This is a genomic window from Streptomyces sp. NPDC002889, assembly GCF_042888425.1.
Classification (GTDB): domain Bacteria; phylum Actinomycetota; class Actinomycetes; order Streptomycetales; family Streptomycetaceae; genus Streptomyces.
Genome location: NZ_JBIAPT010000021.1, coordinates 25376 through 81958, shown reverse-complemented (window position 1 = coordinate 81958; position 56583 = coordinate 25376). Strand labels below are relative to the sequence as shown.

At 70.7% G+C, this 56583-nt stretch carries 50 protein-coding genes, 8 tRNA genes, 1 other RNA gene and 1 pseudogene (1 of these 60 running past the window's edge); 29 read left to right on the top strand and 31 right to left on the bottom strand.

The window, feature by feature from the left end; genetic code table 11:
* The 5 genes from ACFYWI_RS28260 to ACFYWI_RS28240 form a co-directional block, all read right to left on the bottom strand.
* Positions 1-872, bottom strand: partial view of an RNA polymerase sigma factor gene (locus tag ACFYWI_RS28260; RefSeq protein ID WP_389237815.1) — the 5' portion only. Its footprint begins 361 nt before the window's first position; only the first 872 of its 1233 coding nucleotides appear in the window; the start codon lies at positions 870-872; its stop codon lies off the left edge, out of view.
* Entirely contained in the window at positions 869-1282 is a 414-nt protein-coding gene (locus ACFYWI_RS28255; RefSeq protein WP_389237813.1) for a YciI family protein, read from the bottom strand. Before ACFYWI_RS28255 ends, ACFYWI_RS28260 begins: the two co-directional genes overlap by 4 nt.
* A 555-nt stretch (positions 1283-1837) precedes the next feature.
* Positions 1838-2653 (bottom strand): SDR family NAD(P)-dependent oxidoreductase, encoded by an 816-nt coding sequence (locus ACFYWI_RS28250; RefSeq protein WP_389237811.1) that lies wholly within the window; start codon positions 2651-2653, stop codon positions 1838-1840.
* On the bottom strand, positions 2650-4311 hold the full coding sequence (locus ACFYWI_RS28245) for an FAD-binding dehydrogenase (RefSeq protein WP_389237809.1): 1662 nt from the start codon (positions 4309-4311) through the stop codon (positions 2650-2652). Before ACFYWI_RS28245 ends, ACFYWI_RS28250 begins: the two co-directional genes overlap by 4 nt.
* A complete protein-coding gene (locus tag ACFYWI_RS28240; RefSeq protein ID WP_389237807.1) occupies positions 4308-4952 on the bottom strand; it encodes a TetR/AcrR family transcriptional regulator in 645 nt (214 codons plus the stop codon). The genes ACFYWI_RS28245 and ACFYWI_RS28240 overlap by 4 nt, the downstream gene beginning before the upstream one ends.
* Positions 4953-5317: 365 nt before the next feature.
* Between ACFYWI_RS28240 and ACFYWI_RS28235 the strand changes: the two genes are divergently transcribed.
* Entirely contained in the window at positions 5318-7273 is a 1956-nt protein-coding gene (locus ACFYWI_RS28235) for a nitrate- and nitrite sensing domain-containing protein (RefSeq protein WP_389237805.1), read from the top strand.
* Here ACFYWI_RS28235 and ACFYWI_RS28230 read toward each other — a convergent pair.
* Both ACFYWI_RS28230 and ACFYWI_RS28225 read right to left on the bottom strand, forming a co-directional pair.
* Complete coding sequence (locus tag ACFYWI_RS28230) at positions 7236-7724, bottom strand: hypothetical protein (protein ID WP_389237803.1); 489 nt, start codon at positions 7722-7724, stop codon at positions 7236-7238. The genes ACFYWI_RS28235 and ACFYWI_RS28230 overlap by 38 nt on opposite strands.
* Positions 7724-7984: a hypothetical protein gene (locus ACFYWI_RS28225; protein WP_389237801.1), complete on the bottom strand. Its 261-nt coding sequence runs from the start codon at positions 7982-7984 to the stop codon at positions 7724-7726. The genes ACFYWI_RS28230 and ACFYWI_RS28225 overlap by 1 nt, the downstream gene beginning before the upstream one ends.
* Positions 7985-8491: 507 nt before the next feature.
* On the opposite strand from ACFYWI_RS28225, the gene ACFYWI_RS28220 reads away from it, so the two are divergent.
* Both ACFYWI_RS28220 and ACFYWI_RS28215 read left to right on the top strand, forming a co-directional pair.
* The gene (locus tag ACFYWI_RS28220; protein WP_389237799.1) at positions 8492-9463 is read left to right on the top strand and encodes an ATP-binding cassette domain-containing protein; all 972 of its coding nucleotides are present in this window, start codon (positions 8492-8494) and stop codon (positions 9461-9463) included.
* Between the two features lie 5 nt (positions 9464-9468).
* Positions 9469-10257: an ABC transporter permease gene (locus ACFYWI_RS28215; RefSeq protein WP_389237960.1), complete on the top strand. Its 789-nt coding sequence runs from the start codon at positions 9469-9471 to the stop codon at positions 10255-10257.
* A gap of 221 nt (positions 10258-10478) precedes the next feature.
* Here ACFYWI_RS28215 and ACFYWI_RS28210 read toward each other — a convergent pair whose 3' ends face one another.
* From ACFYWI_RS28210 to ACFYWI_RS28200, 3 genes are all read right to left on the bottom strand, one after another.
* A complete protein-coding gene (locus ACFYWI_RS28210) occupies positions 10479-13673 on the bottom strand; it encodes an ATP-binding protein (RefSeq protein ID WP_389237797.1) in 3195 nt (1064 codons plus the stop codon).
* 26 nt (positions 13674-13699) lie between these two features.
* Positions 13700-13906, bottom strand: a complete 207-nt coding sequence (locus ACFYWI_RS28205) for a DUF5988 family protein (RefSeq protein ID WP_389237795.1) — start codon at positions 13904-13906, stop codon at positions 13700-13702.
* 110 nt (positions 13907-14016) lie between these two features.
* Positions 14017-15111, bottom strand: coding sequence for a DUF1152 domain-containing protein (locus ACFYWI_RS28200; protein ID WP_389237793.1), 1095 nt, complete (start codon positions 15109-15111; stop codon positions 14017-14019).
* Positions 15112-15498: 387 nt separating this feature from the next.
* Here ACFYWI_RS28200 and ACFYWI_RS28195 point away from each other — a divergent pair, with 387 nt between their 5' ends.
* Entirely contained in the window at positions 15499-16248 is a 750-nt protein-coding gene (locus ACFYWI_RS28195; RefSeq protein WP_389237791.1) for a hypothetical protein, read from the top strand.
* A gap of 133 nt (positions 16249-16381) precedes the next feature.
* Here ACFYWI_RS28195 and ACFYWI_RS28190 read toward each other — a convergent pair whose 3' ends face one another.
* A complete protein-coding gene (locus ACFYWI_RS28190; RefSeq protein WP_389237789.1) occupies positions 16382-16879 on the bottom strand; it encodes a hypothetical protein in 498 nt (165 codons plus the stop codon).
* A 120-nt stretch (positions 16880-16999) separates the two neighbouring features.
* On the opposite strand from ACFYWI_RS28190, the gene ACFYWI_RS28185 reads away from it, so the two are divergent.
* Positions 17000-17368 carry a hypothetical protein gene (locus tag ACFYWI_RS28185; RefSeq protein ID WP_389237787.1) on the top strand — a complete coding sequence of 123 codons (369 nt, stop codon included), beginning with the start codon at positions 17000-17002 and terminating at the stop codon, positions 17366-17368.
* A 155-nt stretch (positions 17369-17523) separates the two neighbouring features.
* On the opposite strand, the gene ACFYWI_RS28180 is transcribed toward ACFYWI_RS28185, so the two are convergent.
* Positions 17524-17611, bottom strand: a tRNA-Ser gene (locus ACFYWI_RS28180).
* Between the two features lie 98 nt (positions 17612-17709).
* Here ACFYWI_RS28180 and ffs point away from each other — a divergent pair.
* The 6 genes from ffs to ACFYWI_RS28150 all read left to right on the top strand — a co-directional run bounded on the left by ffs (position 17710) and on the right by ACFYWI_RS28150 (position 26568).
* Positions 17710-17808, top strand: an RNA gene (ffs, locus tag ACFYWI_RS28175) — signal recognition particle sRNA small type.
* A 44-nt stretch (positions 17809-17852) separates the two neighbouring features.
* Positions 17853-20060 carry a DNA polymerase III subunit gamma and tau gene (locus ACFYWI_RS28170; protein WP_389237785.1) on the top strand — a complete coding sequence of 736 codons (2208 nt, stop codon included), beginning with the start codon at positions 17853-17855 and terminating at the stop codon, positions 20058-20060.
* A 60-nt stretch (positions 20061-20120) separates the two neighbouring features.
* Positions 20121-21371 carry a phosphoribosylamine--glycine ligase gene (gene purD / locus ACFYWI_RS28165; protein ID WP_389237783.1) on the top strand — a complete coding sequence of 417 codons (1251 nt, stop codon included), beginning with the start codon at positions 20121-20123 and terminating at the stop codon, positions 21369-21371.
* Positions 21372-21896: 525 nt separating this feature from the next.
* A complete protein-coding gene (locus ACFYWI_RS28160; RefSeq protein ID WP_389237781.1) occupies positions 21897-23570 on the top strand; it encodes a hypothetical protein in 1674 nt (557 codons plus the stop codon).
* A 330-nt stretch (positions 23571-23900) separates the two neighbouring features.
* Positions 23901-25361 (top strand): N,N-dimethylformamidase beta subunit family domain-containing protein, encoded by a 1461-nt coding sequence (locus tag ACFYWI_RS28155; RefSeq protein ID WP_389237779.1) that lies wholly within the window; start codon positions 23901-23903, stop codon positions 25359-25361.
* 307 nt (positions 25362-25668) lie between these two features.
* Positions 25669-26568 (top strand): phosphoribosylaminoimidazolesuccinocarboxamide synthase, encoded by a 900-nt coding sequence (locus tag ACFYWI_RS28150; RefSeq protein WP_389237777.1) that lies wholly within the window; start codon positions 25669-25671, stop codon positions 26566-26568.
* Between the two features lie 45 nt (positions 26569-26613).
* Here ACFYWI_RS28150 and ACFYWI_RS28145 read toward each other — a convergent pair.
* The 8 genes from ACFYWI_RS28145 to ACFYWI_RS28110 form a co-directional block, all read right to left on the bottom strand.
* Positions 26614-26686 (bottom strand) — tRNA-Gly (locus tag ACFYWI_RS28145).
* A gap of 22 nt (positions 26687-26708) precedes the next feature.
* Positions 26709-27317 (bottom strand): response regulator, encoded by a 609-nt coding sequence (locus ACFYWI_RS28140; RefSeq protein WP_389237775.1) that lies wholly within the window; start codon positions 27315-27317, stop codon positions 26709-26711.
* Positions 27314-28540, bottom strand: a complete 1227-nt coding sequence (locus ACFYWI_RS28135) for a sensor histidine kinase (protein WP_389237773.1) — start codon at positions 28538-28540, stop codon at positions 27314-27316. The genes ACFYWI_RS28140 and ACFYWI_RS28135 overlap by 4 nt, the downstream gene beginning before the upstream one ends.
* Positions 28541-28618: 78 nt before the next feature.
* Positions 28619-29383 carry an ABC transporter permease gene (locus ACFYWI_RS28130; RefSeq protein ID WP_389237771.1) on the bottom strand — a complete coding sequence of 255 codons (765 nt, stop codon included), beginning with the start codon at positions 29381-29383 and terminating at the stop codon, positions 28619-28621.
* Between the two features lies 1 nt (position 29384).
* Positions 29385-30302 (bottom strand): ABC transporter ATP-binding protein, encoded by a 918-nt coding sequence (locus ACFYWI_RS28125; protein ID WP_389237769.1) that lies wholly within the window; start codon positions 30300-30302, stop codon positions 29385-29387.
* 144 nt (positions 30303-30446) lie between these two features.
* A tRNA-Gly gene (locus tag ACFYWI_RS28120) sits at positions 30447-30519 on the bottom strand.
* 81 nt (positions 30520-30600) lie between these two features.
* Positions 30601-30672, bottom strand: a tRNA-Gly gene (locus tag ACFYWI_RS28115).
* A 124-nt stretch (positions 30673-30796) separates the two neighbouring features.
* Positions 30797-31132, bottom strand: a complete 336-nt coding sequence (locus tag ACFYWI_RS28110) for an Lsr2 family protein (protein WP_389237767.1) — start codon at positions 31130-31132, stop codon at positions 30797-30799.
* A gap of 279 nt (positions 31133-31411) precedes the next feature.
* Here ACFYWI_RS28110 and purS point away from each other — a divergent pair, with 279 nt between their 5' ends.
* The 7 genes from purS (at position 31412) to purM (ending at position 39238) form a co-directional block, all read left to right on the top strand.
* Positions 31412-31657, top strand: coding sequence for a phosphoribosylformylglycinamidine synthase subunit PurS (gene purS / locus ACFYWI_RS28105; protein WP_015035032.1), 246 nt, complete (start codon positions 31412-31414; stop codon positions 31655-31657).
* Positions 31654-32334, top strand: a complete 681-nt coding sequence (gene purQ / locus ACFYWI_RS28100) for a phosphoribosylformylglycinamidine synthase subunit PurQ (protein WP_389237765.1) — start codon at positions 31654-31656, stop codon at positions 32332-32334. Before purS ends, purQ begins: the two co-directional genes overlap by 4 nt.
* Entirely contained in the window at positions 32331-34604 is a 2274-nt protein-coding gene (gene purL, locus ACFYWI_RS28095; RefSeq protein WP_389237763.1) for a phosphoribosylformylglycinamidine synthase subunit PurL, read from the top strand. The genes purQ and purL overlap by 4 nt, the downstream gene beginning before the upstream one ends.
* A gap of 138 nt (positions 34605-34742) precedes the next feature.
* On the top strand, positions 34743-35534 hold the full coding sequence (locus tag ACFYWI_RS28090; protein ID WP_389237761.1) for a sterol carrier family protein: 792 nt from the start codon (positions 34743-34745) through the stop codon (positions 35532-35534).
* Positions 35535-35594: 60 nt separating this feature from the next.
* Positions 35595-36413, top strand: a complete 819-nt coding sequence (locus tag ACFYWI_RS28085; protein WP_389237759.1) for an META domain-containing protein — start codon at positions 35595-35597, stop codon at positions 36411-36413.
* Positions 36414-36593: 180 nt separating this feature from the next.
* Positions 36594-38111, top strand: coding sequence for an amidophosphoribosyltransferase (gene purF, locus ACFYWI_RS28080; RefSeq protein WP_389237757.1), 1518 nt, complete (start codon positions 36594-36596; stop codon positions 38109-38111).
* Positions 38112-38143: 32 nt separating this feature from the next.
* The gene (gene purM, locus ACFYWI_RS28075) at positions 38144-39238 is read left to right on the top strand and encodes a phosphoribosylformylglycinamidine cyclo-ligase (RefSeq protein ID WP_389237755.1); all 1095 of its coding nucleotides are present in this window, start codon (positions 38144-38146) and stop codon (positions 39236-39238) included.
* Positions 39239-39341: 103 nt separating this feature from the next.
* Here purM and ACFYWI_RS28070 read toward each other — a convergent pair whose 3' ends face one another.
* Both ACFYWI_RS28070 and ACFYWI_RS28065 read right to left on the bottom strand, forming a co-directional pair.
* On the bottom strand, positions 39342-39605 hold the full coding sequence (locus tag ACFYWI_RS28070) for a DUF3073 domain-containing protein (RefSeq protein ID WP_389237753.1): 264 nt from the start codon (positions 39603-39605) through the stop codon (positions 39342-39344).
* Positions 39606-39886: 281 nt separating this feature from the next.
* Positions 39887-40969, bottom strand: a complete 1083-nt coding sequence (locus ACFYWI_RS28065) for a Leu/Phe/Val dehydrogenase (RefSeq protein WP_389237751.1) — start codon at positions 40967-40969, stop codon at positions 39887-39889.
* 186 nt (positions 40970-41155) lie between these two features.
* Between ACFYWI_RS28065 and ACFYWI_RS28060 the strand changes: the two genes are divergently transcribed.
* A complete protein-coding gene (locus ACFYWI_RS28060; protein ID WP_389237749.1) occupies positions 41156-41992 on the top strand; it encodes a hypothetical protein in 837 nt (278 codons plus the stop codon).
* 538 nt (positions 41993-42530) lie between these two features.
* Complete coding sequence (gene bldC / locus ACFYWI_RS28055) at positions 42531-42737, top strand: developmental transcriptional regulator BldC (RefSeq protein WP_003949541.1); 207 nt, start codon at positions 42531-42533, stop codon at positions 42735-42737.
* A gap of 355 nt (positions 42738-43092) precedes the next feature.
* Here the strand turns inward: bldC and ACFYWI_RS28050 are convergent, their stop codons facing one another.
* From ACFYWI_RS28050 to hrpA, 3 genes are all read right to left on the bottom strand, one after another.
* Entirely contained in the window at positions 43093-43275 is a 183-nt protein-coding gene (locus tag ACFYWI_RS28050) for a DUF6274 family protein (RefSeq protein ID WP_389237747.1), read from the bottom strand.
* Between the two features lie 271 nt (positions 43276-43546).
* Positions 43547-43621 (bottom strand) — tRNA-Asp (locus tag ACFYWI_RS28045).
* A gap of 91 nt (positions 43622-43712) precedes the next feature.
* Positions 43713-47684, bottom strand: coding sequence for an ATP-dependent RNA helicase HrpA (gene hrpA, locus ACFYWI_RS28040; RefSeq protein WP_389237745.1), 3972 nt, complete (start codon positions 47682-47684; stop codon positions 43713-43715).
* Positions 47685-47795: 111 nt separating this feature from the next.
* Between hrpA and ACFYWI_RS28035 the strand changes: the two genes are divergently transcribed.
* The 3 genes from ACFYWI_RS28035 to ACFYWI_RS28025 all read left to right on the top strand — a co-directional run bounded on the left by ACFYWI_RS28035 (position 47796) and on the right by ACFYWI_RS28025 (position 49787).
* Entirely contained in the window at positions 47796-48173 is a 378-nt protein-coding gene (locus ACFYWI_RS28035) for a hypothetical protein (protein WP_389237743.1), read from the top strand.
* Between the two features lie 73 nt (positions 48174-48246).
* Complete coding sequence (locus ACFYWI_RS28030) at positions 48247-48966, top strand: DsbA family protein (RefSeq protein WP_389237741.1); 720 nt, start codon at positions 48247-48249, stop codon at positions 48964-48966.
* Positions 48963-49787, top strand: coding sequence for a cytochrome c biogenesis CcdA family protein (locus ACFYWI_RS28025; RefSeq protein ID WP_389237739.1), 825 nt, complete (start codon positions 48963-48965; stop codon positions 49785-49787). Before ACFYWI_RS28030 ends, ACFYWI_RS28025 begins: the two co-directional genes overlap by 4 nt.
* A 100-nt stretch (positions 49788-49887) precedes the next feature.
* Here ACFYWI_RS28025 and ACFYWI_RS28020 read toward each other — a convergent pair.
* The 4 genes from ACFYWI_RS28020 to ACFYWI_RS28005 form a co-directional block, all read right to left on the bottom strand.
* Positions 49888-49961 (bottom strand) — tRNA-Phe (locus ACFYWI_RS28020).
* A 22-nt stretch (positions 49962-49983) separates the two neighbouring features.
* Positions 49984-50058 (bottom strand) — tRNA-Asp (locus ACFYWI_RS28015).
* A 39-nt stretch (positions 50059-50097) separates the two neighbouring features.
* Positions 50098-50170 (bottom strand) — tRNA-Glu (locus ACFYWI_RS28010).
* A 64-nt stretch (positions 50171-50234) separates the two neighbouring features.
* Positions 50235-51845, bottom strand: coding sequence for a metallophosphoesterase (locus ACFYWI_RS28005; RefSeq protein WP_389237737.1), 1611 nt, complete (start codon positions 51843-51845; stop codon positions 50235-50237).
* Positions 51846-51919: 74 nt separating this feature from the next.
* On the opposite strand from ACFYWI_RS28005, the pseudogene ACFYWI_RS28000 reads away from it, so the two are divergent.
* Positions 51920-52266 (top strand): annotated as a pseudogene (locus tag ACFYWI_RS28000) (metallopeptidase family protein); the annotation flags it as partial.
* On the opposite strand, the gene ACFYWI_RS27995 reads toward ACFYWI_RS28000, so the two are convergent.
* Positions 52243-52389, bottom strand: coding sequence for a hypothetical protein (locus ACFYWI_RS27995; protein ID WP_389237970.1), 147 nt, complete (start codon positions 52387-52389; stop codon positions 52243-52245). The pseudogene ACFYWI_RS28000 and the gene ACFYWI_RS27995 overlap by 24 nt on opposite strands.
* Before the next feature lie 2 nt (positions 52390-52391).
* Positions 52392-52742 (bottom strand): metallopeptidase family protein, encoded by a 351-nt coding sequence (locus tag ACFYWI_RS27990; protein ID WP_389237735.1) that lies wholly within the window; start codon positions 52740-52742, stop codon positions 52392-52394.
* A 131-nt stretch (positions 52743-52873) separates the two neighbouring features.
* Here ACFYWI_RS27990 and ACFYWI_RS27985 point away from each other — a divergent pair, with 131 nt between their 5' ends.
* From ACFYWI_RS27985 to ACFYWI_RS27965, 5 genes are all read left to right on the top strand, one after another.
* Positions 52874-53020 carry a metallopeptidase family protein gene (locus tag ACFYWI_RS27985; protein ID WP_389237733.1) on the top strand — a complete coding sequence of 49 codons (147 nt, stop codon included), beginning with the start codon at positions 52874-52876 and terminating at the stop codon, positions 53018-53020.
* A complete protein-coding gene (locus ACFYWI_RS27980; RefSeq protein ID WP_389237731.1) occupies positions 53017-53511 on the top strand; it encodes a CrcB family protein in 495 nt (164 codons plus the stop codon). Before ACFYWI_RS27985 ends, ACFYWI_RS27980 begins: the two co-directional genes overlap by 4 nt.
* Positions 53508-53870: a fluoride efflux transporter FluC gene (locus ACFYWI_RS27975; protein ID WP_389237729.1), complete on the top strand. Its 363-nt coding sequence runs from the start codon at positions 53508-53510 to the stop codon at positions 53868-53870. Before ACFYWI_RS27980 ends, ACFYWI_RS27975 begins: the two co-directional genes overlap by 4 nt.
* A gap of 117 nt (positions 53871-53987) precedes the next feature.
* Positions 53988-54539: a hypothetical protein gene (locus tag ACFYWI_RS27970; protein WP_389237727.1), complete on the top strand. Its 552-nt coding sequence runs from the start codon at positions 53988-53990 to the stop codon at positions 54537-54539.
* A gap of 235 nt (positions 54540-54774) precedes the next feature.
* A partial coding sequence (locus tag ACFYWI_RS27965; protein ID WP_389237725.1) for a DEAD/DEAH box helicase occupies positions 54775-56583 on the top strand: 1809 nt, incomplete at its 3' end.

Sequence of the window (56583 nt, the reverse complement as noted above, 5' to 3'; positions counted from 1 at the left end):
TGGTAGACACCGGCCGGTCCCTGCGACAGCGCCTTCTCCACCAGGGCGGTGCCCTCGGCGATCGCGTCCCGGTCCCAGCGGCCTCGGTCCTGTTCGTCGAGCGGGATCAGTTCACCGTGCGGCCCGGTGCGGGCCGCGCTGCGGGCCTCGGTGAGCAGCATCAGCGCCAGCAGTCCGGTCACCCCGCCCTCCTCGGGCAGCAGCCGGCGCACCGCGCGGGCCAGCCGGATCGCCTCCCCGGCAAGGTCGGAACGGTGCAGATCACGGCCGGTGGTCGCCGTGTAGCCCTCGTTGAAGATCAGGTAGAGGACCTGGAGCACGACGGCGAGCCGCGCGTCGCGGTCCGCGGGAACCGGCCTGCGGAACGGCACGCCCCTGATCCGCTGCTTGGCCCGGCTGATGCGCTGCGCCATCGTCGCCTCCGGCACCAGATGCGCACGGGCGATCTCCACGGTTGTCAGACCTCCCACGGCCCGCAGGGTGAGCGCGATCTGGGCGGCCGGGGTCAGTTCGGGATGGCAGCACAGGAACAGCAGCGTGAGGGTGTCGTCCTCGGACGGGGCGCGGCCCTCTCCGGGCGGCGGCGTGGTGAACGCGTCGCGGGGGGTGAGCTGCGCGGCCGACTCCTCCCGCCGGCGGCGCGCCTCCTCGCTGCGCAGCAGGTCGGTGAGCCGGCGGGCGGCGACGCGGATCAGCCAGCCGCGCGGATTGGCGGGGACGCCGTCATCGGGCCACTGCTGCGCGGCGGCCAGCAGGGCCTCCTGCACGGAGTCCTCGGCCAGGTCGAAGTGCCCGTACCGGCGCACCAGTGCGCCGAGGACCTGCGGCGCATGCCGGCGCAGCAGGTCCTCGACCTCGGTCGTACGCCTCACACATCGCCTCCGCTGTCCAGGATGGGCCGGATGACCACGGGGTAGTCGGGGCTGCCTTCGGGGACCGGGCACCGGGCGACGCGGGCGGCGATCTCCGTGACCCGGTCCAGGCTCGCGCAGTCCAGAACCCAGTAGCCGGCGAGGAGTTCCTTGGTCTCGCCGTACGGCCCGTCCGTGATCACCGGGCGGCCGTCCTTGTCGGCGGTGACGTACCGGGTCAGCGCGGGCTCGGCCAGTCCCTGTCCGTCCACGAGCTCCCCGGACTCGGCGAGGTCGTCGTTGACGGACTGCATGAACGAGAACATCGCCTGCATGTCCTTCTCGCTCCAGGCCGGGGAGTGCTCGGACGCCTTGCCGCGCATCGCCTCGTAGTCGGCCTGTGTGCCCTGGACCATCACCAGGTACTTCATGGTCTTGCTCCCTCGGGATGAGTGGCCGCCCCTTGTGGGCAACTCTCACAGGGGACGTCGGAGCCGATGACGGATTCTCGACAGGCGCGCCGGGTTTTTCTCAGGGAGTTCGCCCGGCCCCGCGCAGGTCGGGCGGCTCCAGAAGCGCGATCTCGACCCGGTCGGCGACGCGTCAGGCGGCCGGCGGCCTGCCGTACCAGTGCACGGTCCGCCCGGCCGGGGCGTTCAGTGACTGCGGGCCGGTGCAGGCATGGACGTCCATGCCTCGTCTGGGCGGCTGCCCGGGCCGGCAGGGTTGTGGTGTACGGAGGTGAGCAGAGCCCCGGTTCCGTGTCCCCGGTCATCAACCGCCTTTCCCTCTCGTCGGGCGGCTCACCGTGCTCCCGTGTCACATCGGGCCCATGGAGCGGGTCACTTCCTCGACACTTCGCGAGGGAGGAAGGTGACTCATGGACGCCCCAGTGACGGGTCTGCGCTGCCCGTTCGTGCTGTCACTGTGATGACCCGCGGCGCCGAGGAAGTGTGACCGCCACGCCGCAGGAGTTCTCCGGGCGCTCAGCGCAGCCCGTGCCGGCGCGCCACCATCCGCTCGACCGCTGCCCGCGGCAGCAGCCGGCGCAGCGCGAACACCACTGGCGCGTTGCTGCCCACCGCGTACAGCGGCCTCGGCCGCGCGGCCTCGACCGCCCTGACCACGGTGGCGGCGACCTGCCCGGCCGAGATGCCGCTCGCCTCGTTGGCGTTCAGCGCCCGCAGCATGGTTCGGTACTCGGCCTCGAACGGCGAACCGTCGGCCACGTACTCGGTTCGCCGCTCGCTGATGCCGGTCCTGATGGAACCGGGCTCGACGGTGGTGATTCCGACGCCGTAGGGAGCGACCTCACGCCGCGCGGCGTGTGCGAAGCCCTTGATCGCCGCCTTGGAGGCCACGTACGAGGAGCGGTAGGCGAGCGGAAAACTGGCCAGCATCGAGCCGACCATGACGACGCGGCCGTATCCGCGGGCGCGCATGGCGGGCAGCACGAGCTGGGTGAGCCGCACGGCACCGAAGACGTTGAGCCGGAACAGCCGCTCGACCGCCTCCATGGGCAGTTCCTCGAGCGGTCCGTTCTGGCTTTCGCCCGCGTTGTTGACCAGGACGTCCACCGGGCCGGCCGCCGCCGCGCAGGCCTCGACCGAGGCGTCGTCGGTGAGGTCGAGCGCGAGGTACTCGACGCCGGGGACCGGGTCGGTGACCGTCGACGGATTGCGGCTGGTGCCGATCACGCGGTAGCCGCGCCCGGCGAGCGCCGCGGCGACGGCCGCACCGATCCCGGAGGACGCGCCCGTCACGAGCGCGGTCCGGCCCGTGCCGGACGCGGGGGCGCTCATGCCAGGCTCCGGGCGAGGGCGCGGCCCGCGGCGCGGCCGGAGAAGATGCAGCCGCCGAGGAACGTGCCCTCCAGCGCGTTGTAGCCGTGTACGCCTCCGCCGCCGAACCCGGCGACCTCGCCCGCCGCGTACAGCCCGTCGAAGAGCGAGCCGTCGGGCCGTACGACCTGTGAGTCGAGCGTGGTCTCGAGCCCGCCGAGGGTCTTGCGGGTGAGCAGATGCAGACGTACGGCGATCAGCGGTCCGTGCGCCGGATCGAGCAGCCGGTGCGGTTTGGCGACCCGGGTGATCCTGTCGGGCCAGTACGCGCGGGCGTTCTTGACGGACATCAGCTGGAAGTCCTTGGTGTAGGCGTTGTCCACCTCGCGGTCGCGCGCCACGATCTCCCGCTCGACCTGGGCGAAGTCGAGTTTCGGTCCCGGGTTGATCGCGTTCATGCCGTCGACGAGCTCCTGGAGGGTGGGCCGTACGACGAAGTCCTCACCGTGGTCGAGGAACGCCTGGACGGGGCCGGGGGCGCCCTTCTTCCCGCGGGACAGCACGAGCCTGAGATCTTTCCCGGTGATGTCGGGGTTCTGCTCCGAACCGGAGAGGGCGAACTCCTTCTCCACGATCGAGCGGGTGAGGACGAACCAGGTGTGGTCGTGGCCCGTCCGCACGATGTGCTTCAGCGTGGCGAGCGTGTCGTGTCCGGGGAACAGCGGCACGGGCAGCCGCTGCCCGGTCGCGTCCAGCCACAGGGAGGAGGGGCCGGGGATGATGCGGATCGCATGGTCGGGCCAGATCGGGTCCCAGTTCTTGATGCCCTCGGTGTAGTGCCACATGCGGTCGCGGTTGACGAGGGAGCCGCCCGCGCTCTCGGTGATCTCCAGCATCCGGCCGTCGACGTGCGCGGGCACGCCGGTGATCATCGATGCGGGGGCCGGTCCCACCCGGTCGGCCGGCCAGTTCCTGCGCACCAGGGCCTGGTTGCCGCCGATGCCGCCCGAGGTGACGACCACGGCCTGCGCGCGCAGCTCGAAGGCGCCTGCCGCCTCGCGCGACGACGCGGCGCCGCGAGGCTCGGAAGAGGGCGCGAGGACCGTGCCGCGCACGCCCACCGCGGCGCCGTTCTCGACGATCAGATCGTCGACCTGGTGGCGGTACCTGAACGTGACGAGGCCGCGTGCGGCCGCCGCGAGCACCGGCTCACGGAACACCCGTACCACCTCCGGCCCGGTGCCCCAGGTGAGATGGAAGCGGGGCACGGAGTTGCCGTGCCCGGCCGCCGTGCCCGCGCCGCGCTCGGCCCAGCCGACCGTCGGCATCACCCGCAGGCCGAGCCGGTGCAGATAGTCCCGCTTCTCGCCGGCGGCGAAGTCCACGTACGCGTGCGCCCACTGCCGCGGCCAGTGGTCCTCGCGGTCGCGGTCGAACCCGGCCGAGCCGAGCCAGTCGGCAAGTGCGAGATCGTGGGAGTCCTTGATGCCCATCCGGCGCTGCTCCGGGCTGTCGACGAAGAACAGCCCGCCGAGCGACCAGAACGCCTGGCCACCGAGATTGGCCTCGTTCTCCTGGTCGACGACGGTCACCCGCCGTCCGGCACGGGTCAGTTCGTACGTCGCGACCAGTCCGGCAAGACCCGCGCCCACCACTATGACATCGGCGTCGTCGCTCACTGCGGCTCCTCGGTGATCCGTGTGCTGTATGCGTGCAGCACGCTCATGAACAGCTCCTCGCGCCGGCGGCGCACCACCTTGCTGCCCGGTTCGAGCAGCACCTGTACGGCGGTGCCGTCGTGCACGGCGACGAGCGCGTGCCCGAGCGCCGCCTCGTCCTCGACCCGCCGCCCGGTCCGCGCGAGCGCCTCGACGACGACGGGCAGCAGCGTGTCGAGGATCGACTGCTCGCGTGCGGCCATGACGCGCCGCAGCGAAGGATTGCGCAGCGCGTGCGCGGTGAACTCGGCCGTCACCCGGTACCAGGCGTCGTCGACGGGGATGGCGGCCAGCGCGGCCCTGAGGCTCTCCTGGGGCGCCACCGCCGACACCTCGGCCAGCGCCTCACGCGCATCGGCGAGCATGCGCTGCGAACGCTCCTCCCACATGGCGAGGAACAGCTCGTCCAGCGAGGTGAAGTTGGAGTAGAACGCGCCGCGCGTGTAGCCGGCGCGTTCGCAGATCTGCTCGACGGTCGAGCGCCCGAAGCCCTCGTCGGCGAACACCTCGAGTGCGGCGTCGAGGAGTCGCTGCCGGGTCTGCGCACGGCGCACGGTGACGCGCTTGGGTGCGGTGGCCCCCGTGGGTGCGGTTGCGGTCATCGCCCATCCTCTCTTTCGATACATGAACGTATCCGATGCATTCGCGTATCAACAAGGGTCGTGCGAATGCCTGAGGGGCGGCGTGGTAGCCGCGAACGCGGCTACCACGGGCAAGCGGCGGTCTGCCCCCTCGCGAAGGTGCCGCGCAACAAGTGATCCACAGACCGGCCGTACACAGAGGGGGACGGCGGCCGAGCCGGAGAACGGTAAAGACCCCAGATCGGTCAACAGGTCGGCACCGGTGCTGCGTTACCGGAAAGTGGCGTACGGTGCGCGGCGCGCCCCGGGTTCCTGTGAAGCAGGAGTAATGAGCTGCTTACTCTCGGGAAACCGCCCCGGGCACGCCCGTTCGTATCGTTTTGCACGTGACGCGCATTCGAAGACGCCTTCTGCGGAAACCGCCCACTCTGCCCGGCTGGGGCACGATCCGAGGCCGTGTGGCCATCGTGCTCGCCGTCCCCACCTGTCTGTTGTTGATCCTCACCTGTCTCGGCATCGCCGACCGTGCGGCCGACTGGTCCGCGTCGCGCGAGAGTGCCGAGCGGGTCGAACTCGTCCTCAAGTCCCAGGACGTCGTGCGCGAGTTGCAGCGCGAACGTGGCCTCACCAACGGCCTCCTGGGCGGTGCCAAGGAGTACCGCGACGACGTCGACGCCCAGCGCGCACGCACCGACACCGCCCGGGACGAATTCGACGTGCTGCTCACGGAGGGCGATGCGGGAGCGGACACCGCCGACGCCCTGCGCGATGCGCTCACCCCGGTCATGGCGCTGGCCACCGTGCGCAATCTGGTCGACGCCGGCAGCGCACAGCGCACCGCGACCCTTGTCGCGTACACCGACGCGATCGACGGACTGATCTCCGCCGCGTCCGCGCAGCCGGCTCGTGGTGACGGCACCCTCTCGAAGTCGATGGGTGCGCTGCAGGCCCTCGCCCGGGCCACCGAGGCGGTCGCGCTGGAGCGCGGTTTCCTCAACGGGGTCTTCGCGGCGGGGCGTTTCAAGGACGGCGAGTTCCTCCGCTTCACCGAAGTACGGGCGGACCGGCTGGCCTTCCTGCGTCAGTACGCCGAAGTCTCCACCCCCGCCCAGCAGTCCACGCTCGACGCCGCCTTCGCCACCGGCGAGGCCCGGCGTGCCATCGGCTTCGAGAAGCGGGCCGAGGGCGGAGCCGACGGCAGCCGGCTCACCGTGAACCCCAGCAGCTGGTGGTCGTCGATGACCGCGCTCGTCGACCGACTCCACGGCGTTCAGCGGCAGATCGGCGCCGAGGTACGGGCGCGCACGGACCGGATCGGGGACGACGCCACCGGCCAGCTCGGCACTTTCATCGGTCTCGGTGTACTGATCCTCGCGGTCGCCACCGCGCTCGCCATGCTCTCCGCCCGCTCGATCACCCGCCCGCTCGTCGCCCTCGCCGACGAGGCCGACCTGGTCGCCCGTACCGGGCTGCCCGCCGCCGTCGCCCGGATTCAGCGGGCCGAGGCGGACGAGGAACTCGTCTCCGCGTCGCGCCGGCGGGTGCCGGACGGCGCCCGCGAGTTCACCCGGCTCGCCACAGCGCTGCACAACGTCGAGCACACGGCGATCGGTCTGGCGACCGAGCAGGCCGTGCTGCGCCGCAACAATTCCGAGTCGCTCGCCAGCCTCGGCCGCCGCAACCAGGCGCTGCTCTCCCGACAACTCGGCCTGATCACTGTCCTGGAGAGCCAGGAGGTCGACCCGGACGCACTCGGCGAACTCTTCGAACTCGATCACCTGGCCACCCGCATGCGCCGCAATGCCGAATCGCTGCTCGTGCTCGCGGGGGAGGAGCTGCCGCCGCGCACCTGGTCGGGCATGGTGGCGGCGACCGAGGTGGTGCAGTCGGCGATCGCCGAGGTCGAGCAGTACCAGCGGGTCGCCGTGGTCGATGTGGAGGCCGGCCGGATCCACGGCCGGGCGGTCGCCGAGCTCTCCCATCTGCTCGCCGAACTCATCGAGAACGCCCTGGTCTTCTCCCCTCCCACGCACCCGGTCGAGATCTACGGCTGGCGCGACGGCGCCGAGTACTGCCTCGCAGTCGTCGACCGCGGTTCCGGTATGACCGCCGAGGAACTCGCCCGCTCCAACGCCCGGCTCGCGGGCCGGGAGTCCTTCCTGGTCGCCCCGACGCGCTACCTCGGCCATTACGTCGTCGGGACCCTCGCGGCCCGGCTCGGTGCCCAGGTCGAACTGCGGCCCACGCAGGGGCAGGAGGGTGTCTGCGGAGTCACGGCGTACATCGCCCTGCCCGCCACGCTCGTCAATGTGCCTCAGGCGCAGTCGGCGACGGCCGGGTGATCCCGGCCGCGCCAGGGGCCGGCTCCCAGGTCGTCGGCTCCCGGGGTCGGCGACGAGCGGGCGCGGGCATCGGCGGGGCACCGCGCGGACTCATCGCGAAGTGGTGCCCCCCCCGTCGTGCGCGTGGAGGCGACCAGAAGGTCAGGATCACTGCGGCGGCCGCCAGAACGCCCGCGGTGAGGTAGAGACCGGTGGCGAACGCGTCTCCTGGCAGCGGCGCTGCCCCCGAGTGGGCGTGGAGGAGCGTCGCCCCGACGAGTGCGGTGCCGAGCGTTCCGCCGACCTGCAGGCACATCTCCAGAAGTCCCGACGCACCGCCGCGGCGACCCGGCGGCGGTGCGGACATGGCGATGGACATGGCCGGGTTGTACACGAAAGGGATCGACGTTCCCCAGACCAACAGGGCCGCGCCGAAGGGCCAGTAGCTGTGGATCCCCGCCGCGACGCCCATCAGGGCGAAGCCGAGCGCTCCGCCCCCCCGCCCGCCACCGTCAGCGTCCGGGCACCGAAGCGCCGTGCCGGCGCCCCGGTGGCCGGCGCGAGGACGACGGTGGGCAGCATGGCGAGACCGGCGGCCGACGGGCTGAGCCCGAGCGCGTCCTGCACATGGGAGAGCGCGACGCTGATCCCGAGGTCATCCCTGATCGTCGGGAGCACCCCGACGACGGTCTCGTCCACGAACGTCATGGCCAGGGCAAGACTCGACGCCACCAGCACCCACCGCTGCCGTCGGCGACCGGGCGCGGTTTCGGCACCCCTCGCTGCCCTCGGCGAAACCATGGGCCGACGGATCCCCGCAGCGGATTCCGCGTGGCACCACGCAGAGGTAGTGGCGCCACGCGCCCGTCAGCGTGCGAAGCCCTTGGCTCGGGAGAAAGAAGCCCTTGACTCGGGAGAAATAGGGAGGAAAATGCTGACTACACCAGAAAACCAGAGCGAGCCGCACCACCGGTGGAGACGTCCATCGATGAGCGTGACCACTTGTTGGCTCTGGCCAGGCCCCCGGCGGCCCTCTCCATCTCAGAAGTTTCAGTGACGGCTGGAGCTCATGGAATGGAGAAGGACTACCGGGGACTGCATGTTTGCATGAACCCAAGGCTGTCCGACCTGCGCAGAAGCGGGACGGGCGGCCTTTTTGTGTGCCCGGCTTCGCGGCTTCGTACCGCCTGAAACCGCGGTGAAGCCGCGGTGAAGCTCACTGCGCACACGCTCTGCGGCATGACTTCGAACCCACGCCTCACCCCGACCCGAGCGGCCATCGCGGCCACCGGGCTGCGCAAGTCGTACGGCGACAAGGTCGTGCTCGACGGCATCGATCTGAGCGTCCCCCAGGGCACGGTCTTCTCGCTGCTCGGCCCCAACGGCGCCGGCAAGACCACCGCCGTCCAGATCCTGTCGACGCTGATCACCGCCGACGGCGGCCGGCTGAGCGTCGCAGGGCACGACCTGGCCACGGCCCCCCATGCGGTACGCGCCGCGATCGGTGTCACCGGACAGTTCTCCGCGGTGGACAACATGATCACAGGCGAGGAGAACATGCTCCTCATGGCGGACCTGCACCACCTGCGCCGCCGCGAGGGCCGGCGGATCACCGCAGAGCTGCTCGAGCGGTTCGATCTGGCCGACGCGGCCAGGAAGCCGGCCTCCACCTACTCCGGCGGTATGCGACGCCGCCTCGACATCGCCATGACCCTGGTCGGCGCCCCGAGCGTGATCTTCCTCGACGAGCCGACCACCGGACTCGACCCGCGCAGCCGCCGCACCATGTGGGAGATCATCCGCGACCTGGTGGCCGACGGGGTCACGGTCTTCCTGACGACCCAGTACCTGGAGGAGGCCGACCAGCTCGCGGACCGGATCGCGGTCCTCAACCAGGGGAAGCTGGTCGCGCAGGGCACCCCCGACGAGCTCAAGCGCCTTGTCCCCGGCGGTCATGTCCGGCTGCGGTTCGACGAGGGCAGCACATTCGAAGCGGCCGCCCGTGCGTTCGGCGTGGGTCCGGGCGACGCCGACGCGCTCACTCTGAGCATCCCGAACGACGGCAGCGTGCGCGGACTGCGGGCCGTTCTCGACGTGCTCGACGCCGCGTCGGTCGAAGTCGACGAGCTGTCCGTGCACACCCCCGATCTCGACGACGTCTTCTTCGCGGTCACCGGCCGCCCCGACAACGAGAAGGTGCAAGCCCGATGAGCTCGATGACCACCCCGTCGTACGCCGTGCGCGACTCCGCCACCATGCTGCGGCGCAACCTGCTGCACGCCAGGCGCTACCCCTCCATGACGATCGGCGTCGTGGCCATGCCGATCATCATGCTGCTGCTCTTCGTGTACGTCTTCGGCAGCGCGCTGAGCAATGGGCTCGGCGGCGGCGGAGACCGTGCCGCGTACATCGCGTATGTCGTCCCCGGAATCCTGCTGATCACCGTCGGCTCGGGGGCGACGCCCACTGCGGTGGCCGTCTGCACCGACATGGCTGAGGGGATCGTCGCCCGCTTCCGCACCATGGCGATCTCCCGCGCCTCTGTCCTGATCGGCCATGTGGTCGGCAGTGTGATCCAGACGCTGGTCAGCCTGGCTCTGGTGGTCGGTGTCGCCCTCGCCATCGGATTCCGGTCCAGCGCGACGCCCGTGGAGTGGCTGGCAGCGGCCGGGATCCTGGCTCTGATCGCCCTCGCGCTCACCTGGCTGGCGGTCGGCCTGGGCCTGAAGTCCCCGAACCCCGAGGCGGCGAGCAACGCCGTGCTGCCGCTCTCGTTCCTGCTGCCCTTCGTCAGCAGCGCCTTCGTGCCGGTCGAGTCGATGCCGGCCTGGATCCGCTGGTTCGCCGAGTACCAGCCGTTCACCACGGTCATCGAGACCCTGCGCGGGCTGCTGACCGGCACGGAGATCGGCAACAACGGACTGATGGCCGTCGCCTGGTGCCTCGGCATCACCGTGGCCGGCCACCTCTGGTCGAAGAGGGTCTTCGACCGTGACCCCCGGTAGCGACGGTCACGGCCGGCTGCGCCTCGGCCGACGGACCGGCCACGGCGCCCACTCCTGCCTGGGCGCGGCCCTCGGCCGTCCGACTGCGTCGCTGGTCCTCGGACAGTGGCTCGTCCAGCGGCGGGACACCGCACTCGCCGTGCGCCGGGACGAGCTGGAGTTCGGGCACCGGCCGGCGGACGGCTTCCACCTGATCCGGCTGCCGGTACGGCTCCAGGAACTCAGCGGGCTGCCCTCTCCCGCTCCTCCAGCGCCGCGAGCGCGGCGGCCCGCAGCGCGTCCCCGTCCAGGGCGGCGTACTCCGACACGGCGTCGGCGTACGCCGCCCTGTCGGCCTGTTCGGCCGCATTCCGGGCCCGGGCGGAGGACATGGTCGGCTGGAAGTTGCGCAGATGGCGGAAGCGGTCCGCCAGGGCGACACAGCGCGTCCCCGATCGCGTACGACCGTGATCGAGGTCGACCGCTCCGAGCGCGAGCAGCAGTGCCCCGCAGACCGGAAGGTTCACCAGGGCCGGCAGGCCGGCGCGGCGCGTCAGCAGCGCCGTGAGCCTGTCGTGCAGGACATCGGTGATCTCCTCGACGAGGTCGAGCCGGCCGTGCCACGCATGGGCGGTCACGGCGACGGCCTGGACCTCCAGGATCCAGGGCTCCAGGTCCAGTTCGGCGCCGAAGACCGGGCCCGCGCTGCTTCGCACCTGATCGACGGCCCGGCGCCACAGACGCAGACCCGCCTCGGTCTCGCCCCGCGCGAGCGCGATCTCCGCGCGTGCCCCGAGGCCGGGTGTGAGCACGTCCGCCGTGTCGCGCGGCTGGTTGAGCGCCACCTGTTCCAGCCAGTGCTCCGCCTCGTCGAGTGCGCCGGTCTGCAGACCGGCGAGCACCATTCCCCAGCGGATCCCGAGCGAGTCGGTCCACACCCCGAGCTTCTCGAGAACGTGCAGGGCCGACTTCAGGTGGGGCAGTGCCTCGCCTCCCCGCTCCGCCTGCAGGCACAGTTCGCCCATCCGACAAGGGGCCATGACCTGTGCCCACGGGATGCACCTGCCCTCGAAGGCCGCGAGCATCCGGCGGGCCGCCGCCAGCGCGCGGTCCAGGTCGTACTCGCTCTCCCACACATAGCTGGCCACGCAGTTGGCGACGCCGGCAAGGAGGGGCTCGTCGCTGTCGCACAGCGCGATCAGCGCCGAGTGCTCCGGGTCCGAGCCCGGGCCCAGCAGTTGGGGTGCGGCGCACAGCACCATCGAGAGGGCCCCGATCAGGGTGTCCGGTGAGGCCGGGGGCAGTCGGCGCAGGGCGACGAGGGGGCGTACCGCCCCGGGACCGACCCCCAGGAACAGATTCGCGGTGCACATGACGGCGGCGGTCCGGGTGACCTCGACGAGGGCCGGCCCGGGCCGGAAGTGGGAGAGCAGCGGTCCGGTGTCCTGGGTGAGCGGGACGAGGCGGGTGTAGTTGGCCTCGGTGGTCCACAGGCTGCCGAGCACCGCGGTGGTCGCCGCGACGGTGGCGCCGTCCTCCCGGGCGAGGCCGAGGCGCAGTGCCTGGACGAGGTTGTCCTGCTCGGCCCTGATCCGCTCCCAGGACGCGAAGGGGTCGGGCCCGAACGAGGCATCGTGGTGGGCCGTCCCGAAGTCGCGTGCCCACGCCATGAACTGCCCGGTCACATGGTCGTCCTCGCCGGCCTCCGACCGTCGGGCCGTGCTGAATTCCCGTACGGTCTCCAGCATTCCGAAGCGTATGCCGGACACCGTGTCGGTGACCTTGAGCAGGGACTGGCCGGCCAGGTCCTCGAGGACCTCCAGGATGTCGCTGCCGCCGAACACCCCCTCGGATCCGAGCAGTTGCCGAGCCGCGTCCGCCGTGAAGCCGCTGGGAAAGACCGACAGCGCGCGCAGCGCCGCCCGCCCCGCCGGATCCAGGAGGTTCCAGCTCCAGTCGACGACGGCGCGCAGCGTGCGGTGGCGCTGCGGCGCGTCCCGCGCCCCGCCCCGCAGCAGGGCGAACCGGTCCTCGAGCCGGAGGGCGATCTCGCCGACCGACATCACCCGTATCCGCGCCGCCGCCAGTTCCGCGGCCAGCGGCAGCCCGTCCAGATGGCGGCAGAGCTCGGCCACCGTATCGGCGGGCAGCTCGACACCGGGGCGTGCAGCCCGCGCCCGCTGCTCGAACAGCTCGACGGTCGTCGGCAGGGTCAACTCCGGCAGCGGATAGACCGATTCGGAGGAGATGCCGAGCGGGGCCCGGCTGGTCGTGAGCACCCGCAGATCGCGGGTCATCGACACCAGGGCCCGCACCAGCTCGGCCACGCCGCGGATGACATGTTCACAGTTGTCGAGAACCAGGAGCGCGGGACCTGGGCCGAGGGCCCCCACAATGCCGGTGAGGACATCCGTCGGGAGGGCGAAGTGGCTCACCGCAGGGCGCAGCGACTCACCTACGCCGAGGACCGAGGCGACCTCGCCGACCACGTCGGCGTCGCTGGTGAGACCCGCGAGCGCGACCAGGTGCACCACCCGCTGCTCCGCCTCGCGGCTCACCACGTGCGCGAGCCGGGTCTTGCCCAGGCCGCCCGCCCCGACGATCGAGGTGACCCGGGAGGTGCGCAGCATCTGGGCCACCGCGGCGATATCCGCGTCGCGGCCGAGCAGCGGGTTGGGCTCGTGCGGAACCCCGCGGCGGACCGCGGGCGCCTCACCCTGCAACAGCTCTTGGTGCACGGCCTGCAACGCGGGCCCCGGGTCGGTGCCGAGTTCGTCGCGCAGCGTTCGGCGATAGCCGTCGTACGTCGCCAGAGCGGCGGAAGGCCCCGCGGTGGCAGCCTCGCAGCGCAGCAGCTCGAGCAGCACCTCCTCGTCCCGCGGCAGCTCCCGTGCCAGGCCGGCGAGCGGCTCGACCGCCTCGGCCCGGCGGCCGAGCCGTGCGAGGGCCAGCGCGCGGACCCGCGTGAGCGACCGATACGTCGGGGCCCGCTCCGCACGCAGCGCCGACACCGGGTCGTCGGATACGGCGTCCGCCTGCAAGGCGCCGGCGCCACCCCACAGCGCAAGCCCTGCCTCGGCGTGCGCGAGCGCCGCCGCGTGGTCCCCGGCCCGGGAGCGCTCCGCGCCGGCGGCGGCGCGGAGCAGGACGGCGGAGCTGTCGACCTGGTCCTCGCCCAGCGCGAGGCGGTAGCCGGTGGGGGTACTCGCGATCACGTCGGCGCCGAGGCGTGCCCGGGCGCGCGAGACAAGGATCTGCAGTGCCTTGGCCGGGTTCTCCGGCCGCTCGTCCGGCCAGAGCCCGTCCACCAGGAGCGCGGTGCTGCACCCTGTGCGCAGCTCGCCCGCGAGGAGGGCGAGCAGGCCGCGCAGCCGGGGTGCGGTGATCTCCTGGTCGCGGCAGGAGACCCTCGTCAGCAGCGTCAACTCGGTGTTCACCCAAGAAGGTTAGCCAGCCTGCCGAGCTACCCCGGAAGTTCGGTGCGCTCCCACCATTCGTAGACGGGCAAGGAGCCCTCGGCGGTTTCCTGCTGGCGCGGCGTGGCCCGGAAGTGTTCGTATCCACCCCGGAACGGGATCTTGATGTCGAGCCCGGGCGTGGTGACGGAGACGATCCGCTCCGGAAGTTCGTCGGGGCCGCCCACCAGGACTGCCTTCGTTTCGTTGGTCATGGCGAAAGTCTCCCCGGAGGGTGGACCGGCTCCTCCTTGACGCGCCGAGTGCTGCCAGGTGGACCGGTTCAGGAACAGGAGGCGAAGCCCGGCAGCTGCCGGACGCCGTCTCACGCATAGGCGGGGATGCTCCAGAGCGGGGCCGCGTACTGCTCCGGGCGGCTGCTGATCAGAAGAGCTCTCAGGTCCTGGCGCTGCTCTCCGCTGAGGCCGAGGGCCTCGGTGATCCGGCGGAACGTCGTGTGGCTGACACCGCGGGTGCGGGCTTCGGCCTCGAACTGGTCGAGTTGGCGGAGCGTGCGGTGCGGGTCGAGCTCCTGCTCCGGCAGGCCGGTGAGCCAACTGGCCTTGGTGCGCTCGTAGTCGATCTCGGAGTAGCCACAGATGTCCCGGCTGTACTGCTCGGCCTCCTCCAGCGTCTCCGTCTCCAGGAGAGCTCGGGCAAGCTCGTTGCGCTCGAGGGCGTCGTCCAGGTCGGCTTCATGGACGGTGGGCCCTTCGTCGGTGAGGGGGACCGGCAGTCCTGCGTCCCTGACCTCGCACAGACCGCGCACCCCTCGCGCCGTGGCCGCGAGCATGGCGGTGGCCTCCGAGGGGTGCCACTCCAGTACGGGGCCGACCGGCTGGACGTGGCCGGCCGTGAGGGTCAGGACCGAGGCACCCAAGCGGTCCCGCACAACGTCGGCGAGGAGGTCGCCGTCGAGGCCGGGGCCGGCGACCAGAAGCCGTACGGGGGCGTTGACTTGGCAGCATGCGGCCAGGGTGAGGGCGTCGGCGAGCGGGCTGCGGAGCGTGGGTTCGTCGCCCTTGGCGAGAATGTCCCCGCCGACGTCCAGGAGGTCGATGGACTCGGGCGCCAGGTGCCGGACGAGTTCTTCGAGCTGGCGGGTGATGCCCTCGGCGCCGTGGTGCGGATCGATCAGGGCGAAGGTCTGCGGCAGCTCGGCGGCAAGTCGTGGGAGGGTCGACCCTGCGGGCGCCACCGGACGCGCGTCGCCCGGTACGGCCTGGACGCTTCTGGTGAGGCGGCGCAGGCCGGTGAAGTCGGCCGGCCCTCTCGGACCTGGCACGGGATCGATCAGCAGGCGGTCCCACGCGTAGGTGAGCACCACCGCCGGGCCTTCGTCGCCGTAAAGGGCGGTGTCCACCATCGCGGCGGCGACAGCGTCGCCCCCGCCACCTGCTGCCACGATCAAGCGCGTCACCCTTGCCAGCGTACGGGTACCGGCCTGGTCATTCATCCGAGCAGGTTCGGCGGAGGCAACTCCGCGGTGCGGTCACGGGCCCTGGCCGGGGAAGCGCGAGCCCCGTACCTCGAACCTGCCGACGGAACGAGATGAACACGGGCCGAACACACCGCCGAACCCCGGCAGCGGCAGGCCGCCGACCGGTGGCCGCAGCTCCGCCACCGACCGCATGGTGCGCGCGCTGCTGCGCCGCCGCGAGAAAGTCGCTGACCGCCGAGGACGTCACCGTCACCGACAGGCCCCTCCTGGGACCGGGCTCCACCGGACACTGCGGGCGACGAGCCGCTCCTGCGCGCCCTACGCTGTGACAAGCAGATGGAACGCCGCGGTCGACCCTGCGGGGTGATGGACATGCTCGACCTGTCCGCCAGGCTGTCTCACACGCCGACCACGCGGTCGCGGGCGCCGTGGCCGCATCACGAGTACGTCAGGGGCTGGGGCGTGTTCTCGCTGCCCTTCGACTCCGGTCACCTGCTCGCGCTCCGGGTCTTCCCCGAGGGCTCCTTCGGCCCCTACCGCACACTCTGGCATCGCGATCCGGGCGGCAGCTGGTCCATCTACGTCGACGGGACACGACTCGACACGGCGTGCCCCCGGTACTTCGGCCCCGCCTGCGGGCGTACCGGATACGCACACATCGGCGTCACCTGGACCGGCCCGGCATCCCTGCGCGTGACCATGGACTCTCCGTCACTGGACTGGGCCCTCACGGCGTCCTCGACCCGCCTTCTGGACGTCCTCAACATCATCGGCTCAGGGCTCCCGCTCGCCTCGTGGCGTCTCAAGTCCCTCGTCCGGGCCCGGGAGCTGGTGGCTCGCGCACTGGGTATGGGACGTCTGCAGATGTCCGCCGTGACGCCGAGCGGCCATACCGCCTTGCTCATGCCTCAGCGGATGTACGTCGTCAACGACGCACAGGCCGCACTCGACGGCCTCGACCTCGGCTGCCCCGTCCGTCTGCCGAACAACCCCCGCATCGGCGACGTGCCCCTGCCGGCCCGAGGCGTCCTCGCCATCGGCGGAGCGGTCTGGGAAATCCTGGACCAGGCCGAATACGAACGCACCCGTTCCGAGACCGCCGGGCAGTACACCTAGGGTGCCTTCCCGGAAGAACGACAGCCCACGCCGGGCCTCACGATGCAGCCGCCGGCGGCCGGAACCGACGGCCCGGCATCCCCATGGGCTTCGCCCCGGTGGCCCCCGGGCGTTGATCTCGACTCCTCGTCGGTCACCCGCGGGGGTCGGCGTGCCGGCAGAGCCGGCGCTGTTCGTATCCGCCGGGCACATCGGCGCCTACGGCGGCCCAGAACGCCCGGGACTCGGCGAAGTGATCGCCGAGGGTGTGCCAGGCCAGACCGCGGTTCTCCCACAGCAGCGCGGCGAGAGCGGCCGAGGCCAGCCCGCACCGCTGGTACCGCGGCAGGGTATGGGGCTGCTCGACCCAGCCGAGTCGGCAGCGGCGGCAGATCCGGTAGTCGACGGCGAACACGAATTCGGCGTCAAGGCTGGCTGCGCGCCGACGCCAGCCGATCCGCTCTGCCGAGATCGTGTCCTGCCACGGGGTGCCCGGCTCAGGTATGACCGCTCGGCCGACTCGTCGGCCGAGCCGCCCTCCGATGACCCGTCGCAGTGCCTCGCGCCAGTGTTCGGGCCCGGACGCGTGCCCTACCTCGCGCACCTGGCCGGCCAGGTGCCGCGCCGCTTGCCTGTCGCCCTCGTTCCTCATGCCCTTCATCGTTCCCCGATCTCGTGGGCGGCAGCTGTGCTCACCCCCCGAGGCTCAGCCCGCTCAGCCGTCACCGGCGCTTCAGGGGTGCAGGAATTCGAACAGGAGTATGATTTAGGCATGGCCGACACCGACTTCCCACAGGATTTGCGCGACGCGCAGATCCGGCTGCACCGGGTGCATTGCGAGTACGCGGCGCTGTGCCGTGCCCTGCCGTGGTCGGTCGAGCCTCACCCGGGATGGACCGGGGACAAGCAGCCCTACAGCGACTACGTGGGCTCGATGCCGGACAGCCCCGGCTACACGGAGCAGCAGAAGGCCGACGAGGCACGGCTGCGGGCCGAGCGGCTCGAGCTGTCGATCTTCGTGTCGACGCATCCGTACTGGTCGACGGTCGAGCGGGACAAGGTGGTGGACGAGCGCATGCGTCTGAAGAGGATCTCCCGGCCTGCCGAGGGCGCGGCTCCTGCGGCCCATGAGGCGGTATAGGCGCCGGGGGGAATCCGCATCCAGGACACCGTCGGGGAGTTGCCGCGGGTCGGCGATGTGCTCCGGGAGCCGCCGAAGGCCACGTCGGCCGGACAACGTCGAAGGGCCCCACCGTGAACGGTGGGGCCCTTCGACGTATTGCCCGGTGAGAGCAATGGCGGAGGATACGAGATTCGAACTCGTGAGGGGTTGCCCCCAACACGCTTTCCAAGCGTGCGCCCTAGGCCACTAGGCGAATCCTCCGCGGCAAACAATACAAGACGTTGAGGAGTGCTCGCGAACCTGTTCCCGGAGCTCCATCCGGGTGTGCCCGACCACCCCCGCCGATCGGGTAACCTGGGCGCAGCCCCTCACGTGGCGCTATCTGACTGAACTCCCCCAGGGCCGGAAGGCAGCAAGGGTAGGTCGGCTCTGGCGGGTGCGTGAGGGGCGCTTTGCGTTCGGGCCTCGATGGTTGTCAGTCCGTCCCGATAACCTCGTATGCGTGTCGTCCCTTGCGCTGTACCGCCGCTATCGCCCCGAGTCATTCGCCGAGGTCATCGGGCAGGAGCATGTCACCGACCCGTTGCAGCAGGCCCTGCGGAACAACCGGGTCAATCACGCGTACCTGTTCAGCGGTCCGCGCGGCTGTGGCAAGACGACCAGCGCGCGCATCCTCGCGCGGTGCCTGAACTGCGAGCAGGGGCCCACGCCGACGCCGTGCGGTACGTGCCAGTCCTGTCAGGACCTCGCGCGCAACGGGCCGGGGTCGATCGATGTCATCGAGATCGACGCCGCGTCGCACGGAGGCGTGGACGACGCCCGTGACCTGCGGGAAAAGGCCTTCTTCGGGCCGGCGGGCAGCCGGTACAAGATCTACATCATCGACGAGGCCCACATGGTCACCCCGCAGGGCTTCAACGCTCTGCTGAAGGTGGTCGAGGAGCCGCCGGAGCATCTCAAGTTCATCTTCGCGACCACCGAGCCCGAGAAGGTCATCGGCACGATCCGGTCGCGTACGCACCACTACCCCTTCCGGCTCGTGCCGCCCGGGACGCTGCGCGACTACCTCGGTGAGGTGTGCGGCAAGGAGCAGATCCCCGTCGAGGACGGGGTGCTGCCGCTGGTCGTGCGTGCCGGGGCCGGATCTGTGCGTGACTCCATGTCCGTGATGGACCAGCTGCTCGCCGGCGCGGCCGAGGAAGGTGTGACGTATGCCATGGCCACGGCCCTCCTCGGGTACACGGACGGGTCGCTGCTCGACTCGGTCGTGGACGCCTTCGCGTCGGGCGACGGGGCCGCGGCCTTCGAGGTCGTCGACCGGGTCGTCGAAGGGGGCAACGACCCCCGCCGGTTCGTCGCCGACCTGCTGGAGCGGCTGCGGGATCTGGTGATCCTGGCCGCCGTGCCGGACGCCGGGACCAAGGGGCTCATCGACGCTCCCGCCGATGTGGTCGAGCGGATGCAGGCGCAGGCTTCGGTGTTCGGCGCGGCCGAGCTCAGCAGGGCGGCTGACCTGGTCAACACCGGGCTGACCGAGATGCGGGGCGCAACCTCGCCGCGGCTGCAGCTGGAGCTGATCTGCGCCCGGGTGCTGCTGCCGGCCGCCTTCGACGACGAGCGTTCGGTGCAGGCCCGGCTCGACCGGCTCGAGCGCGGCGCCGCAGCGGCCGGTGTGACCGGGCCTGCGGCGTTCTCGGCCGGGGCGCCGGGGGCCGCGATGGGGTACGTCCCAGGGCCCGACGTTCAGGCGCACGCTCCCGCAGCACCCGGCGGCGGGCCCGCCGCGGCGCGCGCTGCGGTTCGCCCGGACGCGACGCCCGCCCCGGCGGCACCCCCTGCCGCTCCCCCTGTCGCTTCCCCCACGCCCGAGCCCGTCGCGCAGCAGCCCGCGGCGCCGCGGCCGGGCGCCTGGCCTGCGGCGGCCGGTGCCGGAGCCGGGACGGGTCCGGAGACCGGCACGCGCAGGCCCGGTGGCTGGCCCACCGCATCCGCCCCGGGGCAGGGCACGCCGCCCACGCCCGGCACGCCCCCCGTTCCGACACCGGCGGCCGCCCCGTCCCCCGTGCCGGCCGCTGCCGCGCAGGGCGCCGGTCAGGTGCGGAACATGTGGCCCCAGATCCTGGAGGCGGTCAAGAACCGCCGTCGCTTCACCTGGATCCTGCTCAGTCAGAACGCGCAGGTCGCGGGCTTCGACGGCACCACGCTCCAGCTCGGCTTCATCAACGCCGGCGCTCGGGACAACTTCGCGAGCAGCGGCAGCGAGGAGGTGCTGAGGCAGGCGCTTTCCGAGCAGTTCAATGTCCAGTGGAAGGTCGAGGCGATCATCGACCCTTCGGGTGGCGCGGGCGGCCCCGGTGGCAGCCAGCCCCCGGCCGGCGGCCCAGGAGGCTACGGCCCCGGCGGTTACGGCGGCGGAAGGCCCGCCTCCGCACCGGCCGCCTCCGCACCCGCACCCGCGACGCCCGCACCGGCTCACGCCCCCGAGTCCCGCCCCTCACAGCAGGCGGCCCCCCGGTCCGGCCCCGCACCGCAGGCCACCGCCCCTGAGCCGCCGCGCGCGGCCCAGACGTACAACCCGCCCGCGGTCGCCCCCGAGGACGACGTACCGGAAGAGGACGATCCGGACCTCGTCGACTCCGCGCTGTCCGGACACGACCTGATCGTGCGCGAGCTCGGCGCGACGGTCGTGGAGGAATATACGAACGAGTAGCGGACCTGCTTTCGGAGGCCCGTACGACGACTTCCGGCGTCCGGCGGTTAGGCTGACGCCGTGAAGGTCCTCGTCATCGGCGGCGGCGCCCGCGAACACGCCCTGTGCCGCTCTCTGTCTCTCGATCCCGACGTCACCGCCCTGCACTGCGCGCCCGGAAACGCCGGCATCGGCGAGGTCGCCCAGCTGCACCCGGTCGACGCCCTGGACGGCCCGGCCGTCGCGCGGCTCGCCACCGAGCTCGAAGCCGAGCTGGTCGTCGTCGGCCCGGAGGCACCCCTGGTCGCCGGTGTCGCCGACGCGGTGCGCGCCGCGGGCATCCCCTGCTTCGGCCCCTCTCAGGAGGCGGCCCTGCTGGAGGGCTCCAAGGCCTTCGCCAAGGACGTGATGGCAGAGGCCGAGGTACCCACCGCCCGTAGCTATGTCTGCACGACCGCGGAGGAGATCGACGAGGCCCTCGACGCCTTCGGCGCCCCGTACGTCGTCAAGGACGACGGCCTCGCCGCGGGCAAGGGCGTTGTCGTCACCGACGACCTCGCTGCCGCCCGGGAGCATGCGCTGGCCTGTGTCCGGGTCGTCATCGAGGAGTTCCTCGACGGACCCGAGGTCTCCCTGTTCGCCATCACCGACGGCGAGACGGTCCTCCCGCTGCAGCCCGCCCAGGACTTCAAGCGCGCCCTCGACGGCGACGAGGGCCCCAACACGGGCGGCATGGGCGCGTACTCTCCGCTCCCGTGGGCCGACCCCAAGCTGGTCGACGAGGTCATGGAGACGGTCCTCCAGCCGACCGTCGACGAGCTGCGCCGCCGCGGTACGCCCTTCTCCGGGCTTCTGTACGCGGGCCTGGCGATCACCTCGCGCGGGGTGCGGGTGATCGAGTTCAACGCCCGGTTCGGCGACCCCGAGACCCAGGTCGTGCTGGCCCGGCTCAGGACTCCGCTGGCCGGCGTGCTGCTGGCCGCCGCCAACGGCACCCTGGACGCGCAGCCGCCGCTCAAGTGGCGCGACGACGCGGCCGTGACCGTGGTCATCGCCTCGCACAACTACCCCGACACGCCGCGCACCGGCGACCCGGTCGAGGGCCTCGACGAGGTCGCCGCGCAGGATGCACCCCATGCGTACGTCCTGCACGCCGGTACGAAGCACGAGGGCGACGCGGTCCTGAGCGCGGGCGGCCGGGTGCTGTCGGTCACGGCGACGGGCAAGGACCTCGTCCAGGCCCGGGAGCGCGCGTATCAGGCGGTGGGCCGTATCCGCCTCGACGGCTCCCAGCACCGTACGGACATCGCCCGCAAGGCCGCGGAGGGCTGAGCCGACCGGACACCGGCCGTCCGCGGCCCGTGTCCGACGCCGCTCCAGCGATCCGGACCCGGCCGCACGGCCCGTGCCCCGGACCTCACGGCCGGACCTGCCCCCGGACCGGACGCGGACGCGGCCCCGGCACGGTCCTGTCCTGCCACCTGCCCGTGGGTGGGTCCGCCGAGCCCTGCGGACCTGGCCCGACAACCGCAGTCCCTGCCCGCCGACCAGGCACGACAGTCGCCGCCCCTGCTCCGTGGACCTGGCCCGACGGCCGCCGCCGGGCCCCTGCGGGCGGCATTACACCCCCGGCCCCGCGCTGTCGCCCCGACATGGGCCGTCCGCGCCGAGCCTTTCCCCAAAGCCATTCCATCGAGTGACGGCCGCCCCATCCGGATGACTGCCGCCGAAGCCCCAACTAGGGTGCGGCGCAGGCGTTCCGGCACTTGGCCCACCCGGCATTGCGATGTCGGTGGGCGGTGCCACAGTGGGGGAGTGACCAACACCGTCGCAGGGCAGAGGGGGTGAGGTCCGGCTGTGTCCGGTACCGGTATCGGGGAGTCGACAGGCGAGCAGGGCGCACGCTTTCGCGCCTTGGCCGTGCTGCATGTCCGAAGCAGGGCGGTGGCAGTCGCGCTGCTGCCGGCGGCTGTCGCCGTCGTGCTGCTCGCAGGCGGTGCCATGGGACGTCTGGCCGGAGCCGGCTGGGACACCGCGCGCTGGATCGTGACGGTCTGCGCCGTGGTCGTGGTGCTGCTGGCCGCGGTCGTCGCCACCGTGATCGTGCGGGCCACGCCTGCGCTCAGTCCGACCGTGGAGCTCCCGGAGCGTGCCGCCCCGGATCTGTACCGGATGGTGCGCGACCTGGCGGAGCGCCTCGACGTGCCCGCACCCTCCGCGCTGGCGCTGACCCCCGACTGCGACAGCTGGCTCGAGGACCGCACGCATCCGGCACACGCGATATCCGGCGGTGGCCGCCGCCGTTCGACGCACACGCCGGTCCTGGTGATCGGCTCGCCGTTCCTGTGGTGGATGCGGGTCGCCGAGCTGCGGGCCGTGCTCGCGCCGGTCGTCGCCGCCACCGGGCCGGCCGCCCATCCCGACATAGCTGCCGCCCGCCGCTTCGTCCGAGGCCTGGACGCGGCGGTCGCCGATGCGGCCCGCCCCGGTCAGGGGCCGATACGGGGCGCCGGGTACGGGTTCACCGGCACCGTCGCCCGGGCGCTGCTGCGCAGTTGCCAGGTGCATGCCGCAGAGATGGAGCGGGGCGTCGCGGCCGCAGCGTCCGAGCGTGCACAGGCTGTGGACTACGGACTGCGGATCGTCGCCCAGGAACAAGTGGGCCTCGCCTACGCCGGCTGGGACCGGCTGCTGACCAGGGTTGCGTTGCCCGCCTGGCGCATGGGCCGCTGGCCGGCGCGTCTCGATGCGGGTGTCGTCTCGGCGCTGACCGAGCTCTCGCGTCGCGACCGGCTCGCCGAGGGCTTCACCTCCCGGCTGGGCGAGCGCCCCGCCTGCGATCTGCTCGAGGAGCCCGGCGCGGTCGACGAGGCCGCGTCCCTGCTGGCCGCGCGCCTGTTCCACGGCGGTCCGGCCGAGGCGGGGCCGGACTGGTCGCCGGTGGACTGGCAGCATTATCCGGAAGAGGTCGTCGACCGTAAGTGGCGTACGGAAGCGGCCCGTATCCACCGGGTTCTCGACGAGCTGGGTGTACCGCCGTCGACCGGTCCCCAGGGACCGACGCTCGCCCGGGTGATGGACCACCTGTCCGCGCGTCCGGGGGGCGAGGCGAGCGACGCCCTGGCAGCCGCGATCACCGCCCGGGTGGCCCGCGAGGACAGCGAGGCGTCGCCCGCACCGCGGCAGGCCCCGGCGCCCGGCGCCCCCGTCGACACCGGTGCCTCGGGCGATGCCCTGGCCTTTCTCGGCGCCGGCCCGCTGCCGCTGATCCCGCTGCAGCCACCGCGTACGGGTCGTGATCTGCTCGCCGACCACGTCGTCGCGATGGTGTGCTGCGCAGCCGTCGACACGGCGGGCGCGGTGCCCGGTCTGGACTGGCTCGACGGTCCGACCCTGCTGATCGACGGCGAACGCCGCTCGGATCTGGCGGCCCCGGTCCTCAGCCTGGTCGAGGACGGAGACGCCCGGCCTCTCCGTGTCTGGCTCGGTTCGCTGGGTGTCCGGGCGGAGAAGCCGGTCCGTCTGGTGTGACCGGTCCGTCTGGTGTGACCGGTTCGCTCGGGCCGGGCGATCCGCCGGGTATGACCGGTTCGCCTGGTCCGAGCCCCGGATCCTGACGCCACGGCCGCCAATGACGCCAATTCGCGACGAACGGTGACGCTGTGAGCGCGTTATGTGATGTGCTGGGACCGGCACTGAACCCCCGGCGCCGAACAGCCGGCAGTACCGCCGCACGTGCAGCCATGCAGGTGCGGCACGATCGCGGCGCAGTCGCACCACGATCCACGTCCATCAGATCCACGGACATCAGCAGCACAGTCTCGGCACAGTTGTCCCGGGGGCAGCGAGGGAGGGCGCAGCATGGGGGCGGAGCAGATCCGGCGGTGGGAATCGGGCGCCCTCGCCCATGCCGTCTCGGACCCGTTCGGCCAGGGCCCGCTGCCCTGGCTGCGCGGCAGCGAGCAGTACTTCGACGACACCGGCCACGTCGTGCCCTGGTACGCCGACCCCACCCTTGCCCGAGGAGGCTCGGGCGGCCCCCGCAGCGCCGACGACGTACGCCGCCAGATCAAGGGCTTCGCGACCCCCGGAGCGGCCGCCCCCGGTGAGTCGATCGACTTCCACATCACCGTGGACCCGCCCCAGCAGTTCTCCGTGGACATCTACCGCATCGGCCACTACAGCGGCGACGGCGCGTCCAAGATCACGACCAGCCCCCGGCTCTCCGGCATCGTCCAGCCGGCCCCGCTCACCGCCGACCGCACGGTCTCCTGCCACCACTGGTGGCTGTCGTGGCGCCTGCAGATCCCGTCGTACTGGTCGATCGGCGCCTACGTCGCCGTCCTCACCACCGCCGACGGGCACCGCTCCCACATCCCCTTCACCGTCCGCGACGACCACCCCGCCGACCTCCTGCTGCTCCTCCCGGACATCACCTGGCAGGCGTACAACCTCTATCCGGAGGACGGCCGCACGGGCGCGAGCCTCTATCACGCCTGGGACGAGGAGGGCCGGCTGCTGGGCGAGGAGGACGCCGCGATCACGGTCTCCTTCGACCGTCCGTACGCGGGCGCCGGACTGCCTCTCCATGTGGGTCACGCCTACGACTTCATCCGCTGGGCCGAGCGGTACGGCTACGACCTCGCCTATGCCGACGCCCGTGATCTGCACGCCGGCCGCGTCGACCCCGCCCGCTACCGCGGACTGGTCTTCCCCGGCCATGACGAGTACTGGTCGGCCCCCATGCGCCGCACCGTCGAGCAGGCACGCGACCGCGGCACCTCACTGGTCTTCCTCTCCGCCAACACCCTTTACTGGCAGGTCGAACTGGGCGTGTCCCCCTCCGGAGTGCCCGACCGGCTGCTGACCTGCCGCAAGCGCCGCGGCCCCGGCAAGCCGGCGCTGTGGCGCGAGGTCGACCGGGCGGAGCAGCAACTGCTGGGCATCCAGTACGCGGGCCGGGTACCCGAGCCGCATCCGCTGGTCGTGCGCAACGCGACCCACTGGCTGTGGGAGGCGACCGGCGCGGGCGAGGGCGACGAGCTGCCCGGGCTGGTCGCGGGGGAGGCCGACCGCTACTTCCCGCGTACCTCGCTGCCCGAGCATCAGGACCGCATGCTGCTCGCCCACTCGCCTTACCGGGACGGCGATGGCGTCACCCGCCATCAGGAGACTTCCCTGTACCGGGCCCCGTCCGGCGCCCTGGTCTTCGCGTCGGGCACCTTCGCCTGGTCCCCGGCCCTGGACCGGCCGGGTCATGTCGACCTCCGTGTCCAGCGGGCCACGGCGAATCTGCTCGACCGGATCTGCAAGCGGGATTAGGCCCTGTCCGGGCGATCTTCTCGGGCCCGCGACGACAGCTACGGCACCGCGCTGTGCTGTCGGGGTCGCCCGAGTACGTCCGGTACGAGAGCGATCTTCCCCGGCCTCCGGCCGGGCGGTACCCCCACCGCCTGGCGATGCGTCCCCTCGGCCCTCCGGGCCCGGGCACAGCCCGGCAGCCGACCCTGCCCGGGCCGGTCCTCCCCGTATACGGGACAATCGTCCCCGTTGTCCCACCCGTCTCTCACCACCGCTCTTTACGGGCCCCTCCGGGGCGCCCCTTTCTGTTCAACCACGGGGAGGAACCGTGTCCGGATTCGTAGAAAAGCCCGAGCCGCTCCAGGTGCCGGGTCTGGTGCACTTGCACACCGGCAAGGTGCGCGATCTGTACCGGAACGAGGCGGGCGACCTCGTGATGGTCGCGAGCGACCGTATGTCCGCGTACGACTGGGTCCTGCCCACCGAGATTCCCGACAAGGGCCGGGTCCTCACCCGGTTGTCGCTGTGGTGGTTCGAGCGGCTCGAGGACCTCGTCCCCAACCATGTGATCTCCACCGAGCTGCCGGCCGGCGCCCCGGCCGACTGGGCGGGCCGCACCCTGATCTGCAAGTCCCTGGACATGTTGCCCGTCGAGTGTGTCGCCCGCGGTTATCTCACCGGTTCGGGTCTCGCCGAGTACGAGCAGTCCCGCACGGTCTGCGGTCTCGCGCTGCCCGAGGGACTCGTGGACGGCTCCGAGTTGCCCGCGCCGATCTTCACGCCCGCCACCAAGGCGGCCGTCGGCGACCACGACGAGAACGTGTCGTACGAGGAAGTGGCGCACCAGGTCGGCTCGGAGACGGCCGCACTGCTCCGTCAGACGACCCTCGCCGTCTACGGCCGGGCCCGCGACATCGCCCGGGAGCGCGGCATCGTCCTTGCCGACACCAAGTTCGAGTTCGGCTTCGACGGGAGCACCCTCGTCCTCGCCGACGAGGTGCTCACGCCGGACTCCTCCCGTTTCTGGCCGGCCGCCGCCTGGGAGCCGGGCCACGCCCAGCCGTCGTACGACAAGCAGTACGTGCGCGACTGGCTGACCTCCCCTGCCTCCGGCTGGGACCGCAGGAGCGAGCAGCCGCCACCCCCGCTGCCGCAGGAGATCGTCGACGCGACCCGCGCCAAGTACCTCGAGGCGTACGAGCTGCTGACCGGCGTGAGCTGGTCGTAGACACGAAGAAGGCCCCGGTCGTGATGACCGGGGCCTTCTTTTCCGAGCGGACGACCAGGTTCGAACTGGCGACCTCAACCTTGGCAAGGTTGCGCTCTACCAACTGAGCTACGTCCGCATGCGCCGTAGCGCGGAGACCACTATACCCAACCTCGGCGGCGCGCGAGACGGACCGCCGTGTGCCGGTTCTCGGCGCCGAGCTTTCCGGCAGCCGACGAGAGGTAGTTCCGTACGGTCCCCTGGGACAGCGAGGCCCGCTCGGCGATCTCCGCGATCGGTGCTCCGTCGGCCGCCAGCGCCAGCACCTCGGCCTCCCGGGCGGTCAGCGGCGAGTCGCCGGCGGCGATGGCATCGGCGGCCAACTCCGGGTCCACATAGCGGTTTCCGGCATGCACGGTACGGATGATCTCCGCGAGCCGCCGGGCACTGACGGTCTTCGGGACAAAGCCCCGCACACCGGCCGTCAATGCCCGTTTGAGGTGGCCGGGCAGCCCATGGCTGGTCACGATCATGGTCCGGCAGTCGGGCAGCTCGGCCCGCAGAGTTGTGGCCACTGTCACACCGTCGGCGCCGGGCATCTGCAGATCGAGGACCGCGACATCGGGCCGGTGGGCGCGTGCCATGGCGAGGGCCTCGGGGCCGGTGGCGGCCTCGGCGACCACGACGAGATCGTCCTCGAGGGCGAGCAGTGCGGCGAGCGCGCCGCGGATCAGATGCTCGTCGTCGGCGAGCAGTACCCGTACGGTCACACCGTCTCCTTGATCTCCTGCGCCGTCCGCGGTCCGAGCGGTACGTGGGCCGTGAGCCGGAAGTGCCCGCCCCCGTACGGGCCCGCCTCCAGCGCGCCGTCGACCGCCGACAGGCGCTCCCGCAGTCCCGTGAGGCCCGAGCCCGGCGTCTTGGTGGCCCCTGCCGCCCCTGCCGCCCCATCGTTCTCGACGACCAGGACCGCGGCGCCGTCCACCACGCGCACCGAGATCGTGCAGCGCTGCGCGTCACCGTGGCGCAGCACGTTCGTGGTGGCCTCCCGGACCACCCAGCCGAGCGCCGACTGAACCGCGGCGGGCAGTTCCGCGTCCCCGGTCTCGATGGTGCACATGATCCCGGCCGCCCCCAGCACACCCCGAGCGCCTTCCAGTTCGGACCGCAGATCGGCCTCCCGGTAGCCGCGGACCACGTCCCGTACCTCCCGTTGCGACTCCTGCGCGATCCGCTGGACCTCGGTCATCTGGTCCACCGCCTCCGGCCGCCCGCGCCGGGCCAGCTGCACGGCCAGCTCGCCCTTCAGGGCGATGACGGCGAGATTGCGGCCCAGTACGTCGTGCAGATCGCGCCCGAAGCGCAACCGTTCCTCCGCGACCGCGAGCCGTGCCTGTACGTCGCGAGCCTCGCGCAGCTCCCACATCACGGCAAGGACCCACACCGAGACGCGGACCGTCACGGCGGACCACCCGGTGACGAAACCGATGGTCACCGTGGTGACCACTGTCTGGGGCATGTCCCGGCCCGTCAGCGGAAGCAGGACGAACAGCAGGGCCAGCACGGCCGCCTGGTGCAGTGCGATGACCCGGGCGCGCACCATCAGGCAGTGGCCGCTGAAGAACGGCACCAGCACCGATCCCAGCATCAGCGGCAGGAGCCCGGTCAGGTCGACGGCCGCGGCGAGTGCGATGACCGATCCGGCGGTCGCGGCCGTCGTGACCGCCGCCGCGGCGACGTCGCGTGGTGCGACCTTCCCCTGCCCCAGGTACTTCTCCATCGCGTGCCGCGCGAGCCGGTGGCACAGCACACCGCTGACGAGGTTGAGCAGCGGAGCGGTCACGACCAGGGGGAGGGGCCCCTCGGCCCGGATCTGCCGGGTCAGCAGAAGCATGTCGACCACGAGGACCGACCCCCACACGAGCAGGTACACGGTGCCGCGGGTGTACAGATCCACCTTGGCCAGTCCGCTGCGGCTTCTCCAGCCCTTCATCCGCCCACCCCCGCACCCCTGTTGACCGGCTCGATCTGCGGGACGGCCCGATCGCTCCGACCGGCTCCATCCGCTTGATCAGCGCCGCGGTTCCCAGCGGAACCATCGCTGCACAGCAAACACGGAGAGGAGGGTCCAGGCCAGTGCGGTCACCGCCGCACCCATCAGCTCCTTGCCGTCCGCGCCGCCCAGCCAGCCGGCCCGTACGAGCGTCAGCACGCCGGTCAGCGGGAGAAGTTCGCAGACCGAGGCGACCTTCTCCGGCATCAGCTCCAGCGGGATGAAGAGGCCGGAGCCGGGCACCGAGATCAGGAACATCGGCAGGGTGGTGATCTGCGCACTCTCCACGGTCCGGGTCACCGCCGACGTGGCCGCCGCCAGCGCGGCCATCAGCACCATCCCCAGCAGTACGCCCACGACGAGCAGTTCGGGCCGCGCGGGCGCCTTGAGACCCAGGAACGCGACCCCTGCCACCACCATCAGCACGCACTGGGCGAGCGCGAGTCCCGCCGCCGGCAGGGCCGTCCCGGCCAGGATCTCGCGGTCCGGTACCTCCCCGGTACGCAGCCGCTTGAGCACCAGCTCCTCGCGTCGCGCCACATACGCGGAGACCAGGTTGAGATGGACGACGAGGATCAGCACCACGGCGATGCCGCCGGTCATCACCGCTTCACCGACGCTCATTCCGGCCTTGCCGAGATCCATCTGGTCCAGCGTCGGCTTCATCGCCACGATCATCGTCGGGGGCATCAGCAGCCCGACGAAGAGCGTGGTCCGGTTCCGTACGAGGAGCGTCAGCTCCGCCCGCCCGAGAGCGGTCAGCCGTCCGGTCGTCGCCGTCATGTCACACACCCGCCGTTTCGGTACGCGCGATGTCGAGGAATGCCTCTTCGAGCGAGGCGGTCCGGGCGTCGAGCCCTTCGAGCCGTACGCCGGACTCCTTGGCCCACAGCAGCAATTCGCCCAGCGACTCCTGGAGCCGGTGGGTGCGGATTTCGATACGCCGCCCCTGCGCGGCAGCCCGCAGCCCGAGCGGCAGCCGCCCCGCCGTAACCCCTTCGGGCAGCGTGAACCGGATCCTGGCGGGGCGTGCGCCGGTCACTTCCGCCGGTGTCCCGCTCGTCACGATCCGCCCCCGGTGCATGATCGCCAGCCGGTCGGCGAGTGACTCGGCCTCCTCCATGTAGTGCGTGGTCAGCAGCACGGTCGTGCCGCCGTTGCGCAGGGTGCGCACCAGTTCCCAGGTGTCGCGGCGCCCCTCCACGTCCAGTCCGGTCGTCGGCTCGTCGAGGAAGAGCACCTCGGGCCGCCCGAGCAGCGCCAGCGCCAGGTCGAGCCGCCGCCGCTCCCCGCCGGACAGCTGCTTAACCCGCACTCCCGCCCGCCGGTCGAGTCCCACAAGATCCAGCGCCTCCCCGGTGGGCCGGGCCCCGGTGGTGCAGCCCGCCCACATCCGGGCGGTTTCGGCGACGGTCAGATCGGAGGGGAAGCCGCCCTCCTGGAGCATCACGCCGATCCGGGGGCGTACGGCGGCCCGCTCGCGGTACGGGTCGTGGCCGAGCACCCGGGCCGATCCGCCGTCGGGGGCGGCGAGGCCCTCGAGCAGCTCGACCGTCGAGGTCTTGCCCGCGCCATTGGTGCCCAGCAGGGCGAAGATCTCGCCGCGGGCCACACGGAAGGAGATCCCGGTCACGGCCTCGAAGCCGCCGGCGTAGGTGCGCCGCAGCCCATCCGCCTCGATCACGTACTCGTCGTCGGTCATGACTCAAGACTCGGGCCGGCCGCAAGAGCGGGGCAGTGCGCGCTGTCATCGCTGCTCATGACGAATGTCATCGGTGCCCCGGGTCAGGGCCCGGCCGGAAACGAAGAAGCCCCCGGCGAGATCGCCGGGGGCTTCTTTACTCTGAGCGGACGACGAGATTCGAACTCGCGACCCTCACCTTGGCAAGGTGATGCTCTACCAACTGAGCCACGTCCGCATTGCTGCCGCTCAGCTCTCACTGGGCGGTGCGTCCACCACTGTACCTGATCCACAGGAGTGGCCGGTAAAGTGATGAGAGAGCGGGTGACAGGAATTGCACACTGCGCCTTCCCCCTGGAAGGGGGATGTTCTACTACTGAACTACACCCGCACGCTGCGTGAGGCGGGCCCTTCGGCCTGGCCCCTCGGCGTGCTCCAGACTCTAGCCGACCATCAGGGGTGCAGCGCAACTCGGTTCACCGCCGGCCGCTTCGGCAGTCGGCGGGACCGCTCCCTCAACTGGCTTCGCGGAACGCTTCGTAGACCCGCTTGGGGATCCGGCCGCGGGCCGGCACGTCCATCTTGTTGGACTGCGCCCAGGCCCGTACCGCGGCGGGGGCGGGCTCGAGGGACGTGTGCTTGTAGGTGATGTGCGACTTGTCCCGCTTGCCGGGGTTCACCTGCTTTCGGCCGGCGGCCATGTACGGGGCGAGGGCCTTGCGCAGTTTCTTTGCATTGGAGGGATTGAGGTCGATCTCGTACGACTTCCCGTCCAGGGCGAACCTCACCGTTTCCGCCGCTTCTCCGCCGTCGATGTCGTCGGAGAGCGTGACCACTACTCGCTGAGCCACGGATATCGGTCCTTTCCCTGCGGTATCCCCGCTTCTGACGTGCGGGGATACCGGCTTTCCGGCTGATGAGAGGCAATGCTGCTTTCCTCTGTATTCCTTTGTACAGCGGTCGACCGCGCAATGTGAAGACCTGGCAATTGGATGCGCGTGTCCGTAGCAAAGGGCTGAGGGATTCTTTCTTCGGATTTCCCCGTGCGTTCTCTTGATATCTACCCGCGTAGATTTTTCGGCCGGGTACGCTGAGGGAACCGCCCTCGCAACACACCACCGGGAGTGCCCGTGGCTCGCGTCGTAGTCGACGTCATGCTCAAGCCCGAGATCCTCGACCCCCAGGGGCAGGCGGTGCAGCGTGCACTGCCTCGTCTGGGATTCGCCGGGATCGCGGATGTCCGTCAGGGAAAGCGTTTCGAGCTGGAGGTGGAGGGGCCGGTCGACGACGCCGCCCTCGCCCGCATCCATGAGATGGCCGAAACGTTCCTTGCCAACACCGTCATCGAGGACTTCGTCGTGAAGGTGGAGTCGTGACCTCTCGTATCGGAGTCGTCACCTTCCCCGGCACGCTCGACGACCGCGACGCGCTGCGCGCCGTGCGTCTCGCCGGTGCCGAGCCCGTTTCGCTCTGGCACCGCGACAAGGACCTCGAGCAGGTCGACGCGGTCGTGCTCGCCGGCGGCTTCTCGTACGGCGACTATCTGCGTGCCGGAGCGATCTCCCGCTTCTCGCCGGTGATGGAGACGATCATCGAGCAGGCCAAGGCCGGTATGCCCGTTCTCGGCATCTGCAACGGTTTCCAGATCCTCACCGAGGCCCATCTGCTGCCGGGCGCGATGCTGCGCAACAACCATCTGCACTTCATCTGCCGCGACCAGAAGCTGCGGGTCGAGAACGCCGACACCGCCTGGACCACGGACTACGAGGCCGGCCAGGAGATCTCCGTACCGCTGAAGAACATGGACGGCCGGTACGTCGCGGACGAGCGCGTGCTCGACGAGCTGGAGGCCGAGGGGCGAGTGGCCTTCCGCTATCTCGACCGCAATCCGAACGGTTCGCTCCGTGACATCGCGGGCATCACCAACGCCGCCGGCAATGTCGTCGGTCTGATGCCGCACCCCGAGCACGCCGTGGAGCCGCTGATCGGTACGGGCCGCACCGACGGTCTCGGGTTCTTCACTTCGATCCTCAAGAAGCTGGTCAACGCATGAGCCTCGACACGGTCAAGCACGCGACCGAGACCCCGGACGCCGAGCAGCCCTGGAAGGAACTCGGCCTCAAGCAGGACGAGTACGAGCGCATCCGCGAGATCCTCGGCCGCCGTCCCACCGGCGCCGAGCTGGCGATGTACAGCGTCATGTGGTCCGAGCACTGCTCGTACAAGTCGAGCAAGGTGCACCTGAAGCAGTTCGGCGACAAGGCTCCCGAGAACGACGCGCTGCTCGTCGGCATCGGTGAGAACGCGGGCGTCGTGGACGTCGGCCAGGGCTACGCGGTGACCTTCAAGGTCGAGTCGCACAACCACCCCAGCTACATCGAGCCCTACCAGGGCGCGGCCACCGGCGTCGGCGGCATCGTCCGCGACATCCTCGCCATGGGCGCCCGCCCGGTAGCCGTCGTCGACCCGCTGCGCTTCGGTGCGGCCGACCACCCCGACACCAAGCGGGTACTTCCCGGTGTCGTCGCGGGCATCGGCGGCTACGGCAACTGCCTGGGCCTGCCGAACATCGGCGGCGAGGTCGTCTTCGACGAGTGCTACCAGGGCAACCCGCTGGTCAACGCCGGCTGCATCGGCGTGATGAAGCACGAGGACATCCACCTCGCGAAGGCCTCGGGCCCCGGCAACAAGGTCATCCTGTACGGCGCCCGTACCGGCGGCGACGGCATCGGCGGCGTGTCCGTCCTGGCCTCGGAGACCTTCGACGCTGCGTCTGACAGTGACTCCGGCACGGGCAAGCCGAAGAAGCGCCCCGCGGTCCAGGTCGGCGACCCGTTCCAGGAGAAGCTCCTGATCGAGTGCACCCTTGAGATCTTCAAGGAGAAGCTCGTCGCGGGCATCCAGGACCTCGGCGGCGCGGGCCTGTCCTGCGCCACCTCCGAGCTGGCCTCGGCCGGCTCGGGCGGTATGCGGGTCGAGCTGGACACCGTGCCGCTGCGCGACGCGACGCTCTCGCCGGAGGAGATCCTCATGAGCGAGTCGCAGGAGCGCATGTGCGCGATCGTCGAGCCGGACAAGGTCGAGCGCTTCCTCGAGATCTGCGAGAAGTGGGACGTCATCGCCACCGTCATCGGTGAGGTGACCGAGGGCGAGCGCCTGGAGATCTTCTGGCACGGCGAGCAGATCGTGGATGTGCCGCCGCGGACCGTCGCCCACGAGGGCCCCGTCTACCAGCGTCCGTACGCCCGCCCCGAGTGGCAGGACGCGCTGCAGGCCGACGACGCGAACAAGCTGCCGCGGCCGCAGAGCGCCGAGGAGCTGCGCGAGCAGGTCCTGAAGCTGGTCGGCTCGCCGAACCAGGCGTCCAAGGCGTGGATCACGGACCAGTACGACCGTTTCGTGCAGGGCAACACAGTGCTGGCCCAGCCCGAGGACGCGGGCATGATCCGGATCGACGAGAAGTCGAACCTGGGCGTGGCCATGGCGACCGACGGCAACGGCCGGTACGCGAAGCTCGACCCCTACGCGGGTGCACAGCTCGCGCTGGCGGAGGCGTACCGCAATGTCGCCGCTTCCGGTGCGAAGCCGCTGGCGATCTCGGACTGCCTGAACTTCGGCTCGCCGGAGGACCCGGGCGTCATGTGGCAGTTCGCCGAGGCCACCCGTGGTCTCGCGGACGGCTGTCTGCAGCTGGGCACCCCGGTCACCGGCGGCAATGTGTCGCTGTACAACCAGACCGGTGAGGTGGCGATCCACCCGACGCCCGTGGTGGCGGTCCTCGGCGTGATCGACGACGTCGACCGCCGTACCCCGATCGCCTTCCGCGAAGAGGGGCAGCTGCTCTACCTGCTGGGTGACACCCGCGAGGAGTTCGGCGGCTCGGCCTGGTCCCAGGTCGTCCACGACCACCTCGGCGGACTGCCCCCGCAGGTCGACCTCGATCGCGAGAAGCTGCTGGCCGAGATCCTGATCTCCGCCTCCCGCGACGGCATGATCGACGCCGCGCACGACCTGTCCGACGGCGGTCTGATCCAGGCCGTCACGGAGTCCTGCCTGCGCGGCGGCAAGGGTGCGCGGCTGATCGTCCCGGACGGTCTGGACGCGTTCACCTTCCTGCTGAGCGAGTCGGCCGGCCGCGCCGTGGTCGCGATCCCGCGCAGCGAGGAGCTCCGCTTCAACGACATGTGCGGAGCGCGCGGCCTGCCCGTGACCCGTATCGGTGTCGTCGACGGCGACGCGGTGGAGGTCCAGGGCGAGTTCAGCATCCCCCTGAGCGAGCTGCGCACGGCGCACGAGGAGACCATCCCGGGTCTGCTCGTCTGACGCACGCGCAGGAGCAAGGACGGCCCCGCCCGGTCACGGGCGGGGCCGTCCGCGTACGGACGCACACCCGCGAGTGCGCAGGAGCGGACCGGCCGAGAACCGCGGCCGTTGTCGTACCGATCCCCTAGTGTCGGCCGTATGCCACCGGCCAGGAAGCGCCTTCGCAGCTACGACCACGCCACCGTCCGCGCCGCCGTGCTCGCCCAGTTCGGGCATGTACGGCAAGCGGTGGACACCCTCACACCCGAGCAGTTCGCGCTGCCCACGCGCCTGGGGGACTGGACCGTGCGCGAACTGGCCGCGCACATCGCCCTGGTCGCAGGCCTGGTCACCCGCTACCTCACGCTGCCCGAGCCGCAGAAGGCGGACGTCGCCCTGCTGGACTGGCCGTTCGCGACGGTCACCGCCGCCGGGCAGGTCGACGAGGACACCAGGGCCTTCGCGGCGGCTTCCGAGCCGGGTGAGCTGTTCGCGCGTACGGCGGCCCGGCTCGACGAGCTGCTGCCGGCCGCTCCCGAGGACCGGCTGGTGCCGATGCGGTTCGGCGGGATGCGCCTCGGGGACTTCCTGGTCACCCGGACCGTCGAGCTGATCGTCCACACCGACGATCTGAACGCGGCGACCGGGCTGGACATCCCGTACGACCGCAACGCGCTCGCGGCCTGCACGCGCCTGCTCGCGGACGCGCTCGCGGTCAAGGCGCCGGGGGCGTCCACGGAGGTGCGTATTCCGCCGTTCGCCGTCGTCCAGTGTGTCGAGGGCCCGCGGCACACCCGCGGCACCCCGCCCAACGTCGTCGAGACCGACCCGCTGACCTGGATCCGCCTGGCCACCGGGCGGACCCGATGGCAGCAGGCCCTCGACGCGGCGCAGGTCAGCGCGAGCGGCGAGCGTGCCGATCTCGGGGCGCTGCTGCCGATCCTCGGCTGAGGCGGCAGGCCCCTCCCCGGTGGCGGGGAACCGCGGCCGCACCCGTCCCGTCCCACCGGTATGCGTACGCAGCTGAGCATCCCCGCCACGGTCCTGGCCCTCCTCGCCCTCGCCGCCTGCGGTACTCAGACGGGTTCCGGCTCCGGTGACGGCGGCGACTCGGGCGGGACGGTCGCCACCGATCTGCCCGTCACGGGCGTCCACTGGTCCGTCGACAGCGTCACCGTCGACGGCAAGAAGTCTGCGGCCCCGTCCGGCGCGCATGTCGAGATCACCGACAAGGGCCGTGCCCAGGGCAACTACGGGTGCAACCACTTCGGCGCCGATGTGAAGGTCGACGGCGACACCCTCACCGTGGGACCGGGTGAGATGACCGAGATGGCCTGCGACAAGAAGATCCAGGGCTTCGAGGACGCCCTGCGTGCGGCTTTCTCCGGCAAGCTCAAGGCGAAGCTCACCGACAAGAGGCTGCAGCTCACCACCGAGAAGGGCGACGTGATCGCCCTGACCGCCGAGGAGCCGTCGCCGCTGGTGGGCACGAAGTGGTCCGTGACCTCCCTGCTCTCCGACAAGACCGCGACATCGCTGCCGGCGGGTACCGAGAACAAAGCCCATCTGACCTTCGGCAAGGACGGGTCCGTGAGCGGCAACCTCGGCTGCAACCGCTTCAGCAGCACGGCCAGGATCTCCGAGAAGACGATCACGTTCGGCAAGCTCGCCTCCACCCGGAAACTCTGCCCGGGACCGGAGATGTCGGTGGAACGCGAGCTGGCCAAGGTCCTGAACGGGACGGTGACGTACGAGCTGAAGCACCGCACCCTCTCGCTGACCGCCACCGACGGCACGGGCCTCGCCGCGACCCCCGCGACGGCCGGCTGACCGGAGCGATCGGCCGAAACGGTGTCCCGCACAGTGATGTGCGGCACGCCCCCGCACCTGCACTACTCCCCGGTAGGAGCGTACAAAGGCTTCATTCTGCGGCTTTTGTACGAAGCTCCGAGAGCTGCCGCCTGTATCCCCAATTCGGACCAGTGGTCGATCTCGCCTACACTCGGAGCCGTGCCACGTGGTGACGGACGACTCAACCACGACCTGCTCCCCGGTGAGAAGGGCCCCCAGGACGCTTGCGGCGTCTTCGGTGTCTGGGCTCCGGGTGAAGAGGTCGCGAAGCTCACTTACTTCGGGCTCTACGCCCTCCAACATCGAGGCCAGGAATCCGCGGGGATCGCAGTGAGCAACGGCTCTCAGATCCTCGTCTTCAAGGACATGGGGCTCGTTTCCCAGGTCTTCGACGAGACCTCTCTCGGATCGCTCCAAGGTCATATCGCGGTCGGTCACGCCCGCTACTCGACCACCGGTGCCTCCGTGTGGGAGAACGCGCAGCCGACCTTCCGGGCCACCGCCCACGGCTCGATCGCGCTCGGCCACAACGGAAACCTGGTCAACACCGCCCAGCTCGCCGAGATGGTCGCCGACCTCCCCAAGGAGAACGGCCGGGCCACGCAGGTGGCCGCCACCAACGACACCGATCTGGTCACCGCTCTGCTCGCGGGCCAGGTCGACGACGACGGCAAGCCGCTGACCGTCGAGGCCGCGGCCGCCAAGGTGCTCCCCGAGGTCCGGGGCGCGTTCTCGCTCGTCTTCATGGACGAGGGGACCCTGTACGCGGCCCGCGACCCGCAGGGCATCCGCCCGCTGGTGCTCGGCCGCCTGGAGCGCGGCTGGGTCGTCGCCAGCGAGTCCGCCGCCCTCGACATCTGCGGCGCGAGCTATGTCCGCGAGATCGAGCCGGGCGAGCTCATCGCCATCGACGAGAACGGCATCCGCACCTCCCGCTTCGCAGAAGCGAAGCCCAAGGGGTGTGTGTTCGAGTACGTCTACCTGGCCCGTCCCGACACCGACATCGCCGGCCGGAACGTGTACCTCTCCCGCGTGGAGATGGGCCGGAAACTCGCCAAGGAAGCCCCTGTCGAGGCCGACCTGGTGATAGCGACGCCGGAGTCCGGTACGCCCGCCGCCATCGGCTACGCCGAGGCGAGCGGCATCCCCTACGGCTCCGGTCTGGTGAAGAACGCCTACGTGGGCCGCACCTTCATCCAGCCGTCCCAGACCATTCGCCAACTGGGCATCCGCCTCAAGCTGAACCCCCTCAAGGAAGTCATCCGGGGCAAGCGCCTGGTCGTCGTGGACGACTCGATCGTCCGCGGCAACACCCAGCGCGCCCTGGTCAAGATGCTCCGCGAGGCCGGCGCGGCCGAGGTCCACATCCGGATCTCCTCCCCGCCGGTGAAGTGGCCCTGCTTCTTCGGCATCGACTTCGCCACCCGGGCCGAGCTGATCGCCAACGGCATGACGATCGAGGAGATCGGCGCCTCGCTGGGCGCGGACTCCCTCTCGTACATCTCCCTGGACGGCATGATCGAGGCGACCACCATCGCCAAGCCGAATCTGTGCCGTGCCTGCTTCGACGGCGAGTACCCGATGGAGCTGCCGGACCCCGAGCTCCTCGGCAAGCAGCTCCTGGAGACCGAGCTGGCGGGCGGCGCCGACGCCGCCGACGCGCTCCGTCGTCCGTAAACCCCTGCAGTACGACACGAAAGTTCTCCAGCATGTCTGCTGAATCTTCCGAGCGTGCTCCGCACGCGGGCACCGGTGCCAGCTACGCGGCCGCGGGCGTCGACATCGAAGCGGGCGACCGCGCCGTCGAGCTGATGAAGGAGTGGGTGAAGAAGACGCAGCGCCCCGAGGTCCTCGGTGGCCTCGGCGGTTTCGCCGGCCTCTTCGACGCCTCCGCCCTCAAGCGCTACGAGCGCCCGTTGCTGGCCTCGGCCACCGACGGCGTCGGCACGAAGGTCGACATCGCCCGGCAGATGGGCGTCTACGACAGCATCGGCCACGACCTCGTCGCCATGGTGATGGACGACATCGTCGTCTGCGGTGCCGAGCCGCTGTTCATGACCGACTACATCTGCGTCGGCAAGGTCCACCCCGAGCGGGTGGCCGCCATCGTCAAGGGCATCGCCGAAGGCTGTGTGCTGGCGGGATGCGCCCTGGTCGGCGGCGAGACCGCTGAGCACCCGGGCCTGCTGGGCCCGGACGACTTCGATGTCGCCGGTGCGGGTACCGGTGTGGTCGAGGCGGACCGGCTGCTGGGCGCGGATCGTATCCGTTCGGGTGACGCGGTCATCGCGATGGCGTCGTCCGGCCTTCACTCCAACGGGTACTCGCTGGTCCGGCATGTGCTGTTCGACCGCGCGGGCATGAGCCTCGACCAGCAGGTCGAGGAGTTCGGCCGCACCCTCGGCGAGGAGCTGCTGGAGCCCACCAAGATCTACTCGCTGGACTGCCTGGCACTCACCCGGACCACCGAGGTCCATGCCTTCAGCCACATCACCGGCGGCGGTCTGGCGGCCAATCTCGCCCGCGTCGTTCCGGACTCGCTGCACGCCGTGGTCGACCGTGCCACCTGGGCCCCGGGCGCGGTGTTCGACCTCGTCGGCGCGGCCGGCCAGGTCGAGCGGCTGGAGCTGGAGAAGACCCTGAACATGGGCGTGGGCATGATGGCCGTCGTCCCGGAGGAGTCCGTGGACGTGGCGCTGGCCACACTCGCCGACCGCGGCGTGGACGCCTGGGTCGCCGGTGCCGTTGTCGAGCGCGGCGACCGCGCCACGGGCGCGGAGCTGGTGGGCACGTACGCGAAGTGAAGGCGCCGCGAGCTGAACGGGCACGGAACCTGAACAGCACAGAACCTGAACAGCACAGAACCCGGTCCGGGGCATGCCCTGGACCGGGTCGGTGGGTGCTACGTCAAGCGCCGCGACGCTGTGACGACGGACCGGACTCGTCGTCCTCGTCCTCGTCGTCGTTGTACAGGTCCGCGTAACGCGAGTACGGGTCGTCTTCCTCGTCGTCGTCCTCGAACGGCTCGCCATTCGGCGGCTGGCTCGAGATCGGACTCGGAGTTGAAGCGCCCAGCTCGTTGGCCAGACGCGACAGGTCAGTCCCGCCGCTGTTGTACTTCAGCTGGCGGGCGACCTTTGTCTGCTTGGCCTTGGCCCGGCCGCGCCCCATGGCTCGACCCCCTCGGTGACGGGGCTCGACGGCCCCAGAGTCTTGACACGCGTTCATGATTCGGAACGGGCTCTCCATGAAGAGCTCGGTCCGTAGGGCTTCAACGGTACCTGCTTCCGCGGCCATACGGTACGCCGCCCGCATGACGCGCCACTTCGCAGAACCCTCGAGGCGCCCCGTCCTCGCTGGTCAACTGCGATTTTAACCTCTTCTTGGCGGCCGACCCGCCGACCGGTGGTGAGTCTTGTCTCCCCCGGACGTCGGGCCGGCCCCTGTGCGGGTCAGCGCTTGCGGGCGTCCGCCATGCGCTGCTCGGCGATCCGGTCGGCGGCGGCGGCCGGCGGAATGCCGTCTTCCTTCGCACGTGCGAATATTGCCAGCGTCGTGTCGAAGATCCGCGACGCCTTCGCCTTGCACCGGTCGAAGTCGAACCCGTGCAGCTCGTCGGCGACCTGGATCACACCGCCGGCGTTCACCACGTAGTCGGGGGCGTAGAGGATCCCGCGGTCCGCGATGTCCTTCTCCACACCCGGGTGCGCGAGCTGGTTGTTGGCCGCGCCGCACACCACCGCCGCCGTGAGCACGGGCACGGTCGCGTCGTTCAGCGCACCGCCCAGCGCGCACGGCGCGTAGATGTCCAGGCCCTCGGTGCGGATCAGGGCGGCGGTGTCCGCGACCGCCGTGACCCGCGGGTGCTTGTCGAGGATCCGGCGTACGGACTCCTCGCGCACATCGGTGATCACGACCTCGGCGCCGTCGTCCAGCAGGTGCTCGACCAGGTGGTGGCCGACCTTGCCGACGCCCGCGATGCCGACCTTGCGGCCGCTGAGCGCCGGGCTGCCCCACAGGTGCTGGGCCGAGGCCCGCATGCCCTGGAAGACGCCGTACGCGGTGAGCACGGACGAGTCGCCGGCGCCGCCGTTCTCGGGAGAGCGGCCGGTCGCCCAGCGCGTCTCGCGGGCCACGACGTCCATGTCGGCGACGTACGTGCCGACGTCACAGGCGGTCACGTAGCGCCCACCGAGGGAGTCCACGAACCGGCCGTAGGCCAGCAGCAGCTGCTCGGTCTTGATCTGCTCGGGGTCACCGATGATCACGGCCTTGCCGCCGCCGTGGTCGAGTCCGGCCAGAGCGTTCTTGTACGACATGCCCCGGGAGAGGTTCAGCGCGTCGGCGACGGCCTCTTCCTCGGACGCGTACGGGTAGAAGCGGGTGCCGCCGAGGGCGGGGCCCAGGGCGGTGGAGTGGAGTGCGATGACGGCCTTCAGGCCACTGGCGCGGTCCTGGCACAGCACGACTTGCTCGTGGCCGCCCTGGTCCGATCGGAACAGGGTGTGCAGGACGCCGTCGGTCACATCGGTCACGGTGGTGACTCCCAAGTACGAAGCGGCGGAGGAAGGTCTTCCCGAGGTGTCCCCGTCGCTTGTGGCAGGGGAGAATCCAGGAAAGGCCCGGTTATGGGCAAGAGGGTAAGTCCTACGCGTGCGTAGATCCGACCCGGTGCGGCGGATCACCCTCTCCCGGAGTACGGCCGTGGAAGGATTTGCGGCATGCCAGCGCTGTCCTCGGTTCTTGTTCCTTACGCGGCCTACCTGCGGATCTATGAGCCGCTGGCGGCCTTTCCCGAGCCCGAGCGGAGCCACTGGGCCCGCTACGCCCGCCGGGACGCCACCCCCACCGCCCAGGACGAACTGCGGCGCTCGCTGGCCGACTTGCTGCCCACCCCGCCGGTTCCGGTGCCGGTCCATGAGAGTGCCGACGCGTTCGTCGCCCAGATGGACGGGGTGGTCTGCGTCTGTCCGTGGCGTACGCGGCTGCGCGGCTGGCTGGCGCTGGAGGAGCTGGTGGGGCGGCTTCCCGCGCAGCTGCTGGACGCGGCCCTGCCGCCGGTGGTGCGGGGCCAGGCCGCCGCGGACTACGAGCAGTGGCGTGAGGAGAACCCGGACGCCCGGCCGTGGATCCGTACCGCGGTGTGGCAGGTGCCGTTGGGCTGGTTCGTCCTCTTCTCCGACGAGGAGCGCGAGTACGAGGCGGCCCCGGGGGCCCCGGTGCTGCGCTACCGGACGCCCATGGTGCAGGCCCGCCGGCGGCTGGCCCGGGCGCTCAGGACGCTGCGGGACACGATCGACGAGGGCCCGATGACCGAGGGCCTGGTGGACGTGGGGCGGTGGCTGGAGGAGTTCCATCCGCGTTCGCTGGTGGAGCTGGACTACGGCGGCCTGGTCCACGCCGTGCCCGGGGCACAGCTCGCCGACGACCGCTCGGCGGCCGACGCGGCCGAGGGCATCGCGGCCCTGAGAGCCGGTGACGGGGAGGGGGCGTCGGCCGCGTACGGACGGCTGACGGATCGCTGGCGGTCCGTCAGGGACCGCCAGTTCGCGAACTGATCGCGGCTCGTGAGCGGAAGTGGTCCGGCTCACAGTCCGGCCCGCGAGCGTGAGTGGTCCGGCTCACAGCGCGGCCCGGGGGCCTGGGCCCGGGGACGTAGGTCCCGATCCGGGCCTTTGACTCAAGCGTGACGGACGGCACTAACGGCGCCCTTGCGCCCATCGCCCACCCTCGTGTCAAAATAGGACAAGGAGTCCGGGGAAGACTCCTTCCGCCCAACTACGGGCGGAATGCTCAGCATTGCACTCTATGGGGGGTCCTGCAGACTCCTGATAGCTCTGTGACTGATCGTCACTGTGGGGTGACTGTCCGTTATGGCATGGTCCATCGGGCTTCGGCCACTGATGGACACCTGAGAGGGCAATTCCATCGGTTTGGCCGACGTGGCTGGACAGATGGTGTAGTTGTAGTGCCGAGGACAAGCCGTTCGTCCTATAACCGACTCGACCCTCGTCCGCCATTTCGGGCAACGCGGGTCAAGGTGCAGAATTTAGAGGAAAGAACCGAGAAGGTTCGGTTCTCCCGAGGAGGCCGCTCATGACCGCTCGCACCCCTGATGCCGAGCCGCTGCTGACCCCGGCTGAGGTTGCCACGATGTTCCGCGTGGACCCGAAGACGGTCACCCGCTGGGCCAAGGCAGGCAAGCTCACGTCCATCCGCACGCTCGGTGGACATCGCCGGTACCGCGAGGCTGAGGTCCGCGCACTGCTTGCGGGTATTCCGCAACAGCGCAGCGAGGCCTGAACCCCGCCTGATCGGGCGTTTCCGGGACCCCCATCCCGGACAAGCCCACCTATAGCTCCATAGGCGTGCGTCTGCCCCAACAGGCCTTCGTCTTTGATCGCACTGGACTCCGCCGGGTCCAGTGCGATCTTTTTTGTGTCCTGGGCCGGCTGCCGGTGGGGCGTGCGGGTGTGACGCGAGGGGCGGGAGGGGTGTGCTCGACAGATGGTGCAATTGCACATATTAAATTGGCCTGTTGTAGGCGGGGGGTAAATTCCCCGGTTTCGAAAAGCTTTTCAGTGACTCCCGTCACAGTGCCGGACTCTTGTCAAAGCCGGTCCGCGCAGGGAAGGGAGCGCGGCTGTACGGGTGTTGGTCACTCGGCGGCAGGGCTCTCGTCCTCGGTGGCCGGCTCGTCCTCGGGCCGCTCCAGGGCGAGGCGCAGAAGCCGATGACAGATGGGGCAGGTGCGCGTCAGATGGCGATAGCCGGACGCGGCCGCCAGATGGGCGCGCAGAAGCGCTCGGGTCTCATACCGCCTGGCCGTGGACGCCGCCATGCACGTCACCTCCGGGTGTGTGCCGTCCTTTCGGGCCTTTCCGGGATCTTGCGGGGCTCGCGTGCCCTGGCTCCCCCGTAGCCCTTCGGGCACGGGAGGGGCCCACAGCCTTGGCGTGGGAGGTGTCCCCGGTACCGGACGTTGCCCACTGATCCGGCCTGATCCCGGAGAAAGGTCCTAATGATTGGGTACCGGTGGCAGGTGACCGCGTCAAGACGGCCGGACACGACGAAGGCCCGCGTCGTGTTGACGCGGGCCTTCGTATGTCGCGCGGTCCTGACGGGATTTGAACCCGCGGCCTCCACCTTGACAGGGTGGCGAGCACTCCAAACTGCTCCACAGGACCAGGTTTCGCAGCCCCACGCTTCGTTGGCTGCGAGAGAGACTGTACAGCAGGTCAGCCGGTCCGGTCGAACTCACTCATGGCGAGCGCCGCATCACGGCGCTGCCGCGTCGATCGCCTTCACGATGCGCTTGTCGGACACGGGGTGCGCCGTGCCCAGGGCGTGGGCGAAGTAGCTCACCCGCAGCTCCTCGATCATCCAGCGGATGTCCAGAACCTCCTGCGGCACGGGGCGCCCCTGTGGCATCTGCTCCAGCAGCCAGGCGTACTCGTCCTGCATCTCGTGGACCTTCTCCATACGCGAGGTGTCCCGCTGCACGGACGTCGGCATCTGCTGCAGGCGGCGGTCCACGGCGACCAGGTAGCGCATCAGGTCCGGCAGCCGGCGCAGGCCCGTGCGTGTGACGAAGCCGGCCGGCACGAGGGCCGCCAGCTGCTCGCGTACGTCCTGGACGTTGTTGATGAGCGTCAGGCTGTTCGTGGCCTTCAGGCGGCGCTCACAGGCCTGCCAGGCCGCCAGGATCTGCTGGACCCGGTCGATCGTGCGCACGGTCAGGTCGACGAGGTCGGCGCGGACCTTGTCGTACAGCTTGCGGAACGATTCCTCGTCCCACGCGGGCCCGCCGTGGTCCGCGATCAGACGGTCCGCCGCGGCCATGGCGCAGTCGTCGAACAGCGCCTGGATGGAGCCGTGCGGGTTGCGGGACAACGCCAGCTTCTGCTGGTTCGTCAGCTTGTCCGAGGCGAACTTCGACGGGTTCACCGGGATGTTGAGCATGATCAGGCGGCGTGTTCCCTGCCACATCGCCTGCGCCTGCTCGGCCTCGGTGTCGAAGAGCCGTACGGCGACGGTCCCGCCCTCGTCGACGAGCGCCGGGTACGCCTTGACCGGCTGGCCCGCCCGCCGGGTCTCGAAGACCTTCGTCAGGGTGCCGATCGTCCAGTCGGTGAGCCCCGAGCGCTCCAGCGACTGCCCCGAGGGCCCGGAGGTGGCGGCCGCGGCGGCCTGGGACAGGGCCTGCCGTGCCTTGGGCCTCAGCTGGAGCTTCAGCGCCTCAAGATCCTTGCTCTCGGCGAGCTTCTTGCGGCGCTCGTCGACGATCCGGAAAGTGATCTTGAGGTGGTCGGGGATCCGGGAGAGATCGAAGTCGTCGGCCGTGACCGGCACACCCACCCTGCGCTGCAGCTCGCGCGCGAGCGTCACCGGCAGCGGCTCCTGCGACAGCTGGGTCCGATCGTGCCCCTCCGGGGGTGGCGCGCTGTCCAGGAACGCCCTCGCGTAGTTGGGGGCCGGTACGTAGTGGCGCCGGATCGGCTTGGGCAGGGAGCGGATCAGCTCGGTCACCACCTCCTCGCGCAGGCCGGGGATCTGCCAGTCGAAGCCCTCGTCGGTGACCTGGTTCAGCACCTGGAGGGGGATGTGCACGGTGACGCCGTCCGCGTCCGCGCCCGGCTCGAACTGGTACGTCACCCGGAACTTCAGCCGGCCCTGCCGCCAGGAGTCCGGGTAGTCGTCCTTGGTGACCGACCCGGCCTTCTCGGTGATGAGCATCTCGCGTTCGAAGTCGAGCAGTTCGGGCTGCTCATGCCGCTTGTGCTTCCACCAGGAGTCGAAGTGGGCGCCGGAGACGACATGCTCGGGCACCCGCTGGTCGTAGAAGTCGAAGAGCGTCTCGTCGTCCACGAGGATGTCGCGGCGGCGGGCACGGTGCTCCAGCTCCTCGACCTCGGTGAGGAGTTTGCGGTTGTCCGCGAAGAACTTGTGGTGCGTGCGCCAGTCACCTTCGACCAGCGCGTTGCGGATGAACAGGTCGCGGGAGGTCTCCGGGTCGATCCGCCCGTAGTTCACCTTGCGCTGGGCGACGATCGGCACGCCGTACAGCGTGACCTTCTCGTACGCCATCACGGCCGCCGCGTCCTTCTCCCAGTGCGGTTCGCTGTACGTGCGCTTCAGCAAATGCTCGGCGAGCGGTTCGATCCACTCCGGTTCGATCTTCGCGTTGACGCGGGCCCACAGACGCGACGTCTCGACGAGCTCCGCGGACATGATGAAGCGCGGGGGCTTCTTGAAGAGTGCCGAGCCGGGGAAGACCGCGAACTTGGCGCTGCGTGCGCCCAGGTACTCGTTCTTCGGGCCGTCCTTCACGTCCTTCATGCCGATGTGCGACAGCAGACCCGCGAGCAGGGAGACGTGCACGGCCTGTTCGGGCGCATCGTCCTCGTTGAGGTGGATGCCCATCTGCTTCGCGACCGTACGCAGCTGCGCGTAGATGTCCTGCCATTCGCGGATGCGCAGGAAGTTCAGATACTCCTGCTTGCACATCCGGCGGAAGCTGGACGAGCCGCGCTCCTTCTGCTGCTCACGGATGTAGCGCCACAGATTGAGGAAGGCGAGGAAGTCGCTCGTCTCGTCCTTGAAACGGGCGTGCTGCTGGTCGGCCTGCGTCTGCTTCTCGGCCGGGCGCTCGCGCGGGTCCTGGATGGACAGCGCCGCCGCGATCACCATGACCTCGCGGACGCAGCCGTTCTTGTCCGCCTCGATGACCATGCGCGCGAGGCGCGGGTCGACCGGCAGCTGGGAGAGCTTGCGGCCGAGCTCGGTCAGCTTCTTGCGCGGGTCCTTCTGCTGCGGGTCGAACGCGCCCAGTTCCTGGAGGAGTTGTACACCATCGCGGATGTTGCGGTGGTCCGGAGGGTCGATGAAGGGGAACTTCTCGATGTCGCCGAGGCCGGCCGCGGTCATCTGGAGGATGACGGACGCCAGGCTCGTACGCAGGATCTCCGGGTCGGTGAACTCCGGTCTCGCGTCGAAGTCCTCCTGCGAGTACAGCCGGATGCAGATGCCGTCGGAGGTACGGCCGCAGCGGCCCTTGCGCTGGTTGGCGCTGGCCTGGCTGATCCGCTCGATGGGCAGACGCTGGACCTTGGTGCGGTGGCTGTAGCGGGAGATACGGGCGGTGCCCGGGTCGATCACGTACTTGATGCCGGGGACGGTCAGGGAGGTCTCGGCGACATTGGTGGCGAGGACGATCCGGCGGCCGGTGTGCGGCTGGAAGACGCGGTGCTGCTCGGCGTGCGAGAGACGCGCGTACAGCGGGAGCACCTCGGTGAACCTGTACTGCTTCTTGTTGAGCGCGTCCGCGGTGTCGCGGATCTCGCGCTCGCCGGAGAGGAAGACGAGGATGTCGCCCTTGCCCTCGCCCTGCAGCTCCTCGACGGCGTCGCAGATCGCCGTGATCTGGTCGCGGTCGCCCTCGGAATCGTCAACAGCCTCGCCGTCCTCCTCGAGGAGCGGGCGGTAACGGACCTCGACCGGATAGGTACGGCCGCTGACCTCGACGATCGGGGCGTCCCGGAAGTGGCGGGAGAAGCGCTCCGGATCGATCGTCGCGGAGGTGATGATCACCTTGAGGTCCGGGCGCTTGGGCAGCAGCTGGGCGAGATAGCCGAGCAGGAAGTCGATGTTGAGGGACCGCTCGTGGGCCTCGTCGATGATGATCGTGTCGTAGGCGCGCAGCTCGCGGTCCGTCTGGATCTCGGCGAGCAGGATGCCGTCCGTCATCAGCTTGACGAAGGTCTCGCCGCCGACCTGGTCGGTGAAACGGACCTTCCAGCCGACCGCTTCGCCCAGAGGAGTGCGCAACTCCTCCGCCACCCGTTCGGCGACGGTACGGGCCGCGATCCGTCTCGGCTGCGTATGGCCGATCATGCCGCGTACGCCCCGGCCCAGCTCCAGACAGATCTTAGGGATCTGCGTCGTCTTGCCGGAGCCGGTCTCACCCGCGACGATCACGACCTGGTGGTCCCGTATCGCCTCGAGGATGTGGTCCTTCCTCTGGCTGACCGGGAGCTGCTCGGGATACGAGACCTCGGGCACCCGCTCGAGGCGCCGCGCGACGCGGGCCGCGGACCTGTCGGCCTCGGCGGCGATCTCGTCCAGCACGGCCTGCCGCGCCTCGGGCTTACGGATACGGCGGGCGCCCTCGAGACGGCGGCCGAGCCGGTGGGCATCGCGCAGTGATGCCCCGGCGAGCAGGGTCTGGAGGTCGGCGAAGGAAGTAGACATACGGAGTCCAGGATCGCACCCCCGGGAAAGCACTGGCGAACGCATTTCGTTCGCAAGCTGGTGCAGTATGGAGCAGATCCGATCACCTGCCCACGAAGGGACCGTGCGTCCATGCTGCTCAGACGCGACCCCCGACACCGGATACCGGTGGCCGCGGGTGTCCTCCTGGGCATGCTGCTGGCGCTGTTGGTGGGCTCCACCACGCCGGCGACTGCGTCCGCGGGACCGCTCCCCATCGTGGGCATGTCCGACCCGGTGCAGGCGCCGGGCTGCGGCAAGGGTGCTTCGGACGACGGCAACGGCGCGGACCCCGCGACTCCTGTGCGCGGTGGCTCGGTGTGCGAGCTGCTGCCCGCACCGCACACCGGCCATGGTGCCCCCGGCTCCGCCTGGGGCCTGGCGGAGCCCGTCCGGGCGCCGGTCCCGGACCGTGGGCCGCCGCCGCTCGCCCCGCCGTCTCCCGTCGATCTGTCCGTCCTGCGCGTGTAGAGCGCACGGGCTCGCCGCTGCGTGCCCGTCTCCCGCGACTTGTTCATGACCCACGCTCAGGAGCACTACGTCCATGCCTTCCTCCTCTCCTTCCCGTAAGCCGGTCGCCGTCGGGGCGGGCGTCGTCGTCGCCGCGCTGCTGCTCGGCTACGCCTCGTACACCGCGACCAAGCCGGACACGTCGTCCGGATCCTCGTCCGTGGCCGAGGTCTCCGCGGCCCCGCGGACCGGCGCCCACCCCGAGTGGGAGAAGCTCGCCCGCCGCGACGCCGGGGACCCGCTCGCGGCCGGCCGCGCGGACGCGCCGGTCGTGATGGTCGAGTACGCCGACTTCCAGTGCGGCTACTGCGGCACGTTCGCCCGTGACACCGAGCCGTTGCTGATGGAGAAGTACGTGAAGGACGGCACCCTGCGCATCGAGTGGCGGAACTTCCCGATCTTCGGCGGGGAGTCGGACGCGGCGGCGAGGGCGGCATGGGCCGCCGGGCGCCAGGGCCGCTTCTGGCAGTTCCACGCAGCGGCGTATGCACAGGGCGCGAAGGAGAAGGGCTTCGGCAAGGACCGGCTGAGGACTTTGGCCCGTGCCGCGGGGGTGGCCGACCTCGACCGGTTCGTCCGCGACGTGGACGGCGACGCGGCGCGCCGGGCGGTCGGGAAGGACCAGGAAGAGGGGTACGAACTCGGCGCGACGTCCACTCCGTCCTTCCTGATCAACGGGCGCCCCATCGCGGGCGCCCAGCCGATCGAGGCGTTCATCGAGGCGATCGAGGCGGCGAAGAAGGCCGCGCGGTGAGCGACATCGGCTATCTGGCGGCCCTCCTCGGTGGCCTGCTCGCGCTGGTCAGCCCGTGCAGCGCGCTGCTGCTCCCGGCGTTCTTCGCGTACTCCGTCGACGGGGCGGGCAGGCTCCTCGCCCGTACCGGCATCTTCTACGCGGGTCTGGCCACCACCCTCGTGCCGCTGGGCGCGGCCGGGTCGTTCGCCGGGCGGCTCTTCTACGGTCACCGTGACCTGCTGGTCTCCGCCGGCGGCTGGCTGATCGTCGGGCTCGGCGTGGCCCAGATCCTCGGGACGGGCTTCGCCTCGCGCCGAATGGCCTCCGTGTCCGGGCGTATCCGCCCGACGACCGCCGTGTCCGTCTACGCCCTGGGCCTGGTCTACGGCCTCGCCGGATTCTGCGCGGGCCCCATCCTCGGCAGTGTGCTCACCGTCGCGGCGCTCAGCGGCAGTCCGGTCTACGGCGGCCTCCTGCTCGCCGTCTACGCCCTGGGCATGGCGGTCCCGCTGTTCCTGCTCGCGCTGCTCTGGGACCGCTTCGACCTGGGCCGCCGCCGGTGGCTGCGCGGCCGTGAGCTGAGCGTGGGCCGCTTCCGGCTGCACACGACCTCGTTGCTGTCGGGCCTCCTCTTCATCCTGCTCGGCACGCTGTTCCTGGCCTTCGACGGCCCGACCGCCCTGCCGGGCCTGCTCTCGGTCGACGACTCGTTCGCGGCGGAGAAGTGGGCATCGGGAATCGGCAGCGCGGTCCCGGACTGGACCCTGCTTGTCCTGGTGGTGGCGGTGGTGGGCCTGATTCTCGCCATCCGCGGGCGGCGCGGCGGGGAGCGCACGTAAGGGGAACGGCCCCGTCCGGGAGGACGGGGCCGTCGGGGGAGCGGTGTGTCCGGGGGTACGGCGAAGGCCCCGGTCCATGAGGATCGGGGCCTTCGGGTTGTGGCTGGGGCCGGGGTCGAACCGGCGACCTATCGCTTTTCAGGCGATCGCTCGTACCAACTGAGCTACCCAGCCACGAAGCTCTCGCGAGCTTCAGCGGTCCTGACGGGATTTGAACCCGCGGCCTCCACCTTGACAGGGTGGCGAGCACTCCAAACTGCTCCACAGGACCAAGCAATGTGCGAGACCAAGTCTCGCACACGGTATTGCGTGCCCCCAACGGGATTCGAACCCGTGCTACCGCCTTGAAAGGGCGGCGTCCTGGGCCACTAGACGATGAGGGCTAAGGGCCCGCCTGGGCGCTTTGCAGCGCGTCGGGGACGTGAGAAGCATATGGGATGCGGGGAGCTATCGCCAAAACGGTTTACGGGACCACGGAGCCGTCCCCTGGAAGGACGTACTCGGGGAGGGGGACGGTGTCCGGGCCGAGGGCGGCGCGCCCGGCGCGTTCTCGTCCGGGACATGGCGGCTGACCTCGGCCGTCGTCAGCCCCAGACCGCCCAGCGTGATCTCGTCCCAGGCCTGGAGGCGCCGGGTCGACCGGTCGAGATAGAGCACCGAGGTGCGGACCTTCTCCGGGTTGTCGTTCTGGACCGCCCGCAGCCCGCCGCCGCCCGTCGAGCCCTCGATCTTGATGCGGGTGCCGTGCGGGAGGACCTCGGTGCGGCGCTGGTGGATGTGGCCCGCCAGGACGAGGGGGACCGTGCCGTCGGTCTCGCGGGCCGCGACCGGGTTGTGGGCGACCGCGATGTCCACGGGGGTGCCCGCGCGTTCCTGGTCGCGCAGGGCGGAGGCGAGGCGGATACCCATCATCCGTTCGGCCGGGTCGCCCTGGGCGACGACCGAGCGGTCCGGGGTGAACTGGGGGTCGCCGCTGCCCGCGATACGCAGACCGGCGACGGTGACCGCTTTGCCCTCGTCGAGGACGCGGACGTTCTCGAGACCGGCGAGATAGTCCTGAGTGGTGGGGGAGTCGTGGTTGCCGCGGACCCAGACGTAGGGCGCTCCGAGGTCCTCAATCGCGTCCAGGAAGGTGTTCTCGGCGGCCGAGCCGTGGTCCATCGTGTCGCCGGAGTCGATGATCACGTCGATCCGGTACTGCTTCACGAGCGAGGTGATGATGTGCCACGCGGCCGGGTTGAGATGGATGTCGGAAACATGCAGCACCCGCAGCGTGCCGGGGTCCGGCTGATAGGTGGGGAGCGTCGAGGTCGCCTCGTACAGCTTGGTGACGTTGGTGACCAGGCGCGCCAACTCCTGCTGGTAGACGTCGAATTCCGTGACGATGGAGCGGGCGTTGCCGACGACCGAGGGGGCGCTGGAGAGCAGCCCGGAGAACTTCGGCTCCAGGACCGACTTCGGGTTCCAGGTGGCGTACGCGCTGGCGCCGGAGGCCGCGAGGAGTACGAGAGCGAGTCCGCCGGCCCCGAGGGCGCGGCGGGGGCGGCGGTAGACGGCGAGGCCGAGGGCGGTGGCGCCGGAGACGACGGCCACGCAGGAGCGCACCGCGAGTTCGGTGGTGCCCTGGCGGACGTCGTGGGTGACCTCGTCCTGGAGGCCGGACAGCAGCTCGGGGTGCTCGACGAAGACCTGCGAGCGGACCGGGTCGAGCCGGTCGACGTCCACATCCAGGCGGATGGGCGCGACATGCGAGTCGAGTTCCAGAGCGCCCAGCGGGGAGACGTTGATCTTCGTGCCGCCGGACAGGGACGGCCGCAGCGTCATGGTCGTGTCCATGGGCCCGACGGGCGTACGGACATTGCCGACGACGAGCAGTCCGAGCCAGGCGCCCAGCAGGACGACGGCGGTCAGCCCGAGGGCGCGGGTCCAGGGGCGCGGGCGGTGTGTCAGCGGGCCGACGGGATCCACCGGATCGGTGGCCCCAGGACGGCCGAGTGCGGCGCGGATCGGGCGGGGCAGGCGGGACGTACGGGGCGGTTCCGGGGCTTCGCGGGCCATTGGTCCCGTATGCCCAATGCTGCGGGCGGCCATGCCGGGGCGACCGGCCGCACGGGGTACCTGACAAGGGCCACGTGCTGGAGATGACGCGCGAGGAGTTCGAGGAACCGGTCGCCGAGGCCCTCGACAGGATCCCGCCGGAGCCCACGCGGCTGCTGGACGACGTCGGGGTGTTCGTGGAGGATGAGCCGACCGCCGACGACCCCGAGCTGCGCGGGCTCCACGAGGGGACTCCGCCGACCGATCGCGGTGAGTGGCACGCGGGTGTGCTGCCGGACCGGATCACCATCTACCGGGGGCCGGCGCTGCGGATGTGCGAGACCCGCGAGGACGTGGTGGAGGAGACCGGGATCACCGTGGTGCGCACCATGTCGGCGTACACCTGGTCCGCGACGCTTCAGCTCATCGGGTGACATGGGCGGCCGCGGGCCCACCGGCCCATGTCCCGGGCGACGGCCTCTTGAGCGGCGTCGAAAGGGACCACGGCGTCGGCCCGCCACAGCCCGATCCGTACGGTCGAGGGGTCGTCCTCCGGAGCGCTCATGGTCAGCCCCAGCCCAGTTCGTGAAGTCGGTCGTCGTCGATCCCGAAGTGATGGGCAATCTCATGGACCACGGTCACGGCGACCTCGTGGACCACGTCGCCAGGGGACTCGCAGTAGCGGAGCGTCGGACCCATGTAGATGGAAATCCGGTCCGGGAGCACACCGGCGTACCACTCACCGCGCTCTGTGAGTGGCGTGCCCTCGTACAGGCCCAGTAGCTCTGGGTCGGACGGGTCGGGTTCCTCCTCCACGAACACGGCCACGTTGTCCATGACCCGCGTCAGCTCCGGGGGGATCGTGTCCAGGGCCTGGCTCACCAGTTCTTCAAACGCTTCCCGCGACATTTCCAGCACAGGGCCATTGTCCGGGACGCAGAGGCCGGCGGTAGTGCAATGGCCCGGCCGTCCGCCACGGGGAGCGGACGACCGGGGCAGGTCAAGGGCCATCGCGTGCAGCAGGGCGGCCGCGCGCGAGAATGGCTCTCGTGGTGACATGCATACTTCCCCTGTCCCCGCGGATCAGCCTGGGTCCCTCGACGACAAAGGTGTCCGACGGGTGTTCCTGCATGCACGAGATCGGCCACCACTTCGGGATCGACGAGGAGCGGCTGCACGCTCTGGGGTACGGGTGAGCCCGTCCGAGGTGCCGGACGCCATTGATCCGGATGTCGATCTGCATGTGCCCGCGCAGCGTGCGGAGACGGCCGGGGCGCACAAGTGGCAGGTGCTCGCGGCGATCTCGGCGGGCGGTGCGGCAGGAGCCTCGGCGCGGTACGGGGCCGAGCTGCTGTGGCCGGTCCGGGACGGCTCGTTCCCGTGGGCGACCTTCGGGGTCAATGTGCTGGGGTGCGCGCTGATCGGCGTCCTCATGGTGCTGGTCGGCGAGGGCGGCCGGTGGGCCCGTCCGCTGGTGCGGCCGTTTCTCGGCGTGGGGGTGCTCGGCGGGTTCACCACCTTCTCCACGTATGCGCTGGACTTCCGGAACCTGTTGGAGCACGGGCGGGCGGGTCTCGCGACGGCGTACGCCGGGGGCACGCTCGCGGCGGCGCTGACCGCGGTGTGGCTGGCGGCCTCGGCGACGCGCGGGGCCCGGCGGGCCGTGCGGCGGGCGGTGGTGGGGTGAGCTGGCTGCTGGTGATCGCGGGGGCGGCGGCCGGTGCCCCGTTGCGGTATCTGACGGACCGCGCTGTGCAGGCGCGCCATGAATGCGTGTTCCCGTGGGGGACGTTCGTGGTCAATGCCGCGGGCAGCCTGATGCTCGGTGCGCTGGCCGGGGCTTCGGTGTCGTCGGGGACGTACGCGCTGCTGGGTACGGGGCTGTGCGGGGCGCTGACGACCTACTCCACGTTCTCGTACGAGACCTTGCGGCTGGCCGAGAGCGGGCGGACGTTCCTGGCCGCGGTGAATGTGGGCGGATCGCTGCTCGTGGGATTCGGATCGGTGTACCTGGGCGGGGAGTTGGCGCGCGGCCTGGTCGGGTGAGACGAAGGCCGGCGGAAGGTGCCGCGGGGTCTCTTGGGCGGGTTTTCGGGCGTGTCCCTTGCGGGGTGCCGGGAGTTGGGCAGGAAGACCCGTTGCTCCCTGCCCCGGAGGTGCCCCGTGCGCCAGTTGTCAGCACCCTGCCGATGGGCCGTCCAGGCCGCCGCCGCGTTGGCGGTCCTGGCCTCGGCGGGCTGCATGAGCGTGAGCGACGACGAGGGCAGGAAGCCTGCCCCCAGCACGTCGGCGGAGCGGCGCGGCGCGGCGGCCGAGCCGGACGGCGGGCACGGGGCGCCGGGCGGGCGGCCGCAAGGCCGCGGCGGCAAGGGCGACAAGGACGGGCGCGGCAAGGACGATCCGAAGGCGTCGCCCAGCGCGAAGGACTCCGCATCCGCCGAGGCGAAGCCCACCAAGGGCGGGAAGGGGCCGCAGTCCCCGGCCAAGCCGGCGCCGACGGGAGACGGCAGCTCGCCGTCCGTACCGGAGCCGTCGACACCGGCGCCCGATGTACCCTCCGAGCCGCCCCCGAGTTCCACGCCGCCGGCCGGCGAGCCGACCGACCAGCCCTCGGCCTCGTCCGCGCCCGAGGTGCACGCCGGAGCGCTGCGGTTGGTGCGGGAACCGGGCACGCACACGGAGCCGGTGGCTTCACCGCAGGTGGGGCCGGTGTAACCAGGGTCACTCGGACGAGGTTTGCCTTGGCCGGGGGGAGGTGCGTATGGTGGTAGATCGTTTGATCCCATTGCCCGGCGCCGAAAAAGAAGAGCGCCGTGTGGCGCGTTACTCCCTAGCCGTGGCTGACCGCATAGAGGCGGTCGAATTGCGAATTCACGGAGTTTGGGCGCGTGCCGAGACTCCGGAAGGTTTCGCATTTCGCATGTCCAATTTCAGTACTGATCACGCCGTCATGCCCGAGAACGCTGAGATCGTCGCCGAGACGGTCGAAGCCGTAGAGGCTGTCACCGACGCTGCTCCCGAGGTCACCTTCGCGTCCCTCGGCCTCCCCGAGGGCGTCGTCCGCAAGCTCGCCCAGAACGGCGTGACCACGCCCTTCCCGATCCAGGCCGCGACCATCCCGGACGCCCTGGCCGGCAAGGACATCCTCGGCCGTGGCCGTACCGGCTCCGGCAAGACCCTCTCCTTCGGTCTGCCGACCCTGGCCACGCTGGCCGGCGGCTCCACCGAGAAGAAGAAGCCGCGCGCCGTCATCCTCACCCCGACCCGTGAGCTCGCGATGCAGGTCGCGGACGCGCTGCAGCCCTACGGCGATGTGCTCGGCCTGAAGATGAAGGTCGTCTGCGGCGGTACGTCGATGGGCAACCAGATCTACGCCCTCGAGCGCGGTGTCGACGTCCTCGTCGCCACCCCGGGCCGCCTGCGCGACATCATCAACCGCGGCGCCTGCTCGCTGGAGCAGGTCCAGGTCGCCGTCCTCGACGAGGCCGACCAGATGTCCGACCTGGGCTTCCTGCCCGAGGTCACCGAACTGCTCGACCAGGTGCCGGCCGGCGGTCAGCGCATGCTCTTCTCCGCGACCATGGAGAACGAGATCAGCACGCTGGTCAAGCGCTACCTGACCGACCCGGTCAGCCACGAGGTCGACAGCGCCCAGGGCAACGTCACGACCATGACGCACCACGTCCTCGTCGTGAAGCCGAAGGACAAGGCGCCGGTCACCGCCGCCATCGCCGCCCGCAAGGGCCGCACGATCATCTTCGTCCGCACCCAGCTGGGCGCCGACCGTATCGCCGAGCAGCTCTGCGACTCCGGTGTGAAGGCCGATGCGCTCCACGGCGGTATGACGCAGGGCGCGCGTACCCGCGTGCTGGAGGACTTCAAGAAGGGCTACGTCAACGCGCTCGTCGCGACCGACGTCGCCGCCCGCGGTATCCACGTCGACGGCATCGACCTGGTCCTGAACGTGGACCCGGCCGGTGACCACAAGGACTATCTGCACCGCTCGGGCCGTACCGCCCGCGCCGGCAAGTCCGGCACGGTCGTCTCGCTGTCGCTGCCGCACCAGCGCCGTCAGATCTTCCGCCTCATGGAGGACGCGGGCGTCGACGCCTCGCGTCACATCGTGGGCGGGGCCGGTGCCTTCGACCCCGAGGTCGCCGAGATCACCGGTGCCCGTTCGCTGACCGAGGTCCAGGCGGACTCCGCGAACAACGCCGCCAAGCAGGCCGAGCGCGAGGCTGCCCAGCTCACCAAGGAGCTGGAGCGGGTGCAGCGCCGCGCCTCCGAGCTGCGCGAGGAGGCCGACCGCCTGGTCGCCCGTGCCGCGCGCGAGCGGGGCGAGGACCCGGAGGCGGCCGTGGCCGAGGTGACGGAGGCCGCCGAGGCCGAGGTCGCCGCCGTGCCGGAGCCGCAGGCCGAGGTGCGCGAGGAGCGTCCGTCCTACGACCGTCGTGACGAGCGCGGCAGCTTCGACCGCCGTGACCGTCGTGACGGTGAGCGTGGCGGTGACCGTGGTGGCTTCCGCCGCGACGACCGTGGTGGCCGTCCCTTCGAGCGTCGTGACAACGACCGTGGTGGTTTCCGTCGTGACGAGCGTCGTGACGGTGACCGTGGTGGCTTCAACCGCGACGACCGTGGTGGCCGTCCCTTCGAGCGCCGTGACGACCGTCGTGACGGTGAGCGTGGCGGTGACCGTGGTGGCTTCCGCCGCGACGACCGTGGTGGCCGTCCCTTCGAGCGTCGTGACAACGACCGTGGT

What these genes read in the sequence shown, in the direction of transcription:
- ACFYWI_RS28185 (WP_389237787.1), top strand. Translation starts at nt 17,000, where the DNA reads ATGGCCGACACCGACTTCCCACAGGATTTGCGCGACGCGCAGATCCGG.
- ACFYWI_RS28135 (WP_389237773.1), bottom strand. Translation starts at nt 28,540, where the DNA reads ATGAAGGGCTGGAGAAGCCGCAGCGGACTGGCCAAGGTGGATCTGTAC.
- ACFYWI_RS28070 (WP_389237753.1), bottom strand. Translation starts at nt 39,605, where the DNA reads ATGGGGCGCGGCCGGGCCAAGGCCAAGCAGACAAAGGTCGCCCGCCAG.
- ACFYWI_RS28050 (WP_389237747.1), bottom strand. Translation starts at nt 43,275, where the DNA reads ATGGCGGCGTCCACGGCCAGGCGGTATGAGACCCGAGCGCTTCTGCGC.
- ACFYWI_RS28060 (WP_389237749.1), top strand. Translation starts at nt 41,156, where the DNA reads ATGCCAGCGCTGTCCTCGGTTCTTGTTCCTTACGCGGCCTACCTGCGG.
- ACFYWI_RS28085 (WP_389237759.1), top strand. Translation starts at nt 35,595, where the DNA reads ATGCGTACGCAGCTGAGCATCCCCGCCACGGTCCTGGCCCTCCTCGCC.
- ACFYWI_RS28005 (WP_389237737.1), bottom strand. Translation starts at nt 51,845, where the DNA reads ATGGCCCGCGAAGCCCCGGAACCGCCCCGTACGTCCCGCCTGCCCCGC.
- hrpA (WP_389237745.1), bottom strand. Translation starts at nt 47,684, where the DNA reads ATGTCTACTTCCTTCGCCGACCTCCAGACCCTGCTCGCCGGGGCATCA.
- ACFYWI_RS28230 (WP_389237803.1), bottom strand. Translation starts at nt 7,724, where the DNA reads ATGGGCGTCGCGGCGGGGATCCACAGCTACTGGCCCTTCGGCGCGGCC.
- ACFYWI_RS27995 (WP_389237970.1), bottom strand. Translation starts at nt 52,389, where the DNA reads ATGAGCGCTCCGGAGGACGACCCCTCGACCGTACGGATCGGGCTGTGG.
- ACFYWI_RS28205 (WP_389237795.1), bottom strand. Translation starts at nt 13,906, where the DNA reads ATGACCAACGAAACGAAGGCAGTCCTGGTGGGCGGCCCCGACGAACTT.
- purM (WP_389237755.1), top strand. Translation starts at nt 38,144, where the DNA reads ATGTCTGCTGAATCTTCCGAGCGTGCTCCGCACGCGGGCACCGGTGCC.
- bldC (WP_003949541.1), top strand. Translation starts at nt 42,531, where the DNA reads ATGACCGCTCGCACCCCTGATGCCGAGCCGCTGCTGACCCCGGCTGAG.
- ACFYWI_RS28125 (WP_389237769.1), bottom strand. Translation starts at nt 30,302, where the DNA reads ATGACCGACGACGAGTACGTGATCGAGGCGGATGGGCTGCGGCGCACC.
- ACFYWI_RS28250 (WP_389237811.1), bottom strand. Translation starts at nt 2,653, where the DNA reads ATGAGCGCCCCCGCGTCCGGCACGGGCCGGACCGCGCTCGTGACGGGC.
- ACFYWI_RS28195 (WP_389237791.1), top strand. Translation starts at nt 15,499, where the DNA reads ATGGACATGCTCGACCTGTCCGCCAGGCTGTCTCACACGCCGACCACG.
- ACFYWI_RS28130 (WP_389237771.1), bottom strand. Translation starts at nt 29,383, where the DNA reads ATGACGGCGACGACCGGACGGCTGACCGCTCTCGGGCGGGCGGAGCTG.
- ACFYWI_RS28090 (WP_389237761.1), top strand. Translation starts at nt 34,743, where the DNA reads ATGCCACCGGCCAGGAAGCGCCTTCGCAGCTACGACCACGCCACCGTC.
- ACFYWI_RS28220 (WP_389237799.1), top strand. Translation starts at nt 8,492, where the DNA reads ATGACTTCGAACCCACGCCTCACCCCGACCCGAGCGGCCATCGCGGCC.
- ACFYWI_RS28155 (WP_389237779.1), top strand. Translation starts at nt 23,901, where the DNA reads ATGGGGGCGGAGCAGATCCGGCGGTGGGAATCGGGCGCCCTCGCCCAT.
- purL (WP_389237763.1), top strand. Translation starts at nt 32,331, where the DNA reads ATGAGCCTCGACACGGTCAAGCACGCGACCGAGACCCCGGACGCCGAG.
- ACFYWI_RS28035 (WP_389237743.1), top strand. Translation starts at nt 47,796, where the DNA reads ATGCTGCTCAGACGCGACCCCCGACACCGGATACCGGTGGCCGCGGGT.
- ACFYWI_RS28240 (WP_389237807.1), bottom strand. Translation starts at nt 4,952, where the DNA reads ATGACCGCAACCGCACCCACGGGGGCCACCGCACCCAAGCGCGTCACC.
- ACFYWI_RS28030 (WP_389237741.1), top strand. Translation starts at nt 48,247, where the DNA reads ATGCCTTCCTCCTCTCCTTCCCGTAAGCCGGTCGCCGTCGGGGCGGGC.
- ACFYWI_RS28255 (WP_389237813.1), bottom strand. Translation starts at nt 1,282, where the DNA reads ATGAAGTACCTGGTGATGGTCCAGGGCACACAGGCCGACTACGAGGCG.
- ACFYWI_RS28215 (WP_389237960.1), top strand. Translation starts at nt 9,469, where the DNA reads ATGACCACCCCGTCGTACGCCGTGCGCGACTCCGCCACCATGCTGCGG.
- ACFYWI_RS28190 (WP_389237789.1), bottom strand. Translation starts at nt 16,879, where the DNA reads ATGAGGAACGAGGGCGACAGGCAAGCGGCGCGGCACCTGGCCGGCCAG.